This window comes from Microbacterium sp. (assembly GCF_039812165.1).
GTDB lineage: Bacteria > Actinomycetota > Actinomycetes > Actinomycetales > Microbacteriaceae > Microbacterium.
In genome coordinates this window covers 1-49,545 of the sequence record NZ_JBDIAB010000004.1, presented here as the reverse complement: position 1 = coordinate 49,545, position 49,545 = coordinate 1, and the positions used below count along the sequence as shown (strand labels likewise).

Below are 49,545 nucleotides of genomic sequence, written 5' to 3'. Positions count from 1 at the left end.
TCGGGGCGCTGGCAGACGCATCCAATTCATTGCGCTGCGGGGGCGATCCGTCGTGGCGAGTTCTCGGATCAGGCGATGTAGCCGCAGATCAGGCGGGTCGTTGGGCTTGAGGATCGCCGTGAGGTCTGCCGTGATGATGCATGGTGCGCATTGCCCGCGGCGCAGGCGCTCAGCTTCTGTCCCGCAAGTGTCGCAGGTTAGGTTCGTGCGGATGTTGGCGCAGTCCCGACAGATGGATTCTCCTGACGGAGAGCGGCCCGGGAGCATTCGGGTCTCGCTGCAATGTGCGCAGATGCCGTAGGTGTTGACCGCGGTGGTGAAGCAGGGTCCGCAGATGGCGCCGTCGGGCCAGCGGGTCCGGATCTTTGGGACTAGATTCTCGCAGCGGTCGCAGCGCAGGGTCCCGGTGCTGCGTGGGCGGCCGCGTCTCCGCAGCTCAGTCATCGTCTCCCGACCTGTCGACCTGGGCTCGAACCGGTCTGTATGCGTCGATAAGCGGGATCTCAGAAGCGGACCCTGCGACCTTGCGAGGCCGCTGGGCGCGGGTGTCGGTTGCGGTGTAGGTGACGAGGTCGTTGACCTCGACTTGGAAGATGTCGGCGAGGGCGACGAGCACCTTGAAGGCGATCCGCTCGGGGTCCTGGGCGACGATGCGGTAGATCTGGGATTCGGAGAGGGTGATCCCGCGGTCGCGGAGTGGCTGAACAAGGTCGCGGCTGTTGCGCATCCCCGTTCGTGCCATCAGCTCACGAACGTGCCAGTGATATTCCACTTCGCGTCTCATCGAGACTCCTTCGTGTCGGGGGAGGGGAGTGTTGCTCCGCTTCGTTCCAGTGTTGCGGAGAGGACTCGTTGAAGTTCGCGTGACCGGTAGTCCGGTGCGGCGATGGTGTAGATGCCGGTGGTCGACGCATGTTCGTGTCCGAGTTGCATCTGGACGAAGCTCACGTCAAACCCGAGTTCGGTCTGCAGGTGGGTGGCATAGGAGCGACGAAGGGAGTGGATATCCAGCCCGGGAGGGAATCCCAACTCGTCGAGGAGCGAGTGAAACTGCGTCGAAGTGCGGCGTTATCGATCATCGTTCCGTTGTCCGTGGGGAACAGGGGAGAGGCGCGGTGGCCGCCGAAGCGAGGGAGTCCGACGCGAGCCCAGTGATCGAGCACGTCGACGGACCAATCGAACACCGTCAGAACGGTGCGCTGCTTCGGCGGGGAACCCTTCTTGGCTTTCCCGTGGCGAACGCGCAGCAGCCCCCATTCGCCATAAGCCGGCGTCCGGACATGGCGGGAGAAATCGGCAGGAATCAGGTGGCGAACCTCGTTGAACCGAAGGCCCCATCCATAGAGGGTCTTGAACACCACGGCATCCCGCCAAGCGGCCAAGGCACCCTTCCGACCGGAGTTGAGTATCCGCTCCGGTTCGAGATCGGCGAGGTCGAAGAACTCCTGAAGTTCCCGAGTGTTGAACGGCCGTTTCGAACCTTCGCCTGTCTCGTCCGTGTGCGTCGAGCGGTTGAACTCTGTAACGACCTGGGAGAACACGGTGCCGAAGAGCTGGCCGCACCGCTCGTTCCAGTCGTATGTGGGAGCAGTCGCGTACTCGAGGAACAACTTGACGTCGGTCTGGTAGGCCCGGACCGTGTTGTGCGCGAGATTATCGACGCCGCGCAGGTGGGAGAAGAAGTCATCGGCATCGCCCGGGAGCCATTCCCACGGGTGCTTGCCGACGAAAGACGCCATCCGCAACACCGAGCGCGTGCGCCGCTTGGTTGTCTCAAGGCTGAAGTTCTGAGCGAGTTGCTGACGCTTCCACCCTGTGAGGACGTCGCTGAGAAACTCGTCGGGATCAGCGGCGGCCACCGCTGTGGGGAGGTAGCTCACCCGGCCAATCTTGTCGCTCACGCGTCGATCCTCACGACTGCAAATATTGCAGACAGAGAGCAAAACATGCAAGAACTCGTGTCAGAATCACCGGTCAGCCACGGAATCGGGGCGACAGATGTTCGGCCCCTGCGGCTCGACGGCGATCGTCGTGAGATCAGGTGAAACATCCCGATCACGTCTAGTTTCCTTGCCGTGCAGCGTAGGTGTATCAGGGGAGGACTATCTGCAGATCATGCGAATAGTCCTCTTACGATCTGACATAATGTGCATTATCGGCCAACGGGGAACGCTTCTGTCTACCGACGCGTCACAACCGTCCCGTCGCGGTGATCGTCGACGTCGTCGACTTCCAGCGCCTGTGCGATCTGGCGGAAGACGCGGAGGATGCTGCGGCCGCCGCTCGCCGCGAGATCGAAGAGACCGGTGAACTGTCCGTGCCGTGAGAGGAAGTCAGGGCCGAGTTCGGGCTCGCGTGACCTGCGAGGGCTTGGTCGCGAATGCTCGCGGCCATGCGGCCGTCTTGACTAGACTAGAATTCGGACCATAATAGGTATATGCAGACGCTCCCCATCTCGTCGGTCAAGGCTCGCCTCAGCGAGCTCGTAGACGCGGCCGCCAAGACGCGTGATGAGATCGCAATCACCGTCAACGGGTCGCCGGCGGCCATGCTCGTCGGGATCGATGAGTGGGAGGAGTTGCAGGAGCGGATCTACTGGCTGGGCCAGGGCTCGGATCTCACCGCCGACATCAACGCGGCTCGTGAGGAGGTCGCCTCGGGTGGCGGCTTCACCGAGAACGAGATCCGGGATCGCTTCGGCGTCACCAAGCGATGACCTACGAGGTCGTCTTTGCCTCCACGGCAGTGCGAGACCTCGAGCGGATCCCGTCGCGGATCGTTCCGGCCATCGTGGAGTTCGTATACGGCGAGCTCGCGCGAAACCCCCAGAGGGTCGGCAAGCGCCTCGAACGAGAGCTCGCCGGACTCTACAGCGCTCGACGTGGGCCGTACCGCATTCTCTATGAGATCGAGGACGAGGAAGTCCGCGTCATCGTGATCCATGTCGACCATCGAGCGGACATCTACCGGCGACGATGAGCGCCCGCGCGGGCAGTCCTTTCGTCCTTCAGCATCGCGTACAGCGCCGTGTCGGCCAGCTCGTCGCTGCGCGGCTCGCTCGCAGCGAAGAGGCCTTCGCGTCGCATCCGGAGGTGCTCCATCGCGCGTGCGGAACCGCGGTTCTGCGCGTCGGCACGTCCCACGACGCGATGAGGCCGAACCCCTCGAATGCGGCGGCGAGCAGCCCCTGGCGATCTCGAGTGAGTAGCCGAGCCCGCTCGTGGCCGGATAGAGGAACATCCCGATCTCGCCTTCTCGTCCATCTGCCGAGCGGACGAGAACGGCATCGCCGATCAACAGACCCGAAGATCTCTCGTCTATCCCGTAGAAGCGACGATGGCCGGGCCGATCGAAAGTCCATTCCGGAGAGCGCTCCGCGAACCAGTCACGGAACCCCCGGTCCCATCGGTGGATGGTTCAGGTAGCGGGATGCCCGTGCGTCAGATCGGTACGCGACCACTCTGGTCTCGTCATCCTCGCGAAGACGACGCAGCCTCAGCCTGCAGGTCACGATCTCGCCGTCGCTCATCATCGGCCGTCACGTCGCTCACAGAGCCGAGGCGACGTCGGTGCGGGCGAAGTCGTCACCTTTGTAGAGCAGAGGGACCCCCAGATGCCTCGACAGCGCGTACGCGAAGCAGTCTCCGAAGTTCAGACCGGCCTCGTGTCTCCCCTTGCCGAACCGTTGCCATGCGGCGACCGCCAGATCGGCCTGCTCCTCATCCACGGCGACGATCTGCGCCGAGATCCGTGTCAGGAGCACATCGAGGTCTCGAGCTGCTTCGGAGCCTTGACGACTGCGGACGACGATACGAGCTTCGACGACCGTCGCTGCGCTGACGCTGACGTCACCGGCATGGGCGGCGAGAACCGAGGCATACGCCCTCGCATCGGTCTCGCCGAAGACGACGGCCGCGAGCGCGGACGTGTCGACCACGACCGCCATCAGGACGGAAGCCCGTTCTCGTCGTAGCCGATGATCGTCTCAGCAGACCTCTCATCGATCATGCGACGGCTTCGCCCGCGCGCGACGATCGCCTCGAGCTCGTCACGAACAGCGTGCTCGGCCGCGCTCGCGCGTACCCGCCGCAGACGCTGTTCCATGGCCACGCGCGCCGCAACGGTGATGCTCTCCCCCGTCGCCGCAGCCAGTTCACGGGCGATGCGATCGGTCTCGGGATCCTTGATGTTCAGCGCCACAGTCTGATTCTACCTCGCTAGGAAGAAAGAGACGAGATGAGGAGGATCGTGCGCACTACCTCAGGGCTGGGCGACCTCGCACCGGGACGTGATCTTCATGTGTATGAGACCGTCGATCGACGTGGAGTCACGAATAGCCATCCGTTCGATGGGAAGGGAGTCGATCGGGTTGCCATCGCCGTCGCGAACCGGACCGACCGCTGCGGCCAGCGACACCCCCACCATCTCTCGGATGCTCGACTGCATGTCCCGCACGTCGTGCAAGGGAGCCGTGGGCGACGGTGGCTGCGGCTGTGGCGTCCGTGCGTGCGTGCTGATGCCGCATGCGAATGTCCGGTCGTTCAGCTTCGGAAGGGTGAAGTCAGGGGCACCATCGGTGGGCACCGGCGCACCCGAGCGGTCGAAGCGGACGTTGTACCAGACCCGAAGAGTCTCGCCGTCGTCGACCACGGCATACGCGCCGTCGTCGAACGGGGTGTACCCGTCGTCGCCGCTGACCCACTCGACGGCCGTGACGAGGATGCCATCCGTTCGGTACACGGTTCCCGAGGCGACGTGCAGGAGAGCCATCTCCTTCACGACGTAGCCGGTCTCGCATCCCGCGCTGACAAGGGGGACAACCGTGGGCGAGGGCGTGATCAACCACCCGAACGCGGCCACAGAAGATGCCACGATGGCCGCGAGGCGAGCGGGGACGAGGAGAACGAGCCACGGCCGGGTCACCGGAACGAGACACAGCCCCAGGGTGAGGCACGCGAGCGCAACGATGACCGCGAGGCTTGCCATCCGCGCGGACCCGAAGGTCCCGATCAACACCGACACCTCGCGATCGGATGTCGCGGAGATCACGAACAACGTCACGATGACCACGAGTGCGAGAGTGAGCACCGCGCCGGCGAGCAGGAGAATCCGCCTCCGCACGCGAGGCGAGCGCGGGACGACGCCGTTACCGCTCACGACCAGCACTGGGGCTCAACACGAGGCAAGCCTACGAGGCGACGCGACAGCACCCGCCGGGTGATGCTCTCCCCCGTCGCCGTCAGAGCGAGAAGCCGCCGTCGCTCTTGATGAGCTGACCGGTCACCCACGAGCCGTCCTCCGACACGAGGAAGCGCACGAGCCGTGCGATGTCGGCCGGCGTTCCGAGCCGTCCCGTGGGCTGGCGCGCGAGGCCCGACGCGCGGATCCCGTCGTCCATCCAGCCGGTGTCGATCGGGCCCGGGTTGACGCTGTTGGCACGGATGCCGAGATGGCCGAGCTCCCCCGCGGCGGCCACGACGATGCGGTCGAGCGCGCCCTTGCTCGCGCCGTACGGCAGGTTGTGGATCACGTGGTCGCTCGTGAGGGCGACGACGGCGCCGCCGGACGGCCCGACCTGGTTCGCGAACGCGCGGATCAGCAGCCACGCGGCCCGCGCGTTCACCGCGAAGTGCCGGTCGAACGCCTCCGGCGTGGTGTCGAGGATCGACGAGTCGATCGAGTGCGAGTGCGACAGCACGAGGGCGTCCAGTGCACCGAGGCGCTCGGCCACCTCGTCGACGACCCGCGCGGGCGTCTCGACGTCGCTGAGATCGGCGTCGACGACGTGGACCTCGGCGCCGCGCTCGCGGAGCTCCGTCACCAGCTCCGACAGCTCCCCCGACGGCGTGCCGAACACCTCCCGGTCGTAGGCCGGCAGCGTCACGAGCCCGAGGTCCCAGCCCGACTCGGCGAGCCCGCGCGCGATGCCGTGCGCGATGCTGCCGGCGCGCCCGGCGCCGGTGAGGAGACAGACCTTGCGTTGCGGCATCCCGCCATCGTGCCGGTCTCGACGGCGGTCAGCAAATCCGCTCCTGGTAAAACGCCGACGCGCGCGCTCCTCGGCCCGGCGGTGCGGTCCGGCGCGTAAAATCGAAGCGCGGAGATCACCTCCTCTCGCGCCCGGCGGTCGTGTCCCCCTCCCCCCTCCCCCGGAGCGGCCGTCGGGCGCCACTACTGTCGAAACCATGCTCACGACGCTCACCGGATTCGCCGTCGTGGGCCTGGCCATCGCCGTGGGCTATCTGATCGGGCGCATCGACCTCCTGGGCCCCCAGGGGCGTCCGGTGCTCGCGCGGCTGACGTTCTTCGTCCTCTCCCCGTTCCTGCTGTTCGTCGTGCTCGCGCAGGCCGACGTCCACCTGCTGTTCTCCGCGCTGCTCCCGGTGTCGGCGGTCGCCGCCGTCACGGTCTTCGTCGTCTACGCGGCGATCGCACGGCTGGTGTGGCGCCGCTCCGTCGGCGAGACCCTGATCGGCACGCTGTCGGCGGGGCAGGTGAACTCGAACAACATCGGCATCCCGCTCTCGCTCTACCTGCTCGGCAGCGCGGCGTATCCCGCACCCGTGATCCTGCTCCAGCTGCTCGCGTTCACGCCGCTCACGATGGCGGTCTTCGAGGCGATCTCGACGGGACAGCGCCGGGTCGTCCCCATCGTCCGCCGCACGCTCACCAACCCGATCGTCGTCGGCTCCGTGCTGGGGGTGCTGGTCTCGGTCACCGGCATCCGCCTGCCGCCGATCGTGTTCGAGCCGGCGAGCCTCATCGCCGACGCGTGCGTGCCGGTGCTGCTCATGAGCTACGGCATGTCGCTGCACGGGCAGCGGATCCTGGGCGCGTCCGGGCGGCGGCGCGACATCGTGCTGGCCAGCGCGCTCAAGCTCTTCGCGATGCCCCTCGTCGCGTGGGCGGCGGGGCGCTTCCTCTTCCAGCTCTCCCCCGCCGACGTGCTCGTCGTCACGGTCCTCGCGGCGCTCCCCACCGCGCAGAACGTGTTCAACTATGCGCAGCGGTACGACGTGGGCGAGACGATCGCGCGCGACACGGTGTTCCTCACGACCGTCGGATGCGTGCCCGTGATCCTGCTGATCATGGCGCTCCTGGGTTCGTCGGCCGCGGCATAACGCTTTCGAAACGTCGCGCGCCGTCCGTCTCGGCGTGAGACGCCGGAGTTACCCTGAATCCAGGTCTATTCAGCAAACTCTCAGAAAGGACACTCCATGTCCGGATTCGCAGCCGAGAAAGCGGCGGTCAACGGCATCCGCACCGCCCTCGGGATCGGCGGCGTCCTGTCCGTCATCCTCGGCATCCTGATCCTCGTGTGGCCCGCGCGCACCGCGTTCGTGGCCGTCTTCATCGTCGCGACCTACGCGATCGCCGCCGGCGTCATCTATGCCGGGCTCGGCATCTTCTCGAAGAGCAAGGGCGGCTGGTCGCGCGTCGGGCACATCGTGCTCGGCCTGCTGTTCGTCGTCGCCGGCGTCGTCGCCTACGCGAACCTGCCCGCCGCGACCGCGTGGTTCGGCGTCTTCGTCGGCGTCATGGTCGGCGTGATGTGGATCGTCGAGGGCGTCGTCTCGCTGTCGACGCTCGCCGATGCCGTCTCGAAGGGCTGGACGGTCTTCTACGCGATCCTGTCGATCATCGCCGGCCTCACGCTGCTGTTCTCGCCCCTGTGGGGTGCCGCCGTGCTCTGGTGGCTGCTCGGCATCTCCGCCCTGGTGCTCGGCGTCATCCAGATCGTGCGCGCCTTCACGTTCGGCAAGTAGCCGCCCGCGCGACGAGAAGAGCGGATGCCACGAAGCCCGGCCCGGTGGCATCCGCTCTTCTCGTCGGTGGTGCTACTCCCCCGCGAACGAGCCGGTGTCGCCCACCAGGCGGGTGTTGTCGTCGGGAACCGGGTCGACGGCGGCCTGGGCCACCTCGGCCGCGAACTCGGCCACGTTGTAGAGCTTGCCCGCCTCTTCGCGGCGCGACGCGATCGCACCCGGGTTGACGCGCTCGAGGAGCGTCGCGGTGATCGTGCCCTCGATCATGTCGCCCGAGACGACGACGAAGCCGATCCCGCGCTCGGTGAGCTCGGGGATGCGCTCGCGCAGGGCGTCCTCGCCGGCGCGCTTGGAGAGGGCGACCGGGACGTACGCGTCCATCGTCGGGGTCGTGCGGATGAAGTGCGCCTGGTGGCTCGTGACGAACACGACGCGCGACCCGTCGCGCAGGAGCGGCAGCGCGGTCTCGAGGACGTTCACCTGCGCATCGCGGTTGAGCTTGAGGGCGTAGTCCTCGGCCATGCCGCCCTCCATGCCGCCGGACGCGTTGAGCACGAGGATGTCGAGGCCGCCGAAGGCGTCCTCGACGGCGCGGAACATCGCCTGCACCGACTCGGGGTCGGTGAGGTCGGCCCCCACCACGAGCGCCTCGACGCCCAGCTCGCGCAGCTCGGCGGCGAGCTTCTCGGCGCGCGGGGCCTTGTTGCGGAAGTTGATGACGACGTTGGCGCCGGCCTGGGCGAGGTAGCGCACGGTGTCGGCGCCGATGCCGCGCGAGGAGCCCGTGACGAGCGCGGTCTTTCCGCTGAGCGAACCGGCAGGGAGAAGCTGGGACATCGGTGGGTGCTCCTGAGGCGTCGGGGAGGGACGCGACGTGCACGGCGTCCTGGATTCGACCCTATCGGACGGCCGGCGCGGGACGCCCTGCGCGGCACGGATGTTAGTGTTCGAGAACAGACCCGCGGAAGGAGTCGTCGTGCTGCCGGACCTGACGCAGTATCTGTGGATCGCCTGGCTGGTCCTCGCACTGCTGTTCGTCATCATCGAGCTGCTCACGCTCGAGTTCACCTTCCTCATGCTCGCCGCGGGCACGCTCGTCGGCGGTCTGGGAGTGAACCTGCTGGGCGGTCCGTGGTGGCTCCAGGTCCTCGCCGCGGCCGCCGTCGCGGCCCTGCTGCTGTTCACGATCCGTCCGCTGCTGCTGCGCGCCCTGCACCGCAGCAGCAGGCCGGTCCCGACGAACGTCGACGCGCTCTACGGCCTCGGCGCCCGTGTGGTGGCGCCGTTCGTCGACGGCGCGGGGTCGGTCAAGCTCGACAACGGCGAGACCTGGACCGCGCGCCTCGTGGGCGATGGCGCGGGCGTCGACGTGGGCGCGCGGGTCGTGGTGCAGGCGGTGCGCGGTGCGACCGTCGACGTCGTCGTGGAAAGGAAAGCCGACAGTGATTGACATCGGGGCCTTCACCGGCCAGATCTTCATCATCGTCCTGCTGGTGGTCATCGCGATCTTCGTGGTGGTCGTGATCTTCCGGTCGATCCGGATCATCCCGCAGGCCTACACCGGCGTCGTGGAGCGGCTCGGCCGCTACCAGCGCACGCTGAGCCCGGGGCTGAACATCCTGGTGCCGTTCATCGACCGGCTCCGCCCCCTCGTCGACATGCGCGAGCAGGTCGTCTCGTTCCCGCCCCAGCCGGTCATCACCGAGGACAACCTCGTGGTCTCGATCGACACGGTCGTCTACTTCCAGGTGACCGATGCGCGCGCCGCGACGTACGAGATCGCGAACTACCTCGGCGCGGTGGAGCAGCTGACGACCACGACGCTCCGCAACGTCGTCGGCGGGCTCAACCTCGAAGAGGCGCTCACGAGCCGCGACGAGATCAACGGCCAGCTGCGCATCGTCCTGGACGAGGCGACCGGCAAGTGGGGCATCCGCGTCTCGCGCGTCGAGCTGAAGGCGATCGACCCGCCGCACTCCATCCAGGACTCGATGGAGAAGCAGATGCGCGCCGAGCGCGACCGCCGCGCCGTCATCCTCACCGCCGAGGGCTCGAAGCAGTCGCAGATCCTCGAGGCCGAGGGCCGTCGTCAGGCCGACATCCTGCGCGCCGAGGGCGAGAAGCAGGCCGCGATCCTGAAGGCGGAGGGCGAGGCGACCGCGATCCAGACGGTGTTCGACGCGATCCACGCCGGCAAGCCCGACGAGAAGCTGCTCGCCTATCAGTACCTCCTGACGCTGCCGAAGATCAGCGAGAGCGCGTCGAGCAAACTGTGGATCATCCCGAGCGAGTTCACCGAGGCGATGAAGGGCCTGAGCGCCGGCTTCGCGGCGAAGCTGCCGGATGCCGTGCCGTCCGCCGCCCCCGAGCCGCCCGCGCCTCCCGCCGGCCGAGAGTGACCCATCCCTGGTTCTCGGCGTCCGCGGCCCCGCGGGTGCTCGCGCACCGCGGCTTCGTGCCCCGCGACGCCGACGGCATCGTCGAGAACTCGCTCGCCGCGTTCGCGGCCGCGCACGCGGCGGGCGCGTCGTACGTCGAGTCGGACTGCCACCTGACCGCCGACGGCGAGGTCGTCCTCGTCCACGACGCCGACCTCTCGCGCGTGCTCGGCGACCCGCGTCCGGTGTCGGACGTGCGCGCGATCGAGCTGGAGCGGATCATGGCCGACCGCGGCGGGCTCGTCACGCTGCGGCAGGTGTTCTCCTCGTTCCCGACCTTGAGGTTCAACCTCGACGTGAAGGTTCCGGATGCCGCGGTGTCGGTCGGCCGCACCGTGGCGCGCCACGCCGACCGCGTGCTCATCACGAGCTTCTCCGACGAGCGCCGTCGCACGGCCCTGGAGGCCGCGTGGGCCGTCGGCGGCGACCCGGCGACCTCCGCCGGGACGGCGACGACGGTCAGGGTGCTCGCCGCGGTCGCGACGCGCTCGAGCCGCCTGGTCGGGCTCGCGCTGGAGGGCGTGCACGCCCTCCAGGTGCCCGAGCGCCATCGCGGCGTGCGGATCGTGACGCCTCGGCTCGTCGAGGCCGTCCACCGCCACGGCGTGGAGGTGCACGTGTGGACCGTGAACGAGCCCGCCGACATGCATCGCCTGCTCGATCTGGGGGTCGACGGGCTGGTGACCGACCGCACGGATCTGGCGCTCGCGACGCTCCGTGCCCGCCGCTGAAAACCCGCGTGTTTCCGGTATCCGAGGCGCCACGCCGGGTGCTTCCCGCCGGCGCTGAGGATCGGCTGTGAAAGGCCGCTCCGAAGGCCCGGTTCGGATGATGTGCACAGGTCTCGGCGTTATACCTGAGGACTGACGAGAGGACCACACAATGGCAGACCGCAATCTGCGCGGCATCCGACTCGGCGCTTCGAGCCTACAGAGCGAAGAAGGCGTCGTCTTCCACGAGCGCACCAAGCACACCTACGTCTGCACGCAGTGCGGACGCGAGAACGTCCTGACCTTCGCGGTCGACGCCGAGGTCCCCGAGGCATGGGAGTGCCGCACGTGCGGCGCCGAGGCCGTGCTCCGCGTCGGCGACGGCGTCGTCGAGGTGGACCACTCCGGCGACAAGGCCCCGCGCACGCACTGGGACATGCTGCTCGAGCGCCGCACCATCCCCGAGCTCGAGGAGCTCCTCGAGGAGCGGCTCGAGCTGCTGCGCTCTCGTCGCGGGGGCGACTCCAACATCTCCGCCGCGTAAGCGGTCCTACGACATCGACTCGGCGGTGCCGGCCCCTCGGGGCCCGGCACCGCCGTTTGGCGTGCGCGGCGAGCGGATGCCAGGCCCACCGCGACGAGCGCGAGCAGGCTCCCAGAACATGGGGAACGCGCGAGCGAAACGTGGGGAACTCCTCCCGATGCGAGCGGCGACAGGTGTCGGCGATGGTTGTCACGCGACGGCAGAGAGCCGCCCACGACAAAGGAGACACCATCATGGACATCCAGGCCACCGGCATGAAGACCTTCCTCATCGAGCGGGAGGTCCCCGGCGCCGCCGGTCTCACGCACGTCGAGCTCGCGGACATCTCGCGGACCTCGAACCGCGCCGTCGAGTCGCTCGGCATCCCGTACACGTGGATCGTCACGTACGTCGCGGGCGACAAGCTGTACTGCATCCACCGCACCGAGGACGCCGAGGCCGTCCGCGAGCACGCGCGTCGCGGCGGGTTCCCCGCGGACCTCGTCGTCGAGGTCGTGGCGGAGTTCGGCCCGCACACCGCGGACGAGGTCGCGGCATGAGCAGCCTGCAGATCTCGCCCGTCTTCTCGACGCCGGCCGCCCAGGTCGAGCACGCGGCGACGAGCGTGCCCCGGCTGCTCCGGGCGATCGCCCGTGCCGCCCGCGCCTTCGCGGCCGACCACCGTCGCCCGACGGCGCGGCCGGCGACGCACGAGGAGGTCGCCCTGCATCGCGAGGCCCGGCGCCAGGCGTCGCTCCTCCGCGCTGACACCGTGCGCGACGGCATCCTGCTCGGCCGGCCGCTCTGACCGGGCGGCACCGGCTTCCCGCCCGCTCGGACATCCGCACTCCCCACGCCGGTCGGTTCGCGGGCTCCCGCCGACACCGCGCGGAGCCGCGCTCCTAAGCTGTGCGTATGCGGTTGTTCGAGCGGGCGCCGGAGCTGGCCCGACTGCGACACGAACTGGGGCTGATCGGTGACTCCGGCCGTGTCGTCACGGTCGTCGGCGACGCCGGCGCCGGCAAGTCCAGCCTCGTCCGAGCCGCCACGAGCGGGCGAGACGACCTGCGCATCGTGCGGGGGCTCTGCGATCCGCTCACCACTCCGCGACCGCTCGGTCCGATCCGAGAGCTCGTGGCCGACAGCGGCTCACCGATGCGCATCGACGATCAGCCCGGAGCGGGTGGGCTCGCCGAGACCGCAAGCGCGTTCGTCGCCGCGATGGCGACGGAGCCCACGGTCCTGGTCGTCGAGGACGCGCAGTGGATCGACGCCGCGTCGATCGAGGTGCTCCGCTACCTCGTGCGGCGGATCGACGGCCTGCCGCTCCTGCTGATCGTGACCTGCCGGAGCACGTCGCTCGGCCTCGGGCATCCGACGCTGGCTCTCATCGGCGAGATCGCCCGGCTGGAGGGCTCCGTCACGATCGAGCTGAGTCCGCTGTCGCCGGATGCCGTCGCCGACATGCTCGCGGGCACGTCGCTCGATCCCGCGCGCGTGCACGCCGTGAGCGGCGGCAATCCCTTCTACGTGAGCGAGATCGCGCGTCACCCCGGCGAGTCGCTGCCGCGCACGGTGCGCGCCGCCGTGCTCGCCAGCGCGGCGGCGCTCGAGAGCGCCGATCTCGAGATCCTCCAGCTCGCGGCCACGGCGCCCGACGCACTCGACGACCGGCTGCTGCCCGAGCTCGGAGTGGACCTTCCCACCCTGAGACGACTGGAGGGCACGGAGCTCCTCGTGCGCGGTCGCCGCGGCATCCGCTTCCGTCACGAACTGGCCCGCCAGGCGGTCGCCGGCTCGGTGTCGCGGTCCGTCGCCCCTGTCCTGCACAGGCGTCTGCTCGACGCGCTCGAAGCGACCGGCTCCCACGACTTCGCGCTGCTCGCTCATCACGCGGAAGGCGCAGCGGACGCGGCACGCACGCGTCGCTACGCGGCGCTGGCCGCGCAGGAGGCCGTGCGGACCGGCTCGCACACGGAGGCGGTCGCCTTCCTCATGCGCGCGGTCGCCCATCCCGGCGACGACGCAGCCGAGCACGCGGCGCTGCTCGAACAGCTGAGCACCGAGCAGTACATGGTGAGCAGCCTGGCGGAGTCGATCGCGTCGATCGACGCGGCGCTCCGCCTCCGCGAGCAGCTGCACGACGCCGACGGGGCGGCCTCCGCTCACGACCGGCGCGCTGTCATCGAGTACTACTCCGCACGACGGCACGCGGCCGAGCAGCACGTCGCGCTCGCCGCCGGCGTCGCTGCGGGCACCGACGCGCGCGACGCGGCGCGGGCGCTGCAGGCCTATCTCGCCTATCGGCGCAGCGACGTCGTGGCGGCGCGCCGCATCCTGCACGAGCTGGACGATGCCCCTCCCGGGGAACGGGGCGACCTGACCCGGCTGCGCATCGGCGTCACGGCCGCGGCGGCCGATCTGGTCAGCGGCAGCGAATCCGGGCGCGCAGCCCTCCTCGCGCACGCTGCGACGGCCTTCGAGCGTGCACTGGACGAGCTCGGCACCACCGCCTACTCCAACCTGTCGGCGATCGACATCGAGCACCGTCGCCTGCGCGAGGCGGAGGGCGAGCTCGCGTTCTCGCTGCCGCTGACGATCGAGCGCGACATCCCGATCTGCTACCAGTGGCAGACCGGTCAGCGTGCCCGGCTCCATCTGATGCGGGGACGCTGGACGGCGGCGGACGAGGACGCCGGAACCGTCCTGCGCGAGCACGGCGCGCCGCTCGCCTCGGTCCATCCCCACCTCGTGCTCGCCCAGCTCGACATCAGGCACGGCACGGGCGAGGCCGACGCCGCGGGCCACCTCGATGCGGCCTGGGCGCTCGCGCACGAGCTCGACGAGCCGCTCTTCATCCTCGCGGCCGCCGCGGTCGTCGCCGAGCGGGTGTGGCACACGGGCGTCGACGATGCGCGGCTGAGCGGGGTGTCGGGGCTGATGAGCGAGGCGGCCGCGCTGCCGGGCACTCGCTGGGCCGTCGGCGACCTCGCCGTGTGGCTCCGTCGACTGGGCCAGGCCGTGCCCGCCGTACCGGTGGCCGAGCCGTACGAGCTGGAGCTCGCCGGCCGTGCGGCCGGGGCCTCAGACGCGTGGGCGGCGATCGGCGCGCCGTTCGAGTCGGCGCTCGCCGCGGTCTTCGACGACGACGCGGGCGTCGCCGGTGCCGGTCTGCTGGCGTTGGAGGATCTCGGCGTGACGGCGACGGTCGCGCGTGCCCGCCGTGCGCTGGTGGAGCGCGGTGTCGTCCGGCCTCTCACGGTGCGTCGCAGCACGCGCTCGAATCCGTCCGGGCTCACGAACCGGCAGCTCGACGTCGCACGGCTGGTCGCACAGGGGCTGACGAACGCGGAGCTCGCTCGCGCCCTGTTCATCTCGACGAAGACCGTCGACCATCACGTCTCCGCGATCCTCACGAAGCTCGGCGTCGCGAACCGCCGTGACGTGATACGGCGGGCCCGGTCGCTCGGACTCGTCTGAGCGCCAGGCCCACCGCGACGAGCGCGAGCAGGCTCCCCCACCCCAGCACCGCGTCGATCGCGGTGCCGAGGACGACGGCGGGGGTCAGGCCGGTGCGCAGCGGCACGTCCTCGAGCAGCGCCCCGGCGGTGTCGACCGGGAGGCCGGCGATCTCGGAGCCGTCCGGTGCGATGATCTGGCTCGTGCCGACGGTCGACAGGTTCACGACGGCGCGTCCGGTCTCGATGGCCCGCACGCGCGCGAACGCGAGCTGCTGCAGGTTCTCGTCGGTGCCGCGGAAGTCCGCGTTGTTCGTCTGGAACATGAACACCTCGGCGCCGCCGCGCGCGCCGTCGCGGATCACGTCGTCATAGATGACGTCGAAGCAGATCGCGAGGCCCACCGCGACGCCGCCCACGTCGAACACCGGCGAGGCGGTGCCCGGGCTGTACTCGCGCTGGATGAGCCCGATGAGATCGGGCGCGAAGAAGTTGTAGAGCCAGCGGTCGGGCACGTATTCGCCGAAGGGCACGGGATGCCGTTTGTCGTACGTCTGCGCCGGGTCGTCGCCATCCGCCTTCCACAGCAGGGCCGAGTTGAAGTACTGCTCGCCGCGCTGCGTGACGGCGCTGACCAGGAGCGGTGCGTCGACCCGCCACGCGAGGAGGTCCAGCGTGCGCGCGGTGGAGACGTCGCGCGTGGGGTCGGTGTCCATGCCGCCCTCGGGCCACAGCAGCACGTCGAGCTCCTCGCCGATGAGCGGCGCGGTCGCCTCGAGCTGGGCGTTCATGACGTCGTCCCGGTCGCGCTCGTCGAAGTAGCCCGCGGGGCCGTTGCCCTGCACGGCGCCGACGCGGATCGTGCCGGCATCCGTCGTCGGGAACGCCGGCACTGCGACCAGCACCACGACGACCGCCGCGACGGGAAGCGCGGCGCGCACGCGATGGACCCGCACGACGCGCACGTACTCGATCGCCATCGCGCACGCCAGGACGACGACGAAGCCGAGGCCGGCGACGCCGATCCACGACACGAGCCCGATGAGCGGCCCGTTCGCCTGGCTGATGCCGACGCGACCCCACGGGAAGCCGCCGTAGGGGAACGTGCCGAGCAGCAGTTCGCGCGCGGTCCACAGGCCGGCCACGAGCACGGGCAGGGCGACGAGCCGAGCCCACCGGCCGGGCAGCACGCGGGGCATCCAGCGGTAGGCGAGTGCGATCGGCACCGCTGCGAGGGCGGTGAGGATCGCCTCCAACACCGACAGCGCGAGCCACGGCACCGGACCCAGATAGCGCGCGGTGAACGAGACGTTCACGAGGAAGAACACGAGGCCGAACGCGAAGCCGACCAGGAGCGCCCCGCGGACGCGCCGCCCGATGAGGGTCAGGAGCGCGAGCGGGATCGCGACGAAGGCCATCGGCCACCAGCTGATCGCCGGGAACGCGAGCGTCAGGAGCCAGCCGGCGATCCCCGCGGCGACGACCGCCGCCCACAGCGGCAGCGGCGGGCGGGACGGATCGGGCACGCGAACGAGCCTATGCGGTCCGCCGGGCATGGCGGCTACCCCGCCGGATCAGGAGATCTGACCGGAACAGGACGTTTCCGGGCGGATCGTCCTGTGCCCGCCAGATCTCCTGATCCGGCGACGGGATGCCGCGGGGCGGCGGACGTCGGGGCGACGGGGTACCGCGGCCGCCCGGCATCCGTGGTCGGAGAGGTGGCATCGCCCGGATCAGGAGATCTGACCGGAACAGGACGTTTCCGGGCGGATCGTCCTGTGCCCGCCAGATCTCCTGATCCGGCGACGGGATGCCGGGGGGTCACGAGACCGAGGAGTATGCCACGATGCCGCGGCGGACCGCCTCCAGCGCGCGACGCGCGGTCACCGCGACCTCGGGTGCGGCCACGAGCGAGAGCTGGTCGAGCAGGTCGATCGTCTGCTTCGTCCAGCGCACGAAGTCGCCGGCGGCGAGATCGGCCTCGTCGAGCACGTGGTCGAGCGCGGCTCCCCGCGCCCACGCGTGCATCGCCCGCGCGAGCCCCGTGGCTACGGGCTCCGAGCCGGGCAGGCGGTGGTCTCGCTCCAGGTCGTCGAGCACGGCCCACAGGTCCTGCGTGCGCGTGAGCGCGTCGCGGAACGGCCCGCGCGGCAGGCCCCGCTCCCCCGGCCCCGTCTCGTCGCGACGCGGCTCGTAGACCAGGCAGCACGCGAGCGCCGCGAGCGCGGGCGCGTCGAGGTCGTTCCACGCCCCGCGCCGCAGCGACTCGGCGACGAGCAGGTCGCGCTCGCCGTAGATGCGCTGCATCGTCGCGCCCGCCGCGGTCACGGTCGTCGTGCCGTCGCCGTCGACCTCGACGTAGCCGAGCGCCGCGAGCACGTCCACGACGCGATCGAAGACGCGCGCGACGGTGCCGGTGCGCGTCTCGATCTGGTGGCGGAGCTTGTCGGTCGAGCGCCGCAGCTTCCAGTACCGCTCCGCCCAGCGCGCGTGGCTCTCGCGATCGGGACAGTCGTGACAGGCGTGACGCTGCAGCCGTCGGCGCAGCGACTGGATCTCGTGCTGGCGCTCCTGACGGAGCTTGGCGGATGCCGTGCGGTCGGCGCGGTTGAGCTTCTCGAGGTCGCTCAGCTCGCGGCGCAGGCGCGAGTAGTCGGCGAAGTCGCCGCGGTCGCACGTCATGGCCTTCTCGTAGCCGGCGAGCGAGGCCTCGGCATCCTTCACCCGCCGCGCGAGCCCCACGACGGCGCGGTCGGCCTGGAACTGCGCGAACGACGACTCGAGGATCTCCCTCGCCCGCTCGCGGCCGAACCGGTCGATGAGGTTGACCGCCATGTTGTAGGTGGGGCGGAAGCTGGAGTTCAGCGGATACGTGCGGCGCGAGGCGAGCGCGGCGACCGCCTGGGGGTCGAGCCCCTCGGTCCACTGGATGACGGCGTGGCCCTCGACGTCGATGCCGCGGCGGCCCGCCCGCCCGGTGAGCTGCGTGTACTCGCCCGCGGTGATCGCGACGCGCGCCTCGCCGTTGAACTTCTCGAGCTTCTCGAGCACGACCGTGCGCGCGGGCATGTTGATGCCGAGGGCGAGCGTCTCGGTCGCGAACACGACCTTCACGAGCTTGCGCTGGAACAGCTCCTCGACGACCTCCTTGAACGCCGGCAGCAGGCCCGCGTGGTGCGCGGCGACGCCGCGCTCGAGGTTCTCGCGCCATTCCCAATAGCCGAGCACGGCGAGGTCCTCGTCGCGCAGCGTGCGGGTGCGCTCCTCGACGAGCTCGCGGATCTCCGTCCGCTCCTCGGCCGTGGTGAGCCGCACGCCGGCGCGGCGCACCTGCTGCACGGCGGCGTCGCAGCCGACGCGGCTGAAGATGAAGAAGATCGCCGGCAGCAGGGTGACCCGGTCGAGGAGCTCCACGACGTCGGGTCGGTCGAGCCGCTCGATGCGGCGCACGTTCGACGGGCGCACCGGCCGCTTGCCGCCGCGGTTCGGGCGCTTGTGCGTGCCCTCGTAGCCGCCCCCTCCGGCGTAGCGGGCGCGCTCGCCGCGGTCGCCGCTGCGGTACTGCTGCGCACGGCGGTTGTTCTCGAACGTCGGGCCCTTCACCGACCGGATGCGCATGAGCTCCTGGTTCACCTGCGCGGTGGCGACGCCGGCGCGATCGTCGAACAGCGGCAGCAGGTCGCCGCGCACGAGCACGTGCTGCTCCAGCGGCACCGGGCGGATCTCCGACACGATCACCTCGGTGTCGCCGCGCACGGTGCCGAGCCAGTCGCCGAACTCCTCCGCGTTCGACACCGTGGCCGACAGCGACACGAGCCGCACGTGGGCGGGGAGGTGGATGATGACCTCCTCCCACACCGCGCCGCGGAACCGGTCGGCGAGGTAGTGCACCTCGTCCATGATCACGAACCGCAGGTCGCGCAGCGCCGCCGAGTCGGCGTAGAGCATGTTGCGGAGCACCTCGGTGGTCATCACGACGATCCGCGCGTCGCCGTTCACGGTGACGTCGCCGGTGAGCAGGCCCACCTCGTCGGGGCCGTACACGTCGACGAGCTCGCGGTACTTCTGGTTCGACAGCGCCTTCATGGGCGTCGTGTAGAACGCCTTGTCACCGCGGCCGCCGACGGCGGGCTCGTGCATCGCGAGGTGGATCGCGAACTCGCCCACGATCGTCTTGCCGGCCCCGGTGGGGGCGGCGACCAGCACGCTCCGCCCCTCCTCGAGCGCGTGGCAGGCGGCGAGCTGGAACGGATCGAGGTCGAAGCGCTGCAGGTCCGCGAACCCGGCGGTGAGCGGATGCCGTCTGCTCTCGGCGGCGCGCGCGTACCGTTCCGCGGGGTCGGTCACGGCGAGACCTCGGGCGGCAGGAGCGTGCGCTCCCGCTTGGCGCGGCGCCGGTCGAACAGCATCGAGAGCCCGGCGGCGGCGAAGAACAGCACCACCAGGATGCCGGCGAGGATCAGCATGCTGACGACGTCGGCGGCGGGGGTCGCGAGGCCGGCGAAGACCGCCGCGATGAGAATGGCGACGCGCCACCCCTTGAGGATGTCCTTGCCGGTCATGACGCCGGCGAGGTTGAGCGCGACGAGGAACACCGGCAGGACGAACGAGACGCCGACCACGATGATGAGCTTGAAGACGAAGTCGTAGTAGTACTTGCCCTCGTAGTAGTTCGCCGCGCTCTCGGGCGAGAACGTGGCCATGATCTCGACGACGTGCGGCATGACGAGCCAGCCGACGAAGCAGCCGCCGAAGAAGAGCGGGATCGCGGCGGCGACGAAGCCGACCGTGTACTGGATCTCCTTGCGGGTGAGTCCGGGCACGAGGAACGCCCACAGCTGCCACAGCCAGACGGGCGCCGAGAGGATGATGCCGACGACGAAGGAGATGCGCAGCCGCATGTCGAACGGACCGGTGATGGTCGAGTACATGAGCTTGACGGCCGCTTCCTCCCCGCGCCGCTCGGCGACCATGCGGATCGGCTCGGTCATCGCCCAGATGATCCAGTCGGTCAGGAAGAACGCGACCACCATCGCGACGACGAGCCCGATGGCGGAGATGACGAAACGTCGCCGGAACTCACGCAGGTGCCCGGCGAGGGACATGCGCTTGTCCCGGCGCGGGACACCGTCCTCGTCCACGCGAGGATGCTCGGCCGTGGCCACGGAGGCTACGGCTTGGGATCAGCGATGCCGCTCGGTCCGGCTGCGGGGTCGGCGGGAGGCGTCGGCTCGGCGGCGGAGGCGGCGACCGTGCCTCCGGCGGCGGGCGCATCGTCGTCCTTCATGGCCTTCATCTCGCCCTTGAAGATGCGAGCGGACTGACCCATGCTCTTGGCCAGCGCGGGGAGCTTGGCGGCACCGAACAGCAGCAGGATGACGATGAGCAGGATCCACAGGTGCGGACCGGCGAACAGGTTACCCATAACATCCCCTTGTCGAGAGCTTGACCGACAGTCTACCCACGGCGTCTATGAACGCGGCCAGCGATCTCGGTGAGTGCGATCAGCGGTACTGGTCGAGTCCCGCCTCGGCCCACGCCGCGGCCGCGCGGCGTGCGGCATCCGGTGAGAGGATCTCGACGTCGCCGCCGCGGCGCGCCGCGAGCCGCTTGAGGCTGCGCGCGTCGGCGACGCGCAGCCGCGCGACGCTGTGGTCGCCCGCGGTCGACACCGTCGCACGGTCGAGGTACTCGCCCAGGAGCGGCGCCACCGCCGCGCGGAAGCGCAGCTCGGCCACCACGTCGGTGTCGCTCGGCTCGAACAGCTCGGGCACGCGCTCGCCGCCGTGCGCGACCGGGATGCCGGTGAGCACGAGCTCGCTCACGCGCTCGAGGTGGAAGGTGCGCATCGCCTCGCGCAGGTGGCACCACCCCTGCAGGTACCACTGGCCGCCGGCGATGTGCACCTTGACCGGGTCGACCGTGCGCGTGGTGGGCGCGGCATCCGGAGCCCGATAGGTGAACGAGACGGCGACGCCGCGCGCGAGGGCCTCGGCGACGGTGACCCGCACGTCGTCGACGGCGTCGGGCGCGACGATGACGTCCGCCGGCGCGCTCGACGCGCCGCGGGCGAGCTTGGCGAGCAGGCCCTGCACGACGCCGCTGTCTCCGACGCCGGGGAGGCTCGCGGCCAGCTGCAGGCCCGCGAGCAGGGCCGCCGCCTCGCGGGCGGTGAGCCGCGGCGCGCGCTCGAGCCCGACGGCGTTGGTGATGACGATGAGGTCCTGCTGGTCGAGCAGGTCCCAGTCGATGTCGAAGAGGTCGTTGGCCATCTGCCAGAACCCGCCCTCGCCGGGAAGGCCGATGACCGTGAGCTTCTCGACCATGCCGCGCAGCTGCTCGGGCGTCACGTCGAACTCGTCCGCGGCCTCGGCGACCGAGACCTCGCCCTTGCCGATGAGGTACGGGACGAGCTGCAGGATGAGCGCGGCCCGGTCGGTCGCGAGCAGCGGCTGCGCGCTCATCGCTCGGCTCCGTCGCGGTGGCGGGCGAGCGTCGCCTCGAGGCGCGCGATCACGCGGTCGCGGAGGTCGGCGGGCTCGACTACGCGCACCTCGGGGCCGTACGAGGCTAGCTCGTCGGCAAGGATGTGCACGTCGACGTAGGGGACGTGGATGCCCTGGCCCGCCGGGATCGCGCGGCGGCTCAGCCGCAGCGCCGCCTCGGTGCCGGGGGCGACCTCGAGGAGCGCGCGCTGGCGCGCCGCGACCTCCGCCAGGCCCGCGAGGGCCCGCTCCCCCGCCCCTTCGCGCTCGGCGAGGTCGAACGAGGCCCGGGTCACCTGCACGTCCGAGCAGATGCGCGTGAGGAGGAAGGTGCGCTCGGCGCCGCGGCCGAGGTCGAAGCCGTAGACGTGCCAACGGGCCTCGTAGTCGACGAGGGCCAGGGGGCGGATGCGGCGGCGGAGCGCGGCGGCATCCCCCGGCTTCAGGTAGTCGAACTCGACGACCCGGCCCTGCTCGATCGCGCGCTGCAGGGGCGCGAACGCGGGCTCGCGCAGGCTGATGCGGGGCGAGTAGCCGATGATCGGCTCGTCGACCTCGATGCCGAGGGCGCGGATCTTGCGCAGGCCCGTGCGCGCCGGAGCCGACATCGAGCTCTCGCTCCAGACGCCCCCGGCGAGGTTCAGGAGGGCGAGCTCGGCCGGCGTGAAGGCGATGTCGACCGGCAGCTCGTACTCGGCGGTGGGCACGCGGTAGCGCGCCTCGCGCAGGTCGTCGGGGTCGGCGTGGTCGCCGATCGTCTCGATGGGGACGCCGAGGCCGCGCAGGTTCTCCTTGTCGCGCTCGAACATCTTCTCCAGCGCGTCCTTCGACGCCCCGGCCTCGTTCTGCTCGCGGTAGCCCGAGACCGACGTGAGGATCGTCTCCTTGGTCAGCCCCTGCTCGGTCGCCATGAGCGCCACGACGAGGTTGACGAGGCGCTCCTCGGGCGCGATGCGCGCGGCTTCGGTGACCACGCGACCCATCCTAGGTGCGTGGATCGAAGGTGGGCGGGAGGCCGGCGGTCGGGGTCAGCGCGCTTCGTCGGTGCCGAGGATGTCGATCACGAACACGAGCGTCGTCCCGCCGGGGACGGGACCCTGGCCCGCGTCGCCGTAGGCGAGGTCGGGCGGGATGACGGCGAGCACCTGCGAGCCCACGGTCTGGCCCTTCAGCGCCTCGGCGAACCCGGGCACGACCGACGCGAGCTCCATCGACGTCGACTCGCCGCGCTCCCACGAGCTGTCGAAGACCGTGCGGTCGGCCCACGTGAGGCCGGTGTAGTGGATGCGCACCGGCGCGTCGCCGGTGACGGTCTCGCCGTCGCCCTTCTTGAGGACCTGCACGACGAGCTCGTCCGGCGGAGCGGCATCCGGAATCACGACGCCCGGACGGCCGTCGGGCGCGAGCACGACCGTCGGCATGCCCGGCCGGTCGTTGAACCGCGGCGCGCCGTTCGCGGCGGCCAGGTACACGCGGTTCACGTCGAGGACGACGAGCGCGGGCGCGCCCTTCGCGAGCCGCAGGTTGGCGCGCATGTCGTCGGCCACCGCGTCGCCGGGGAGGAGCATCGCGACGCGCGTGCCCGGGGTCGCGCACTGCAGCGCGGCGGCGAAGCCGGGGAACGCCTCCTCCCAGCGCGTGAGCGGGAACACCGTGGGCTGCTCGGGGTCGTACGCCGAGCCGACGATCTCGTCGCCGGTGGCGGCGTCGAAGACGGTGAGCTCGAACGCGGCGTCCTGCCGCATCGAGGTGATCGGCAGCCCCTCGCCCTCGGTCACGTCGACGAACGAGGTCTCGTTCACGAACAGCGGGGCGGCGACCTTCACGGTCGGCTTGCCGCCGGCCTTGCCCGACACGGTGACCGCGTCGAGCGCCTGCGGATTGGCCTCGACGCGGGCGCACGAGGACGAGGTCCCCGGAGCGGAGCAGCCGACGAGGGCGAGAGCGGTCAGTCCGAGGACGGCGACGGCGGCGGGGATCCTGCGCATCGGCTCAGTCTACGTCGTCGTGCGGGGTCGTCCCGGAGCCCGCCGCGGTGCGTGCGCCCTCCGCGGCGCGCTGCGCCTCGCGCACGCGCTTGCGCAGGTTCTTGTCGGTGATCTGCCGGTCGCCGACGGCGCCCGGGGTCCACAGCTCCACGTCCTCGTCGCCGTAGCTGGGCTTCTTCAGGGCGCGGCGGCGCACGTCGGGCGGCACGGCGCCGGGGGCGAGCCGACGCGCGGTGAGGAGGAAGCCCGTGTGCGCGACCATGCGGTGGTCGGGACGCACCGCGAGGCCCTCCACGTGCCACCCGCGCACCATCGTCTCGGTCGCCTCGGCCTCGGTGAACAGTCCGGTGCCGCGGATGTACTCGGCGACGCGGCTGAGCTGGGTGGCCGTCGCGATGTAGCACAGCACCACGCCGCCGGGCGCGAGGGCCTCGGCGACGACGTCGATGCACTCCCAGGGGGCCAGCATGTCGAGCACGACGCGGTCGACGGATGCCGGGGCCGCCTCGACCGGCAGCCGCTCGGCGAGGTCGCCGACCACGACCCGCCAGGTCTCCGGCGCGTGACCCAGGAACGTGTGCACGTTGGCCTCGGCGACCTCGGCGAACTCCTCGCGCCGCTCGAACGACACCAGGCTCCCGGACGGTCCGATCGCGCGCAGGAGCCACAGCGACAGCGCTCCCGAGCCCACGCCGGCCTCGACCACCGTGGCGCCGGGGAAGACGTCGGCCGCGGCGAGGATCTGCGCGGCGTCCTTGGGATAGACGATCGCGGCCCCCCGCGGCATCGACATCACGAAGTCGCGCAGGAGCGGACGGAGGGCGAGGTACTCGTTGCCGCCGCTGTTGGTGACGACCGAGCCGTCCGGCTGTCCCACGACGTCGGCGTGGCGGAGCACGCCGTGGTGGGTGTGCAGCTCGCCGCCCTCGCGCAGGGTGACCGTGTGCAGGCGTCCCTTCGGGCCGGTCAGCTGCACGCGGTCGCCGTAGCGGAAGGGGCCGCGCGGCAGGAGGTCGGCGTTCATGCGACGTGTCCGTGACGGTGCCGCGCGAACGCCGCGGCGATGTCGTCCGTCGTGCGGCCCTCGAGCGTCGGCCAGAGCTCGTGGGCGCCCGCGCCCGCGAGCGACACCATGAGCGGCACGCCGATCGTGACCGCGCCCGACGCGACGGCCGCGCGGAGGCCGTTCGGCGAGTCCTCGATGGCCACGGCATCCGTCGCCGCCACCCCCAGCGCGTCGCACGCCTGCAGGTAGGGGTCGGGGTACGGCTTGGGGCGCGTCGCGTCGTCGCCCGCGACGATGACGTCGAACGCCTCGAACGGGATCTGGTCGACGACGGTCTCTGCCATGCGCCGCATCGACATCGTGACGAGCCCGGTCTTCACCCCCGCCGCGCGCAGGTCGGCGAGGAGCTCGCGGGCGCCGGGGCGGAACGGGTTGCCCTGTTCGGCGAGCTGCGCCATGACCCGTGCGGTCAGGACGTCGACGATGTCGTCGATCTGCATGCGCACGCCGGCGTCCTGCAGGATGCGGGCGGAGTCCTCGAGCCCGAGGCCGACGAGGCCGAGGGCCTGCTCGTGCGACCACGTGCCGCCGTAGCTCTCGATGAGCGGGCCCTCGGCGGCCATCCAGAACGGCTCGGTGTCGACGAGGGTGCCGTCCATGTCCCACAGGACGGCGGCCGGAAGCGCTGAGGTCACCGGTCCATGCTACCGACGGGCCGTCGGCGCGCCCTCGCCCGCGCGCCCCCTGTCGGGCCCCGGGCGTATCGTGGATACACGTCAGACCGAGGAGAGGAGCCGGGTGGACACTCTGGGACGACGTGTGCTCGTGGCCGCGTTCGACGGCTGGAACGACGCGGGCGAGGCGGCGTCGGCCGCCGCGGCGCAGCTGCGTTCGACCGATCGGTATGAGCGCGTCTTCGCCGTCGACCCCGAGCTGTACTTCGACTACCAGTACACGCGGCCGCAGCTGACGCTCGACGCCGACGGCCGGCGCACGCTCACGTGGCCGGATGCCACGCTGTGGCGTCCCGCGCGGGCGTCGCGGGGCACGCGCCTGTGGGTGCTGAGCGGCGTCGAGCCGGCGCGCTCGTGGCAGGCGTTCGCCGCCGAGGTCATCGACGCCGCGCTCAGCGAGGACATCACCGGGCTCGTCGCGATCGGGTCGATGATGTCGGACGTGCCGCACACGCGCCCGATCTCGGTGCACGCCGGCAGCGACAACGAGGGCATCCGCACCGCCCTCGACCTCGAGCGCTCGACGTACGAGGGTCCGGTCGGGATCCTGAGCGTCCTCACCGCCGCGGCGGAGGAGGTCGGCATCCCGACCGCCTCGCTGTGGGCGAGCGTGCCGCACTACGTCGCCGGCCACACCCCGTCGCCGAAGGCGACCCTCGCGCTCCTCGACCGGCTCGAGGACATCACCGGCGCGGAGGTGCCGCGCGGCGACCTCGCCGGCGAGGCGGTCGCGTGGGAGGCGTCGATCGACGCCGCCGCGGCCGACGACGAGGAGATGACCGAGTACATCCACCAGCTCGAGCGCACGCGCGACGCGTGGGACTCCCCCGAGGCCTCCGGCGACGCGATCGCGCAGGAGTTCGAGCGGTACCTGCGCCGGCGCGACGGCAAGCCCGGCCGCGACGACCCGCGCCGCTGACGGCCGCCGTCGTGTCGGCGGGGCGACGCCGTCCGGGTCGGTCGAACCGCGCGCGTCAGTACGGCTGCAGCACGCCGGCCAGGAGCAGCACGATCAGCAGCACGCCGAGCGCCAGCCGGTACAGCACGAACGGCAGGAAGCTGCCGCGCTTGAGGTACCGCATGAGGAACGCGATGACGGCCAGGCCCACGCCGAACGCGACGACGGTGGCCGCCGCGGTCTCGCCGAGGCTGAAGACGGCGGCTCCCGGCTCCTTGATCGCCTGGTAGAGCTCGTAGAGGCCGCTGCCGAACACCGCGGGCACCGCGAGGAGGAACGCGTACTCGGCGGCGGCGGGCCGTGAGTAGCCGAGCGCGAGGCCCATCGTGGTCGTGGCGCCCGAGCGCGACACGCCGGGGATGAGGGCGAGCGCCTGCGCGAACCCGAGCGCGAGGCCGTGCGGGTAGGTGAGGTCGGACAGCTCGCGCGTGCGGCGCCCGAGCGCGTCGGCCGCGCCCAGCAGCAGGCCGAACACGATGAGCACGATCGCGACGAGCCAGAGGTTGCGGAACGTGTCGCGGATGACGTCCTGGAAGAGGAAGCCGAGCGCACCGATGGGGAGCGAGCCGATGATGATGAGCCAGCCCATGCGCGCATCGGGGTCGTTGCGCGGCACGCGGCCCGACAGCGACTGCGCCCAGCGGGCGATGATCCGCACGATCGTGTTCCAGAAGTAGACGAGCACGGCCAGCTCCGTGCCGATCTGGGTGATGGCGGTGAAGGTCGCCCCCGGGTCGGTCGCCGACGGCAGGAACTCCCCCACGATGCGCAGGTGCGCGCTGGAGGAGATCGGCAGGAACTCGGTCAATCCCTGGATCAGCCCGAGGATGATCGCCTCGATGAGGTGCATGGCTGCCTTTCAGCGGTCGGAATGTGCCGGGTACACGCTACCCTGCGCATCGACCGGAGCCCGACGGCATCCGCGCCCGCCGTGTCGCCCCGTCGGCTTCCCGTCGAGGAGCCTCGCGGGGGACGGACGGGGCGGTGGAGGTGGCGCCGGGAGGGCCGGGCCTCAGACGCCGAGGCGCCGCGCGAGCCCGGCGGCCGCCTCGAGGACGCAGAGCGCGGCCAGCCGCACCGTGCGGCCGTCGGGGGCGTCGGCGGTCGCGTCGACCTCGGCGAGGTCGATGCCGCGCACGCGCCCGTCGGCGGCCAGGAGGCGCGCGAACCGGCGCAGCTCGTGCGCCTGCAGGCCCCCCGGGACGGATGCCGGGCACCCGGGCGCCACGGAGCGGTCGCACACGTCGACGTCGAGGTCGACGTGCACCGGTCCGCCGGCGGCGCCCGCGATGCTCAGTGCCTCGGCCACGACGTCGGGGATCGACCGGTCGTGCAGCTCGTCGCGGTGGACGACCGTGATGCCCCACTCCTTCGCGCGCCGGCGGTAGGCGCGGGAGTTGGCGAAGTCCGCGATGCCGATCTGCACGATGCGGCGCGGGTCGAGCCCCGCCTCGACGAGACGGCGCACCGGCGAGCCGTTGCTGCGCCCGTCGCGGAGGTCGTGGTGCGCGTCGAGCGTGACGAGCCCGGCCGTCGCGAGCGACTCCCCCGCCACCCCGAGGGCGGCGGGCACGGTCAGGGCGTTGTCGCCGCCGACGGCCACCACGAGCGCGGAGCGGCGGGCGAGGTCGGCGATGCGCTCCGTCGCGGCGCGCTCCCCGGCCTCGGTGTCGGGGTCGGCGACGTCGCCGGCGTCGACGAGGCGCAGCGCCTCGTCGAGCACGAGCTCGGCCTCGGCACCTCGCTCGCCGGGCGCCCCGGGGGCGACGACGTGACCCGAGTAGCGGCGGAGCGCGTCGCGCACGGCGGCCGGCGTCTCGTGGGCGTTCGTGGGCGACAGCGACGTGCGCGAGGTCGGCACGCCGATGAGCGCCAGGTCGAACTCGGCGTCCGGCGCCGGGGTGGGCCAGCCGCCCGCGCGGGGCCACGACGGGTCGTGCGAGAGCGTCTGCGCCATGCCGGTCCTCCTCGGTCGGGGGTGATGGATACCAGCATGCCAAGCCGGCTCCGGCCGGGCGTCGTCGCCCCGCCCGTCGCTGTCCGGTATCCCAGACGACAGCCGGCCGTCCACGCGCCCGCGGGCGGTGCGCATGCGGTGTGATCGTTGCATGGGAACCTCCGCAGCATCCACGGTCGTCCTCGGCGAGACGCCGCTGACCATCGCCGACGTCGTCGCCGTCGCGCGCGCCGACGCGCCCGTCGAGATCGGCGCGAGCGCCGCCTCGCGCATCGCGGCGAGCCAGCGGATCATCGTCGACCTCGCGAACGACGACCGCCCCCACTACGGCGTGTCGACGGGCTTCGGCGCGCTCGCCAAGGTGCAGATCGCGCCGCCCAAGCGCCAGCAGCTGCAGCGCAGCCTCATCCGCTCGCACGCCGCCGGCACCGGCCCCGAGGTCGAGCGCGAGGTCGTGCGCGCGCTCATGCTCCTGCGCCTCAACACGCTCGCGAGCGGACGCACCGGCGTCCGCCCCGTCGTGGCCGAGACCTACGCCGCCATCCTCAACGCCGGCATCACGCCCGTCGTCCACGAGTACGGCTCGCTCGGCTGCTCGGGCGACCTGAGCCCGCTCGCGCACTGCGCGCTCACCCTCATGGGCGAGGGCACCGTGCGCGTGAGCCCCGACCCGCACGCGGTGCCGGTCCCCGCCGCCGACGCGCTCGCCGCGGCCGGCATCGCGCCGGTCGTGCTCGCCGAGAAGGAGGGGCTCGCCCTCATCAACGGCACCGACGGGATGCTGGGGATGCTGTGCCTGGCGCTGCACGATCTCGCCGGCCTGCTCCGCGTCGCCGACATCGCCGCCGCGGCGAGCGTCGAGGCCCTCACCGGCACCGACGCGGTGTTCGCCGCCGACCTGCAGGCGCTCCGCCCGCATCCGGGACAGGCCGCCTCGGCCGCCAACATGCGCAGCGTCCTCGCCGGCTCGCAGCTGATCCAGCGCCCGCGCGAGGGCGAGTTCACGCGCGTGCAGGACGCCTACTCGCTGCGCTGCGCCCCGCAGGTGCACGGGGCCGTGCGCGACACGGCCGGCCACGCGGCATCCGTCGCCGCGATCGAGTTGCGATCGGCGATCGACAACCCGGTCGTGCTGCCCGACGGGCGCGTCGAGTCCAACGGCAACTTCCACGGCGCCCCGGTCGCGTACGTGCTGGACTTCCTCGCGATCGCCGTGGCCGACCTCGCCAGCATCTCGGAGCGGCGCACCGACCGCTTCCTCGACGTCGCGCGCAACCACGGCCTGCCGCCGTTCCTCGCCGCCGACGCGGGCCTGGACTCCGGGCTCATGATCGCCCAGTACACCGCGGCCGGCATCGTCTCGGACCTCAAGCGTCTCGCCGTGCCCGCGTCGGTCGACTCGATCCCGTCGTCGGCGATGCAGGAGGACCACGTCTCGATGGGCTGGCACGCCGGTCGCAAGCTGCGCCGCGCGCTCGACGGGCTGGCGCACGTGCTCGGCATCGAGCTGCTCGCCTCGACGCGCGCCCTCGACTTCCGCGACCAGGCGCCCGCGGCGGCCACGGCGGCGCTGCACCGCCTGTTCCGCACCCGGATCCCGGCGCCCGACACCGACACGTTCCTCTCGCCCACGATCGCCGCGGCCCACGAGTTCGTCGTCAGCGGCGCGGTCGTCGGCGAGGTCGAGCGCGCCGTGGGCGCGCCGCTGGCATAGCCGACGCGCGTCGGCGAGCATGGTGACATGAGCGCGAAGGTGCCGGCGGCCGATCAGACCCTGCGCGTCCTCACGCTCCTCGCCCGCGCCCGTGGGCCGCTGCCGGCGAGCATGATCGCCACGCAGCTGGGCCTGCCGCGCTCGACGGTGTACCACCTGCTCACGACGCTGCAGGAGCACGGCTACGTCATGCACCTGCCCGAGGAGAGGCGGTACGGCCTCGGGCTCGCCGCCGTCGAGCTGAACTCCGCCTACGCGCGGCAGGAGCCGCTCAGTCGGCTCGGGCGACCGCTCGTCGCGGCGCTCGTCGACCGCGTGCGCATGAGCGCGCACCTCGCGGTGCCGCACGGCCGCGACGTGCTGTACATCGTCGAGGAGCGCGCCCCCGGTGCGCCGTCGCTCGTGACCGACGTCGACGTGCGCCTGCCGATGCCCCTCACCGCGACCGGACGGGCGGTGCTCGCCGCGCTCCCCAAGGCGCAGGCGCGTGCGCTGTTCCCCGACCGGGCCGCGTTCGTGCACCGGCACGAGGACCGCGACGGCATCGACCGGTACTCTCGCCTGCGCGCGGTGCTCGACGAGACCGTCACGCGCGGGTTCGCGCTCGAACGCGGCTCGGTCACGCCGGGGCTGGAGTCGGTCGGCGTGCCCGTGCTCGACCACCGCGGGTGGCCGGTCGCGGCGATCGCGCTGACCTTCCCGGAGGGCTCGGTGCCCGATGCGCGGCTCTCCGCGCTCGCCGCCGAGGCGCGCGCGACGGCCGAGATCCTCTCAGCGCGCATCCACGGCCGCGTCGCACGCGACCGCTGACCCGGCCGGCTCAGACCACGCGCTGGCCGGCGCGCCAGACGGCGCCGGTGAGCGGGATGCCGGGGCGATAGGCCAGGTGCGTGATCGACGGCGCGTCGAGCAGCTGCAGGTCGGCGCGCGCACCGGGGCGGATCGCGCCGACCGCCGGCTGCGCGTTCCCGCGCGGGTCGGTCCAGCCGTCCTCGTGCATGCCGAGCGCGATCGCGCCGCCGAGCGTCGCGGCGCGGACGGCATCCTGCACCGTCAGACCCATCTGCAGCACCGCGGTCGCCACGCAGAAGGCCATCGACGACGTGTACGACGTGCCCGGGTTGCAATTGGAGGCGATCGCGACGACCGCGCCCGCGTCGAGCAGGCGACGCGCGGGCGCGAGCGGCATGCGGGTCGACAGGTCGCACGCCGGCAGCACCGTCGCGACCGTGCCGCGACGGCCCGCTCCCCCGTCCCACGCCGACCACGAGCCGGCGAGCGCCGCGACGTCGGCGTCGCTCAGGAAGCCGACGTGGTCGACGCTCAGCGCGCCCTCCTCGACCGCGACGCGCACGCCCGGGCCCTCGCCGAGCTGGTTGCCGTGCACGCGCAGCGCCAGCCCCGCGGCGCGGCCGGCCTCGAGCACGCGACGGGATGCCGTCTCGTCGAAGGCGCCGGTCTCGCAGAAGACGTCGACGGCGCTGACGTAGGGCGCGACGGCATCCGTCATCGGCCCCGTCACGAGGTCGAGGTAGTCGCCCGGATCCGCGCCCGCGGGAACCACGTGCGCCCCCAGGAACGTGACCGCGTCGACGTGGCGGCCCGCGATGCGCGCGGCGCGCACCTCGTCGGCGACGGTGAGGCCGTAGCCGGTCTTCGTCTCGATCGTCGTCGTGCCGCCGCGGCGCGCCTCGGCGACGAGCCGTTCGAGGTTCGCCTCGAGCTCGGCGTCGGTCGCGGCGCGGGTCGCCGCGACCGACACGTTGATGCCGCCGGCGGCATACGCCTCGCCGGCCATTCGCGCCTCGAACTCGGCCGTGCGGTCGCCCGCGAAGACCATGTGCGTGTGCGAGTCGACCCAGCCCGGCAGCACCGTGCGACCGCCGACCTCGACGCGCTCGTCGGCGGCGGGAGCGTGCGCCGACGGCCCGACCCAGGCGATGCGATCACCCTCGATCACGACGGCGGCGTCGTGCAGACGACCGCCGTTCGCCTCGTCGTTGGTGGTCAGCTCGCCGATGCCGTCGATGAGCAGCGCGTCGGGCATGGGACGGATCACCAGCCCTGGTCGGTGTTGCGGACCACGGGCTCCATCGGCACGCGCACGCCGCGCTCGGCCGCGACGTCGACGGCGCGCTGGTAGCCGGCGTCGACGTGGCGGATGACGCCCATGCCGGGGTCGTTCGTGAGCAGCCGCTGCAGCTTCTCGGCGGCGAGCGGCGTGCCGTCGGCCACCGAGACCTGCCCGGAGTGGATGGAGCGGCCGATGCCGACGCCGCCGCCGTGGTGGAGCGACACCCAGGTCGCGCCCGACGAGGTCGCGGTCAGGGCGTTCAGCAGCGGCCAGTCCGCGATGGCGTCCGAGCCGTCGGCCATCGCCTCGGTCTCGCGATAGGGCGAGGCCACCGAGCCCGAGTCGAGGTGGTCGCGGCCGATCACGATCGGCGCCGACAGCTTCCCCTCGGCGACGAGCTCGTTGAACCGCACCGCCGCGCGGGCGCGCTCGCCGTAGCCGAGCCAGCAGATGCGCGCCGGCAGGCCCTCGAACTCGACCCGCTCCTGCGCGGCGCGGATCCAGCGGTGGAGGTGCTCGTTCTCGGGGAAGAGCTCGAGGATCGCCTCGTCGGTGACGCGGATGTCCTCGGGATCGCCCGACAGCGCCGCCCAGCGGAACGGGCCGAGGCCCTCGCAGAAGAGCGGGCGGATGTAGGCCGGCACGAAGCCGGGGAACGCGAAGGCGCGGTCGTACCCGCCCTGGCGGGCCTCGTCGCGAATGGAGTTGCCGTAGTCGAACACCTCGGCGCCGGCGTCCTGGAACTCGACCATCGCCTCGACGTGCGCGGCCATCGACGCGCGCGCGTCGCGCGTGAAGCCCTCGGGGTCGGATGCCGCGCGCTCCTGCCACTCGTCGACCGTGTAGCCGACGGGCAGGTAGCTGAGCGGGTCGTGGGCGCTCGTCTGGTCGGTGACGACGTCGACGGTGATCTCGCCGGCGCGGTGACGGCGGAGGATCTCGGGGAACACCTCGGCCGCGTTGCCGACGAGTCCGACCGACCAGCCGCGGCGCTCGTCCTTGGCCCGCTGCACGATCGCGAGCGCCTCGTCGAGGTCGGTGACGACCTCGTCGAGGTAGCGCTTGCCGGCGCGACGGCGCAGGCGCGTCTCGTCGACGTCGACGATGAGGCACGCGCCGTCGTTGAGGGTCACGGCCAGCGGCTGCGCGCCGCCCATGCCGCCGCAGCCGCCGGTGAGAGTGATGGTGCCGGCGAGGGTGCCGCCGAAGCGCTTGCGGGCGACGGCGGCGAAGGTCTCGAACGTGCCCTGCAGGATGCCCTGCGTGCCGATGTAGATCCACGAGCCCGCGGTCATCTGCCCGTACATGAGGAGGCCCTCGGCCTCGAGCCGGCGGAACTCGGGCCACGTCGCCCAGTCGCCCACGAGGTTGGAGTTGGCGATCAGCACGCGCGGCGCCCACACGTTCGTGCGGAAGACGCCCACGGGCTTGCCGGACTGCACGAGCAGCGTCTCGTCGTCCTCCAGATCGCGGAGCGTGTCGACGATCGCGTCGAACGCGTCCCAGCTGCGGGCCGCGCGGCCGGTGCCGCCGTACACGACGAGATCGTCGGGGCGCTCGGCGACCTCGGGGTCGAGGTTGTTCATGAGCATGCGCAGCGGGGCCTCCGTCTGCCAGCTCTTCGCGCTGAGCTCGGTGCCGCGCGGAGCGCGGACGGGACGGGCGCCGGGGAGGGTCATCGAGGCATCCTTTCGCTTTTCCGCCCGTCGCAGCCGGACGGGACTGCCTCCATTCCAGCGCGCCGTGCGCGCCCGGACAACGGGTGACGGCGCGCACGTGTCCGGTATCCCGGACACGACGGATGCGCCGGAGCGGCGCCGCCCGGCCGGGCCCGCCGAGCGCGGCTAGAAGCCGAGGCGGCCCAGCTGCTTCGGGTCGCGCTGCCAGTCCTTCGCCACGCGCACGTGCAGCGACAGGAACACCCTGCCGCCGATGAGCGGCTCGATGCCCGCGCGAGCGGTCGCGCCGACGTCGCGCAGGCGCGAGCCCTTGCGCCCGATGATGATCGCCTTCTGGCTGTCGCGCTCCACGACGATGTCGGCGTACACGTCGGTGAGGTCCGACCCCTCACGCGGGGCGATCTCGTCGACCGTCACCGCGATCGAGTGCGGCAACTCGTCGCGCACGCCCTCCAGGGCCGCCTCACGGATGATCTCGGCGATCCGGTCGGCCGTCGACTCGTCGGTCACGACGTCGTCCGGGTACAGCGCCGGGCCCTCCGGCATGAGGCTGAGCAACTCGTCGGCGAGCACGTCGAGCTGGTCGCGCGTGAGCGCCGACAGCGGGATGACGGCATCCCAGTCCTCGCGCAGGCTGTCGGCCTCGATGAGCCGCTCGGTGATCTCGTCGCGCGTCGCGGCGTCGGTCTTGGTCACGATCGCGACCTTCTTCGCGCGCGGGTAGCCGTCGAGCGACGCGGCGATCCGCCGATCGCCCGGGCCGACCTTCTCGGTCGCCGGCACGCAGAACCCGATGACGTCGACATCGCCGAGCACCTGCTCCACGAGGTGGTTGAGGCGCTCGCCCAGGAGCGTGCGCGGCTTGTGGATGCCGGGCGTGTCCACCACGACGAGCTGGCCGTCCGGCCGGTTCAGGATGCCGCGGATCGCGCGCCTCGTCGTCTGCGGCTTGTCGCTCGTGATGGCGACCTTCTCGCCCACGAGCGCGTTGGTCAGCGTCGACTTGCCGACGTTCGGCCGCCCCACGAAGGTCACGAAGCCCGATCGCGTCATGCTCACTCTCCCCTGCCGTTCGTCCGCTCCACGGTGCGCACCTCGCCGGTGCGCGGCGCCCTGTGCTCGGGCTCGTGATCCTCCGCGCGCTCGACGAAGACGGTCGCGATGCCGCGTCCGCGTCCGCGCGACGCACCGCCGGTCATCACGATGCCGCCGTGCTCGGTCATGACGCCGGGCTGCGGCACCCGGCCGAGCACCTTGCCGAGGAGGCCGCCGATCGAGTCGACGTCGTCGTCGTCGAGCTCGATGCCGAACAGGTCGCCCACCTCGTCGAGCCCGAGGCGCGCGCTGACGCGATACCGGCCGCCGCCGAGGTCGACGACCTCGGCCTGGCGCGGGTCGTACTCGTCGGAGATGTCGCCGACGAGCTCCTCGATGAGGTCCTCGAGCGTGACGAGCCCGGCGACGCCGCCGTACTCGTCGACCACGAGGCACACGTGCACGGCATCCCGCTTCATCTGCTGCAGGAGCGTCTCGGCCTTCATCGACTCGGGGACGAACACCGCGGCCCGGGCGATGGGGCTCACCGGCGCCCCGCGCCACGCGCTCTCGTCGCGGTAGGCGAACTGCACGAGATCCTTCAGGTACACGACGCCGGTGATGTCGTCGCCGTCGACCACGGGGATGCGCGAGACGCCCTTGTCGAGGAACAGCGCCATCGCGTCCTGCGTCGTGGTCGCGGCATCGAGCGTGACCATGTCGGTGCGCGGCACCATGACGGCGCGCACGAACGTCTCGGTGAACTCGAACACCGAGTGGATGAGCTCGCGGTCGTCCTCCTCGATGAGGTCCTGCGACGCGGCCTCGTCGACCATGCTGAGGAGCTGCTCCTCAGAGGCGAACGACGCCCGCCGCGACACCCCGGGCGTCACGCGGTTGCCGAGCACCACGAGCAGGTGCGCGAGCGGGCCGAGGAAGATCCTCGCCCCGCGCACGGCCCACGCGAACGTACGGAGCATGCCCTTCGCGTGCTGCCGTCCGACGCTGCGCGGGCTCGCCCCGACGAGCACGAACGAGACGCCGGTCATGAGCACCGCGGCGGCCAGCATCGCCCACCAGATGTTGTCGAACAGGAGGAAGAACGCGATCGTGACGAGCACGGCGGCGGTCGTCTCGGTGAGGATGCGGATGAACACGACCGCGTTGCCGTGCGCCTCCGGGTCGGCGGCGATCCGTTCCAGCCGCTCGCGGCGCGGACCGGACGGGGCGAGCTCGACGAGCTCGGCGCGCGAGGTGACGCCGAGCGCGGCGTCGAGCGCCGCCATGAGGCCACCGACGCCGACCAGCAGGACGGCGGCGACGAGGAGGAGCGTCGCGGTCATGTGCGGCGGCGCCGCCGTTCGCTCACGTGGAACGCCACGATGAGGTCGCGCTGCAGCCCGAACATCTCGCGTTCCTCGTCGGGCTCGGCGTGATCGAAGCCGAGCAGGTGCAGCAGGCCGTGGGTCGTCAGGAGGATGAGCTCCTCGACGAGCGGATGCCCCGCGGTCTTCGCCTGGGTCTCGGCGACCTGCGGGCACAGCACGATGTCGCCGAGGAGGCCCGGCGGCGTGGGCGTGTCCTCGGTGCCGGGGCGCAGCTCGTCCATCGGGAAGCTCAGCACGTCGGTCGGGCCGGGCTCGTCCATCCACTGCACGTGCAGCGACTCCATGGCGCCCTCGTCGACGAGCAGGATGGCGACGTCGGCCTCGGCGCTGACGTTCAGCTCGGCGAGGTTGTGCGCGGTCAGGCGCAGCAGCACCGTCTCGTCGACCTCGACGCCGGACTCGTTCGTGATCTCGATCGTCATGGCCGTCCTCGCTTCGGCAGGCGGTCGCGCGGTCCCGCCGGGCGCGCCGCCGCACGACGCTCGGCGCGGTTGGCGAACTCGGACGCCTCGTCGCGCTCGCGCCGCGCCGCGAGCCGCTGCTCGTCGTACGCGCTGTACGCGTCGACGATGCGGCCCACGAGCGAGTGCCGCACGACGTCGTCGCTGGTCAGGTACGCGAACTCGATGTCGTCGATGTCCTTGAGCACGCGCGTGACGAGCCGCAGGCCCGAGACCCCCTGCGGCAGGTCGACCTGGGTGATGTCGCCGGTGACGACCATCTTCGTGCCGAAGCCGAGGCGCGTGAGGAACATCTTGATCTGCTCGGGCGTCGTGTTCTGCGCCTCGTCGAGCACCACGAACGAGCTGTTCAGGGTGCGGCCGCGCATGTATGCGAGCGGCGCGACCTCGATCGTGCCGGACGCCATGAGCTTGGGCACGAGCTCGGGATCCATCATCTCGTTGATGGCGTCGTAGAGCGGGCGCAGGTACGGATCGATCTTGTCGGTGAGGGTCCCGGGCAGGAACCCGAGCCGCTCCCCCGCCTCCACCGCGGGGCGGGTCAGGATGATGCGGTCGACCTCCTTGCGCTGGAGCGCCTGGACGGCCTTGGCCATCGCGAGATAGGTCTTGCCCGTGCCGGCGGGGCCGATGCCGAACACGATCGTGCTGTCGTCGATCGCGTCGACGTACGCCTTCTGGCCCGGGGTCTTCGGGCGGATCGTCCTGCCGCGCGTGGACAGGATCGCCTCGCCGAGCAGCTCCGACGGCCGCTGGCCGCCGTCGGTGCGCAGCATGCGGCTCGAGACGCGCACGTCGGCGGGGTCGAGGCCCTGACCCGTGCGGGCGAGCGCGATGAGCTCCTCGACGAGTGCGCGGGCGGAGGCCACGGCATCCCGCCCCCCGCTCAGTGTGATCTCGTTGCCGCGCACGTGCACGTCGACCTCGGGATGCTCGTGCTCCACGACCCGCAGCAGTCGGTCCTGCGGGCCGAGCAGCTGGACCATCGCGACGCCGTCGGCGTAGATGCGCTCCTCGGTGCGGTCGCCGTCGGTATCGTCAGCCACCGAGCGTCCCCTCTGCGAGCCCGCCGCCCAGGACGTGGGCGTGCACGTGGAAGACGGTCTGCCCGGCCGCGGCACCGGTGTTGAAGATCAGCCGGAACTGCCCGTCGGTGTGCTCGGCCGCGAGCTCGGCGGCGAACGCGACCAGCTCGGCCAGCAGCCCCGGGTCGCCGGCGGCGAGCTCGACCACGTCGCGGTAATCCTGCGACGTGGGGATCACGAGGAGGTGCACGGGGGCCTGCGGCGCGATGTCGCGGATCGCGAAGAGCCGGTCGGTCTGAGCGATGATCTCCGACGGGATCTCCCCGTTCAGGATGCGGGTGAAGATCGAGGGCTCGCTCATGGCATCCCAGTCTAGTTGGCGCCCCCGACAGGCGCGGCGGCGTGAACGCTACCAGCGGCCGAGGCCCACGTTCACGAGCGCGAGCGCGGCGGGGCCGGCTGTCGAGGTGCGCAGGACCGTGTCGCCCAGCCGCACGAGGGTCGCCCCGGCATCCTGCAGCGCGGTCAGCTCGTCGGGCGCGATGCCGCCCTCGGGACCGACCACGAGCACGACGTCGCGCGGGTCGGCGGGGTCGAGCGTCGTGTCGGAGAGCCGGGCGGATGCCGTGGGCTCGAGCACCAGCATCCGGGCGCCGCTCGCGCGGGCGACTAGGTCGCGCGTCGCGGCCGGCGCCGTCACGTCGGGCAGCCACGCGCGGTGGGCCTGCTTCGCCGCCTCGCGCACGATCGTGCTCCAGCGGGCCACGCCCTTGGCCGACCTGGCCGCGTCCTCCCCACGGCCTTCTCCACGCATCGCTTCGCGCTGCGCGGAGCCTCTGGCCGCGTGGGCCCACCGCGACACGCTGCGCGCCGCCTGCCACGGCACGATCTCGTCGACGCCGAGCTCGGTCGCCGCCTGCACCGCGAGCTCGTCGCGGTCGCCCTTGGCGAGCGCCTGCACGAGCACCACGCGCGGCGACGGCGCGGGCAGCACCGCGACGTCCGCGAGGCGGACGACGACCGCCTTCGGGGCGACGGACTCGACCTCGCCGCTCGCCCACGCGCCGGCGCCGTCGCCGACGGCCACCCGCTCGCCGACGCGCACCCGCCGGACCGCCGCGGCGTGGTGCGCCTCGGCGCCGGTGAGCACGACGGTGCCGTCGGGTCGCGCGGGCAGCGGCGCGTCGACCAGGAAGTGCAGCGGCATCCGCCGGTCAGCCGTTCCGGAAGCGGTCGCGCAGCTTCGCGAACAGGCCCTGGTGGAACTCGGCCAGGTGCGGCGGCGGCGACTTCGTCTTCGCCGCGAACTGCTCGATGAGCTGGCGCTCCCGCGCGTCGAGACGCGTGGGCGTCACCACGTGCACGCCGACGCGCAGGTCGCCGCGCTGCGTGCCGCGCAGCGGCGTGATGCCGCGGCCCTTGATCGTGAGCACGTCGCCGCTCTGCACTCCCGCCCGCACCTCGAGCGGCACCGCGCCGTCGAGGGACTCGATCGTGGTGGTCGTGCCGAGGATCGCGTCGGTCATCGAGACCTCGAGCGTCGCGAGCAGGTCGTCGCCGTCGCGGCTGAAGGTGTCGTGCGAGGCGACGGTGACCTCCAGGTACAGATCGCCGTTCGGGCCGCCGGCGGGGCCCACCTCGCCCGAGCCGGGGAGCTGCAGCCGCAGGCCGGTCTCGACGCCGGCCGGGATGTCGACCGACACCGTGCGGCGGGCGCGCGCCCGGCCCTGGCCCTGGCACGTCGCGCACGGGTACGGGATGGTCGTGCCGTAGCCCTGGCAGCTCGGGCACGGCTGCGAGGTGACCATGTTGCCGAGGAGGCTCCGCACCGTCCGCTGCACCTGACCGCTGCCGTGGCAGACGTCGCACGTCACCGGCTGCGTGCCCGGCTGGCAGCACGAGCCCTGGCACGTCTCGCACAGCACCGCGGTGTCGACCTCGATGTCGCGGTGCACGCCGAAGACGACGTCGGCGAGGTCGAGCGTGACGCGCACCAGGGCGTCCTGGCCGCGCTCGCGGCGGGAGCGCGGACGGCCGCCGCGCTGGCCTCCGGCGGCGCCGAAGAACGTCTCGAAGATGTCGCCGAACCCGCCGAAGCCGCCGGCGCCGCCGAACGCGCCGTCGCCCCCGCCCATGTCGTAGCGCGCGCGCTGCTCGGGGTCGCTGAGCACGTCGTAGGCGTGCGTGACGAGCTTGAACCGCTCGGACGCCTCTTCGCCCGGGTTCACGTCCGGGTGCAGCTCGCGGGCGAGCCGGCGGTACGCCTTCTTGATCTCGTCGGGGGTCGCCTCGCGCGACACGCCGAGAACCTCGTAGTGGTCAGCCACAATTGCCTTTCCTGCCCTGCCGGGCGCGGTCTGCCGGTGTCAGCGGGCCTTCTCGTCTTCGTCGAGCAGGCGGCTGAGATAGTGCGCGACGGCGCGGACCGCCGCGAGGTTGCTGGGATAGTCCATGCGGGTGGGTCCGAGGAGGCCGACGCGCGCGTGCGCGCCGGTCGCGTCGTAGTCGCTCGTGACGACCGAGGCCTCGGCCAGGCCGAACGACTCGTTCTCGCGGCCGATGCTCGTCGCGAGCCCCTGCTCGTCGGCGACCATCTCGCCCATGAGCCGCAGCAGCGTGACCTGCTCCTCGATGGCCTCCAGGAGCGGCGAGATGCTGCCGCGGAAGTCGGACTCGCGTCGGGCGAGCGTGGCGCTGCCGGCCATGACGAGGCGGTCGCTGCGGAACTCCTCGAGCTCCTCCGAGACGATGCGGGCGACCGCGCGCACGACGTCGTCGAGGCGGTCGCCGGAGCGGGGGGTCGCGAGCAGATCGGCGATCGCCTGCACGCCGTCGCGGATGCCGCGGCCCGTCACGAGGGCGGCGATCGTGGCCTTGACGGTGGCGACGTCGGACTCGACGACCTCGCCGCGCAGCAGCGCGGTGCGCTGCGAGACGCGGCCGGTGTCGGTCACGACGATCACGACGATGCGCGAGCCGCCCAGGTGGACGAACTCGACGTGCGACACGTTCGCGCGCGCGAACGACGGGTACTGCACGATCGCGACCTGGCCGGTGAGCCTCGTGAGGGCGCGGACGGTGCGCACGAGCAGGTCGTCGAGGTCGCCCGAGTCCTTCAGGAACGACGCGATCGCCGCGCGCTGCGCGGTGGTCAGCGGCCGCAGCTCGGCGATGCGGTCGACGAACACGCGATAGCCCTTGTCGGTGGGGACGCGGCCCGACGACGTGTGCGGCGCGGTGATGAGCTCGTCCTCCTCGAGCAGCGCCATGTCGTTGCGGATCGTCGCCGCCGACACCCCGAAGGCGTGACGGTCGACGATCGAGCGGCTGCCGACCGGCTCGTGCGTCTCGACGTAGTCCTCCACGATCGCGCGGAGGACCTGCAGTCCGCGTTCCGAGACCATGATCCTCCCTCGCTGGCACTCGTCTGCCCTGAGTGCCAATCCTACCGCGGGGGTCACGCGGTCAGCGCGCGCACCACGGCATCCGCGAGGAGTCTGCCGCGCCGGGTCAGGACGATGCGGCCGCGCACGGCGTCGGCTCCCTGGATCAGTCCGTCGGCGATGAGGGATGCCACGGCGTGCCGCCCCTCGCCGACCACCTCCGACACCGCGAGGCCGTCGGCGATGCGCGACTCCAGCAGCACGCGCTCCAGCCGACGGGCGGCCTCGTCGGGCCGCTCGCGCGCCGCCGCCGGCGAGGCGGCCGCCGCGAGCCGCTCGGCGTAGGCCGCGGGGTGCTTGACGTTCCACCAGCGCAGCCCCGCGACGTGGCTGTGCGCCCCGGGGCCGTACCCCCACCAGTCGAAGCCGCGCCAGTACGCGAGGTTGTGCCGCGAGCGGTGCGCGTCGTCGCGCGCCCAGTTCGAGACCTCGTACCAGTGCAGGCCCGCCGCGGTGAGGGCGTCGTCGGCGGTCTCGTACATGGCGGCCTGCAGGTCGTCGTCGGGGGCGGGCAGCTCGCCGCGACGGATCTGCCGGGCGAGCTTGGTGCCGTCCTCGACGATGAGCGCGTACGCGGAGACGTGGTCGGGATCGAGCGCGAGGGCCGTCTCCAGCGAGGTCCTCCAGTCGGCGAGCGACTCGCCCGGCGCGCCGTAGATGAGGTCGACGCTGACGTCGAGGCCCGCGCGGCGCGCCGCGGCGACCGCGGTGCGCACGTTGCCGGGATCGTGCGTGCGGTCGAGCGCCGCGAGCACGTGCGGCACGGCGGACTGCATGCCGATCGACAGCCGCGTGACGCCGGCGTCGGCGAGAGTGCGGGCGACGGCATCCGTCACCGTGTCGGGGTTCGCCTCGACGGTGACCTCGGCGCCGTCCGCGAGGCCGAACGCGTCACGGATGCCGGCGAGCATGCGCGCGAGGTCGCCCGGCGGCAGGAGGGTCGGGGTGCCGCCGCCGAAGAACACGGTGTCGGCCGGGCGGAGCGGTCCGCGCTCGCCCAGGACGGCGCGCGAGAGCGCGATCTCGCGCAGGACCTCGTCGGCGTAGGCGTCCCGCCGAGCGCCGCGCAGCTCGGTCGCGGTGTAGGTGTTGAAGTCGCAGTAGCCGCAGCGCACACGGCAGAACGGCACGTGGACGTAGGCGCTGAACGGCGTCGACGGGTCGACGACGAGGTCGTCCGGGAGGGCGCCGTCCGGCGGCGCGGGCTCGCCCGGGGGAAGGGCGGCGCCCATCAGGCCGGGGTCGTGTACAGCGGCGAGATCGCGCGGAGGTACCGCGTGAACAGCTCGCGGCGGCGACGGCGCACCAGGAACGGGAGCAGCCGGTAGGCGCGGGCGACCGGGGCGTCGAACGCGCGCACCGTGAAGCGCACCTCGTCGTTGTCGAGCCACTCGACGACGAACGACTCCTCGCCGCTGACCACGGAGCCGCCGATCGTCCCGAGCGTGAAGCCGACGCGGCGGGGCTCCTCGACGACCGAGATGACGCGCAGCTCTCCGCCGGCATCCATGCGACGGAAGTGCCCGGCGACGCGCACCGTGGTGCCCGGGCCCACCAGCGGCGTGCCGTCGGCGTCGTAGTGCTGGTCGACGTCGGAGCGGCTGGGGGCGATCGGGTGGCCCTCGGGGTCGAAGCCGACGCCCGAGTACGCGGGGCCGGAGGCCGGGCGGATGTCGCTCAGCACGAGCCCCGCACCGCGCTGCGCGCCCCACGACAGCAGGGCGTCGCCGGCGGCGCGGAAGCGCTCCTCGCCGCTGCCGATCCGCCACGACTGCTCCGCCGGGATGCTCCGCTCCGGCGGGTACTGCATGAGGTCGGGGGCGTGGGTCGCTCCGACGGCGGCGTAGTCGACCGTGCCGTCCTGGAAGTTTCCGCGGCGCATAGAGCCCAGCCTATGACGCCCGCCTGATCGATCGGTGGACGCCGGCGGCGGCAGGGATGGCAGACTCGGCGCATGAGCGGGATGTTCTCCCAGCCGCCCGTGACGCGCGTGCGGGTGCACGACGAGCGCGTCGGCGACCGCAGGAGCTGGCCGGCGACCGTGCCGGCCGTCGCCCAGCTGCTCGACGGGGGGCTCGAGCTCTCGCCCGGCGTCACGTTCCTGGTCGGCGAGAACGGATCCGGCAAGTCCACGGTGCTGGAGGGCATCGCGCTGGCCTACGGGTTCTCCCCCGAGGGCGGCTCGCGCCACGCGCGGCACAGCACGCGCGCGAGCGAGTCGCCGCTGTCGGAGTGGATCGAGCTGCAGCGCGGCGTCGGCAGCAGCCGCTGGGGCTTCTTCCTGCGGGCCGAGACGATGCACTCGTTCTACACGTACCTCGAGCACAACCCCAGCGCGCGCGAGGAGCCGGTCTTCCACGAGCTGAGCCACGGCGAGTCGTTCCTCGCGATCCTCGACACGCGGTTCGACGCGCCCGGCTTCTACTGCCTCGACGAGCCGGAGGCGGCGCTGTCGTTCCAGTCGACGCTGACGCTCATCTCCACGCTCGACCGCATCGCCCGCGACGGCGGTCAGGTCCTGTGCGCGACGCACTCCCCCGTGCTCGCGGCGCTCCCCGGCGCGCGGCTGCTCGAGCTCGGCGAGTGGGGCATGCGCGAGACGGCCTGGCAGGAGCTGGAGCTCGTGCGCCACTGGCGCAGCTATCTCGACGCCCCGCAGCGCTACCTCCGGCACCTCCTGGGCTGAGCCCGGCCCGGTCCGCTACGACGCGACGCGGGGATGCGGGTCGTGCGGGTGCGCGGGATCGGCGGCGAAGATCTCCTCGTAGATGTCGTAGATCACCCACGCCTTGGCGTTGTTGTAGAGCATCTCGACGGTGTGCCCCTCCGCGGCGACGTCGCGCTTGACGGCGGCGTACCGCTCCCGGGCGGCGGGGTGCGTCCGCAGCCAGTCCCGGAACATCACGTGCCGCCGGGGCTCCTCCGCCGTCGTCGACCACACGTGCAGGTTGGTGCGCGGCGCGGTGCCCCGCAGCAGCCGGTGCTCCTGCCAGTCCGGCTCACGCCGGGTGAGCACGAAGCCCGCGGCCTCGAGGTCGGGCAGCCACGCGTCCTCGTCCGCGGAGTCGTCGACGACGAGGTCGACGTCGATCAGCGGCTTCGCCCAGAGGTCGGGCACGGCGGTGGAGCCGACGTGCTCGATCGAGTGCGCGCGCTCCCCCAGTGCGGCGGCGACGCGCTCGCGCACGGACGCGAACCACTCCGGCCAGGTCGGATCGGGGGCGACGACCTCCATGCGCGTCACGTCGGTCACGGGTGCGACGCGGCCCGCCTCGATCTCCTCCAGCGAGGGCGGACCGTACGGGCGCCAGAGCGGATGCGTGCGCATCTCTCGATGGTAGGACGACGCTACTTCTTGGTCTCGATGTCGCCGGAGAGCGCGGCGATGAACGCCTCCTGGGGGACCTCCACGCGACCGACCATCTTCATGCGCTTCTTGCCCTCCTTCTGCTTCTCCAGCAGCTTGCGCTTGCGGGTGATGTCGCCGCCGTAGCACTTGGCGAGCACGTCCTTGCGGATCGCGCGGATGTTCTCGCGCGCGATGATGCGCGCGCCGATCGCGGCCTGGATGGGCACCTCGAACTGCTGCCGCGGGATGAGCTTGCGCAGGCGCTCGGCCATCATCGTGCCGTACCCGTATGCCTTGTCGCGGTGGACGATCGAGCTGAAGGCATCCACCTTCTCGCCCTGCAGCAGGATGTCGACCTTCACGAGGTCGGCCTCCTGCTGGCCGTTGGGCTCGTAGTCGAGCGAGGCGTAGCCCTGCGTGCGCGACTTCAGCTGGTCGAAGAAGTCGAACACGATCTCGCCGAGCGGCATGTTGTAGCGCAGCTCCACGCGCTCCTCGGAGAAGTACTCCATGCCGAGGAGGGCACCGCGCCGCGACTGGCACAGCTCCATGACGGTGCCGACATAGTCCTTCGGCGTCAGGATCGCCGCCTTCACCATCGGCTCCGAGACGGTCGCCACGCGCCCGTCCGGATACTCGCTGGGGTTGGTGACGGTGATCGTCTGGCCGGTGTCGGTGGTGACCTCGTAGATCACCGAGGGCGCCGTCGTGATGAGGTCGAGGTCGAACTCGCGCGCGAGGCGCTCGGTGATGATCTCGAGGTGCAGGAGGCCCAGGAAGCCGCAGCGGAAGCCGAAGCCGAGCGCCACCGAGGTCTCGGGCTCGTACTGCAGCGATGCGTCCGACAGCTTGAGCTTGTCGAGCGCTTCGCGCAGCTCCGCGTAGTCGCTGCCGTCGATCGGGTAGATGCCCGAGAACACCATCGGCTTCGGGTCGGTGTAGCCGGCGAGCGCCTCGGCCGCGGGCTTGCGCGCGTTGGTGACGGTGTCGCCGACCTTCGACTGGCGGACGTCCTTGACGCCCGTGATGAGGTAGCCCACCTCGCCGACGCCGAGCCCCTTCGTGGGCGTCGGCTCGGGGCTCGAGACCCCGATCTCGAGGAGCTCGTGCGTGGCCTTCGTCGACATCATCTGGATGCGCTCGCGCGGGCTGAGCGTGCCGTCGACCATGCGGACGTACGTCACCACGCCCCGATAAGAGTCGTAGACCGAGTCGAAGATCATCGCACGGGCGGGCGCGTCGGCCTCGCCGCGGGGCGCCGGGATGTCGCGCACGATGCGGTCGAGGAGCGCCTCGACGCCCATGCCGGTCTTGCCCGACACCCGCAGCACGTCGTCGGGGTCGCCCCCGATGAGGTTCGCGAGCTCGAGCGCGAACTTCTCCGGATCGGCCGCGGGCAGGTCGATCTTGTTGAGGACCGGGATGATGTGGAGGTCGTTCTCCAGCGCCAGGTACAGGTTCGCGAGGGTCTGCGCCTCGATCCCCTGGGCCGCGTCGACGAGGAGGATCGCGCCCTCGCACGCGGCGAGGCTCCGCGACACCTCGTACGTGAAGTCCACGTGGCCGGGCGTGTCGATCATGTTCAGCGCGTGGGTGCCGGCGTCGGTGGCCCACGGCATCCGCACCGCCTGGCTCTTGATCGTGATGCCGCGCTCGCGCTCGATGTCCATGCGGTCGAGGTACTGCGCGCGCATGTCGCGATCGGAGACGACGCCGGTGATCTGCAGCATGCGGTCGGCCAGCGTCGACTTGCCGTGGTCGATGTGGGCGATGATGCAGAAGTTGCGGATGAGCTCCGGCGGCGTCGCGGACGGCTCGAGGGGCGTGAGGGCGCGCGGTGACATGTCCCGACGATTCTATGCGGGTCGGATGCCGCGACCGGCCATCCACGACGAGCCGCGCCGGATCCGGCCCGGCCCCGGATGAGAAGGAGTTCACCGTCCGGACCCTTGCCATCCACGCGGTCGGAGGCGAAGCTCGTAGGGCGGCCGGTCAGCTGCGCGAGCTCGACACGCGCCCGGTCCGCGGGAGACGAATGCGATGAACGCCAGCGAAGCCCTGCCCGCCCGTTCCCGTCGCCGTCGGTGGATCGCGGCGCTCGCCGGCACCGCGACCGCGGTCGCCGGGCTGTCATTCGCGCCGACGGCGGCGAGCGCCGCCGATCCGGTGACGGTGACCCTGCTCGGGATCAACGACTTCCACGGCCGCATCGACGGCAACACGGTCGCATTCGCCGGCACGATCGAGGAGCTCAGGGACGCGGCATCCGGGCCCGTCCTGTTCCTCTCCAGCGGCGACAACATCGGGGCGTCGCTGTTCGCGTCGTCGGTCGCGCAGGACCAGCCCACGATCGATGTGCTCAACGCGCTCGGGCTGCAGGCCACCGCGGTCGGCAACCACGAGTTCGACCGCGGCTGGGAGGATCTCGCCGGCCGCGTGACGGATGCCAGCGACTATCCGCAGCTCGGCGCCAACGTCTACCTGGCAGGCACCGAGACGCCGGCGCTCCCCGAGTACGAGCTGCTCGACGCCGACGGCGTCACGGTCGGCGTGATCGGCGCGGTCACCGAGGAGACGCCGTCGCTCGTGTCGCCCGCCGGCATCGTCGACCTCGCGTTCGGCGACCCGGTCGCGGCCGTGAACCGCGTGGCGGCGCAGCTGACCGACGGCGACGACGCGAACGGCGAGGCGGACGTCCTGGTCGCCCTGTACCACGAGGGCGCCGGCGCCGGCACGCCGGACGGCGCGACGCTCGAGCAGGAGCTCGCCGCGGGCGGCCCGTTCGCCACCCTCGTGAACGACACGTCCCCCGCCGTGTCGGCGATCTTCACCGGCCACACGCACAAGGAGTACGCGTGGTCGGCGCCGATCCCCGGCACCGACCGCACCCGCCCGGTGGTGCAGACCGGGTCGTACGGCGAGCGGATCGGCGAGATCACGCTGACCGTCGATCCCGACACCGGCGAGGTCGCCGCGCACACCGAGCGGAACGTGCCGCGCACCACGACGCCGCAGGCCGACCTCATCGCGCAGTACCCGCGCGTCGCGGCCGTCGCCGAGATCACGACCGCCGCGATCGCCGCGGCCGCCGAGATCGGGAACACCGCGATCGGCGAGGTCGCCGGCGACATCACGACGGCCTTCTCGGGCGGCTCGTTCGTGAACGGCGTCTGGACCGGCGGGCTGCGCGACGACCGCGCCTCGGAGTCGGCGCTCGGCAACACCGTCGCGAACATGCTGCGCGACTCGCTGTCGGTGCTGCCCAACGGCGCCACCATCGGCGTCACCAATCCGGGAGGCCTGCGCAACGAGCTGTGGGACACCCAGGCCGAGTTCGGCCCCACGGCCGTGCCCGGCCTGCCGGACGGGACGATCTCGTTCTCGCAGGCGAACGCGGTGCTGCCGTTCAACAACACGCTCGGACTCGTGACGCTCTCGGGCGCGCAGTTCAAGACTCTGCTCGAGCAGCAGTGGCAGCGCGACGCCGACGGCAACGTGCCCCAGCGCCCCTACCTGCAGCTCGGTCTGTCGGACAACGTGAGCTACACGTTCGACCCGACCCTGCCCGAGGGTCAGCGTGTGACGTCGGTCACGGTCGACGGGGCGCCGCTGGACCCGGACGGCTCGTACCGGATCGGCACGTTCTCGTTCCTCGTGAGCGGCGGCGACAACTTCCGCGTGTTCACCGAGGGGGCCGACGTCGTCGACACGGGCCTGCTCGACTACGAGGCGTGGATGGACTACATCGCCGACAACTCCCCCGTGGCGCCCTCGTTCGCGCGGCACGCGGTGCAGGTGAGCGGCGTGCCGGCCTCGGTCGTCGCCGGGCAGACGCTGTCGTTCTCGGTGGCGGGGCTGAACCTCACGAGCCGCGGCGCGCCGGAGAACACGTCGCTCGCGGTCGCGCTCGGCGACACGGCGCTCGGCGAGATCCCGGTGAGCGCCGGCGCCGCGGCCGTCTCGGTCACGGTCCCGGCCGCGCAGCCGGCGGGGGCGGCGACGGTGACGCTCACGGCATCGCCGTCGGGGACCGTCGTGCGTGTGCCGGTGACGATCGAGGCGGCGCCGGCCCCCGCGGCGAAGACGCGCACGACGCTCCTCGCGGTGCTGCCGATCCACATCAACAGGATCCTGCCCACGACGCTCGTGGCCTACGTGCAGCAGAGCGGCGGCACGCCGTCGGGGCTGGTCGAGTTCCGCGAGGGCGGTGCCGACGGCGCAGTCGTCGGCACCGGCGCGGTGAACGACGGGCTGGCGACCCTGCGCCTGGGCACGCTCAGTCGCGGGACGCACACGTACACCGCGGTGTTCGTGCCCGCCGACCCCGCCGTGGCCGCCCCGTCGACGAGCTCGAAGGCCAAGGTGCGCACGCTTCCCTAGCAGGATGCGGCAGAGCGTCGGTCTCTCGTCTCGCGAGTCACTGCCCTCGTGCCCGCTCACTGTGCTGCACCGCAGTGAGTCGGCGGGAGGGCAGTGACTCGAGGTGAGGAGCGGACCCGGCGGTCCCGCTGCCGGGGGTGTCGGCGCGGCCTCGTAGGCTGGCGTCATGACTGTGCAGGTGGTTCTGGTGCACGGCATCCGCACGTCGGCGACGATGTGGCGCGCACAGCTCGCGCACCTGGCGGAGCGCGGCAACCCCGCGACCGCGGTCGAGCTGCCCGGGCACGGCGTCCGCATGGCAGAGACCTTCACGCTCGAGGGCGCGTTCGCGACGATCGACGCCGCCGTGCGGGATGCCGCAGCGAACGGCCCCGTGCTGCTCGTCGGGCATTCGATGGGCGGGCTGCTGTCGATCGCCTACGTCGGCGACGAGGACCGGCCGCCGGTGGACGGGTTCGTCGCGGCGTCGGCGACCGCGCTGCCGAGGGGTGTCGGACTCGCCGCCTACCGCACGCTCGCGCGCGGACTCGACCGGCTCCCCCGCCGCGGCCAGTGGCTCGCCGACCTCGTGCTCGACCGCACGCTGCCGCCCGAGACGCGACTGGACTTCGGCGCAGGCGGCTACGCGTACGACGCGCAGGACGCGGCGCTGCGGAGCCTGTCGGTGCTCGACCTGCTCGCGGCCCTGCGCCGCATCGACGTGCCGACCTGGTTCGTGAACGGCCAGTTCGACCAGTTGCGGGTGAACGAGCGACTGTTCGCGTCGCTCGTGCCCGACTCCGAGCTGCTGGTCGTGCCGCGCACGAGCCATCTCGTCACGGCGATGCGGCCGGCGGTCTTCAACGCCGTGCTCGACGTGGCGCTCGCCACGCTCGAGGCACGGATCGCCGAGCCGACCTGATAGACTCGGTGTTTGGCTTGCGTGTGGGCTTTCTCCCTCACACGACCGCCGTGCGACAGCCCTCTCTTGTCAC

49 protein-coding genes and 1 pseudogene are annotated in these 49,545 nt (G+C 71.8%); 17 read left to right on the top strand and 33 right to left on the bottom strand.

The genetic code is table 11. The features are described from left to right. Window positions 1–436 precede the first annotated feature (436 nt). The 3 genes from WML84_RS01055 to WML84_RS01045 are packed head-to-tail and all read right to left on the bottom strand — an operon-like array spanning window position 437 to window position 1,901. Window positions 437–784 (bottom strand): helix-turn-helix transcriptional regulator, encoded by a 348-nt coding sequence (locus WML84_RS01055; RefSeq protein ID WP_347344301.1) that lies wholly within the window; start codon window positions 782–784, stop codon window positions 437–439. Then, on the bottom strand, window positions 781–1,029 hold the full coding sequence (locus WML84_RS01050; RefSeq protein ID WP_347344300.1) for a tyrosine-type recombinase/integrase: 249 nt from the start codon (window positions 1,027–1,029) through the stop codon (window positions 781–783). The genes WML84_RS01055 and WML84_RS01050 overlap by 4 nt, the downstream gene beginning before the upstream one ends. Next, window positions 945–1,901, bottom strand: coding sequence for a site-specific integrase (locus WML84_RS01045; protein ID WP_347344299.1), 957 nt, complete (start codon window positions 1,899–1,901; stop codon window positions 945–947). Before WML84_RS01045 ends, WML84_RS01050 begins: the two co-directional genes overlap by 85 nt. 536 nt (window positions 1,902–2,437) lie before the next feature. Between WML84_RS01045 and WML84_RS01040 the strand changes: the two genes are divergently transcribed. Continuing rightward, entirely contained in the window at window positions 2,438–2,716 is a 279-nt protein-coding gene (locus tag WML84_RS01040) for a type II toxin-antitoxin system Phd/YefM family antitoxin (protein WP_347344298.1), read from the top strand. Beyond that, a complete protein-coding gene (locus WML84_RS01035) occupies window positions 2,713–2,979 on the top strand; it encodes a type II toxin-antitoxin system RelE/ParE family toxin (protein ID WP_347344297.1) in 267 nt (88 codons plus the stop codon). The genes WML84_RS01040 and WML84_RS01035 overlap by 4 nt, the downstream gene beginning before the upstream one ends. Window positions 2,980–3,547: 568 nt before the next feature. On the opposite strand, the gene WML84_RS01030 is transcribed toward WML84_RS01035, so the two are convergent. The 4 genes from WML84_RS01030 to WML84_RS01015 form a co-directional block, all read right to left on the bottom strand. Further along, complete coding sequence (locus tag WML84_RS01030; RefSeq protein ID WP_347344296.1) at window positions 3,548–3,946, bottom strand: type II toxin-antitoxin system VapC family toxin; 399 nt, start codon at window positions 3,944–3,946, stop codon at window positions 3,548–3,550. Next, window positions 3,946–4,200 carry a type II toxin-antitoxin system VapB family antitoxin gene (locus WML84_RS01025; RefSeq protein WP_347344295.1) on the bottom strand — a complete coding sequence of 85 codons (255 nt, stop codon included), beginning with the start codon at window positions 4,198–4,200 and terminating at the stop codon, window positions 3,946–3,948. The genes WML84_RS01030 and WML84_RS01025 overlap by 1 nt, the downstream gene beginning before the upstream one ends. A gap of 60 nt (window positions 4,201–4,260) precedes the next feature. After that, the gene (locus WML84_RS01020) at window positions 4,261–5,157 is read right to left on the bottom strand and encodes a hypothetical protein (RefSeq protein WP_347344294.1); all 897 of its coding nucleotides are present in this window, start codon (window positions 5,155–5,157) and stop codon (window positions 4,261–4,263) included. An 82-nt stretch (window positions 5,158–5,239) separates the two neighbouring features. Continuing rightward, entirely contained in the window at window positions 5,240–5,989 is a 750-nt protein-coding gene (locus WML84_RS01015; RefSeq protein WP_347344293.1) for an SDR family oxidoreductase, read from the bottom strand. Between the two features lie 196 nt (window positions 5,990–6,185). On the opposite strand from WML84_RS01015, the gene WML84_RS01010 reads away from it, so the two are divergent. Both WML84_RS01010 and WML84_RS01005 read left to right on the top strand, forming a co-directional pair. Continuing rightward, window positions 6,186–7,121 (top strand): AEC family transporter, encoded by a 936-nt coding sequence (locus WML84_RS01010; protein ID WP_347344292.1) that lies wholly within the window; start codon window positions 6,186–6,188, stop codon window positions 7,119–7,121. A 96-nt stretch (window positions 7,122–7,217) separates the two neighbouring features. Beyond that, a complete protein-coding gene (locus tag WML84_RS01005) occupies window positions 7,218–7,766 on the top strand; it encodes a DUF308 domain-containing protein (RefSeq protein ID WP_347344291.1) in 549 nt (182 codons plus the stop codon). Between the two features lie 72 nt (window positions 7,767–7,838). Here the strand turns inward: WML84_RS01005 and WML84_RS01000 are convergent, their stop codons facing one another. Beyond that, the gene (locus WML84_RS01000) at window positions 7,839–8,603 is read right to left on the bottom strand and encodes an SDR family oxidoreductase (RefSeq protein WP_347344290.1); all 765 of its coding nucleotides are present in this window, start codon (window positions 8,601–8,603) and stop codon (window positions 7,839–7,841) included. A 139-nt stretch (window positions 8,604–8,742) separates the two neighbouring features. On the opposite strand from WML84_RS01000, the gene WML84_RS00995 reads away from it, so the two are divergent. From WML84_RS00995 to WML84_RS00965, 7 genes are all read left to right on the top strand, one after another. Beyond that, entirely contained in the window at window positions 8,743–9,216 is a 474-nt protein-coding gene (locus WML84_RS00995) for an NfeD family protein (protein WP_347344289.1), read from the top strand. Beyond that, the gene (locus WML84_RS00990; protein WP_347344288.1) at window positions 9,209–10,165 is read left to right on the top strand and encodes an SPFH domain-containing protein; all 957 of its coding nucleotides are present in this window, start codon (window positions 9,209–9,211) and stop codon (window positions 10,163–10,165) included. The genes WML84_RS00995 and WML84_RS00990 overlap by 8 nt, the downstream gene beginning before the upstream one ends. Next, on the top strand, window positions 10,162–10,935 hold the full coding sequence (locus tag WML84_RS00985; RefSeq protein ID WP_347344287.1) for a glycerophosphodiester phosphodiesterase family protein: 774 nt from the start codon (window positions 10,162–10,164) through the stop codon (window positions 10,933–10,935). Before WML84_RS00990 ends, WML84_RS00985 begins: the two co-directional genes overlap by 4 nt. A gap of 151 nt (window positions 10,936–11,086) precedes the next feature. Next, a complete protein-coding gene (locus WML84_RS00980) occupies window positions 11,087–11,458 on the top strand; it encodes an RNA polymerase-binding protein RbpA (RefSeq protein ID WP_347344286.1) in 372 nt (123 codons plus the stop codon). A gap of 233 nt (window positions 11,459–11,691) precedes the next feature. Then, window positions 11,692–11,997, top strand: a complete 306-nt coding sequence (locus tag WML84_RS00975) for a DUF4242 domain-containing protein (protein WP_347344285.1) — start codon at window positions 11,692–11,694, stop codon at window positions 11,995–11,997. Further along, window positions 11,994–12,245 carry a hypothetical protein gene (locus WML84_RS00970; protein WP_347344284.1) on the top strand — a complete coding sequence of 84 codons (252 nt, stop codon included), beginning with the start codon at window positions 11,994–11,996 and terminating at the stop codon, window positions 12,243–12,245. Before WML84_RS00975 ends, WML84_RS00970 begins: the two co-directional genes overlap by 4 nt. A gap of 107 nt (window positions 12,246–12,352) precedes the next feature. Beyond that, entirely contained in the window at window positions 12,353–14,917 is a 2,565-nt protein-coding gene (locus WML84_RS00965; RefSeq protein WP_347344283.1) for a LuxR C-terminal-related transcriptional regulator, read from the top strand. Here WML84_RS00965 and lnt read toward each other — a convergent pair. From lnt to WML84_RS00920, 9 genes are all read right to left on the bottom strand, one after another. After that, on the bottom strand, window positions 14,850–16,451 hold the full coding sequence (lnt, locus tag WML84_RS00960; protein WP_347344282.1) for an apolipoprotein N-acyltransferase: 1,602 nt from the start codon (window positions 16,449–16,451) through the stop codon (window positions 14,850–14,852). The genes WML84_RS00965 and lnt overlap by 68 nt on opposite strands. A 265-nt stretch (window positions 16,452–16,716) precedes the next feature. Beyond that, window positions 16,717–19,242, bottom strand: coding sequence for a DEAD/DEAH box helicase (locus WML84_RS00955; protein ID WP_347344281.1), 2,526 nt, complete (start codon window positions 19,240–19,242; stop codon window positions 16,717–16,719). Next, complete coding sequence (tatC, locus tag WML84_RS00950) at window positions 19,239–20,000, bottom strand: twin-arginine translocase subunit TatC (RefSeq protein ID WP_347344304.1); 762 nt, start codon at window positions 19,998–20,000, stop codon at window positions 19,239–19,241. The genes WML84_RS00955 and tatC overlap by 4 nt, the downstream gene beginning before the upstream one ends. Window positions 20,001–20,065: 65 nt before the next feature. Beyond that, complete coding sequence (locus WML84_RS00945; RefSeq protein ID WP_347344280.1) at window positions 20,066–20,320, bottom strand: twin-arginine translocase TatA/TatE family subunit; 255 nt, start codon at window positions 20,318–20,320, stop codon at window positions 20,066–20,068. A gap of 79 nt (window positions 20,321–20,399) precedes the next feature. Continuing rightward, the gene (locus WML84_RS00940; RefSeq protein ID WP_347344279.1) at window positions 20,400–21,359 is read right to left on the bottom strand and encodes a WYL domain-containing protein; all 960 of its coding nucleotides are present in this window, start codon (window positions 21,357–21,359) and stop codon (window positions 20,400–20,402) included. Beyond that, window positions 21,356–22,354 carry a WYL domain-containing protein gene (locus WML84_RS00935; protein WP_347344278.1) on the bottom strand — a complete coding sequence of 333 codons (999 nt, stop codon included), beginning with the start codon at window positions 22,352–22,354 and terminating at the stop codon, window positions 21,356–21,358. Before WML84_RS00935 ends, WML84_RS00940 begins: the two co-directional genes overlap by 4 nt. A 54-nt stretch (window positions 22,355–22,408) precedes the next feature. Continuing rightward, window positions 22,409–23,368 (bottom strand): FKBP-type peptidyl-prolyl cis-trans isomerase, encoded by a 960-nt coding sequence (locus WML84_RS00930; RefSeq protein WP_347344277.1) that lies wholly within the window; start codon window positions 23,366–23,368, stop codon window positions 22,409–22,411. 4 nt (window positions 23,369–23,372) lie between these two features. Beyond that, window positions 23,373–24,392: a tRNA (adenine-N1)-methyltransferase gene (locus WML84_RS00925; RefSeq protein WP_347344276.1), complete on the bottom strand. Its 1,020-nt coding sequence runs from the start codon at window positions 24,390–24,392 to the stop codon at window positions 23,373–23,375. Continuing rightward, window positions 24,389–25,069 (bottom strand): HAD family phosphatase, encoded by a 681-nt coding sequence (locus WML84_RS00920; RefSeq protein ID WP_347344275.1) that lies wholly within the window; start codon window positions 25,067–25,069, stop codon window positions 24,389–24,391. The genes WML84_RS00925 and WML84_RS00920 overlap by 4 nt, the downstream gene beginning before the upstream one ends. Window positions 25,070–25,172: 103 nt before the next feature. Here WML84_RS00920 and WML84_RS00915 point away from each other — a divergent pair, with 103 nt between their 5' ends. Then, window positions 25,173–26,027 carry a PAC2 family protein gene (locus tag WML84_RS00915; RefSeq protein WP_347344274.1) on the top strand — a complete coding sequence of 285 codons (855 nt, stop codon included), beginning with the start codon at window positions 25,173–25,175 and terminating at the stop codon, window positions 26,025–26,027. A gap of 55 nt (window positions 26,028–26,082) precedes the next feature. Here the strand turns inward: WML84_RS00915 and WML84_RS00910 are convergent, their stop codons facing one another. Both WML84_RS00910 and WML84_RS00905 read right to left on the bottom strand, forming a co-directional pair. Next, entirely contained in the window at window positions 26,083–26,916 is an 834-nt protein-coding gene (locus WML84_RS00910; protein WP_347344273.1) for an undecaprenyl-diphosphate phosphatase, read from the bottom strand. A 162-nt stretch (window positions 26,917–27,078) separates the two neighbouring features. Further along, window positions 27,079–28,023 (bottom strand): agmatinase family protein, encoded by a 945-nt coding sequence (locus WML84_RS00905; RefSeq protein ID WP_347344272.1) that lies wholly within the window; start codon window positions 28,021–28,023, stop codon window positions 27,079–27,081. Window positions 28,024–28,174: 151 nt separating this feature from the next. Here WML84_RS00905 and hutH point away from each other — a divergent pair, with 151 nt between their 5' ends. Together hutH and WML84_RS00895 are read left to right on the top strand one after the other, a co-directional pair. Next, on the top strand, window positions 28,175–29,737 hold the full coding sequence (gene hutH / locus WML84_RS00900; protein WP_347344271.1) for a histidine ammonia-lyase: 1,563 nt from the start codon (window positions 28,175–28,177) through the stop codon (window positions 29,735–29,737). A gap of 27 nt (window positions 29,738–29,764) precedes the next feature. After that, window positions 29,765–30,547, top strand: coding sequence for an IclR family transcriptional regulator (locus tag WML84_RS00895; protein ID WP_347344270.1), 783 nt, complete (start codon window positions 29,765–29,767; stop codon window positions 30,545–30,547). A gap of 10 nt (window positions 30,548–30,557) precedes the next feature. On the opposite strand, the gene hutI is transcribed toward WML84_RS00895, so the two are convergent. From hutI to WML84_RS00835, 12 genes are all read right to left on the bottom strand, one after another. Further along, complete coding sequence (gene hutI, locus WML84_RS00890; protein ID WP_347344269.1) at window positions 30,558–31,784, bottom strand: imidazolonepropionase; 1,227 nt, start codon at window positions 31,782–31,784, stop codon at window positions 30,558–30,560. A gap of 8 nt (window positions 31,785–31,792) precedes the next feature. After that, window positions 31,793–33,490, bottom strand: coding sequence for a urocanate hydratase (hutU, locus tag WML84_RS00885; protein ID WP_347344268.1), 1,698 nt, complete (start codon window positions 33,488–33,490; stop codon window positions 31,793–31,795). Between the two features lie 165 nt (window positions 33,491–33,655). Beyond that, window positions 33,656–34,543, bottom strand: a complete 888-nt coding sequence (era, locus tag WML84_RS00880) for a GTPase Era (protein WP_347344267.1) — start codon at window positions 34,541–34,543, stop codon at window positions 33,656–33,658. Between the two features lie 2 nt (window positions 34,544–34,545). Further along, window positions 34,546–35,868: a hemolysin family protein gene (locus WML84_RS00875; RefSeq protein WP_347344266.1), complete on the bottom strand. Its 1,323-nt coding sequence runs from the start codon at window positions 35,866–35,868 to the stop codon at window positions 34,546–34,548. Further along, window positions 35,865–36,335 (bottom strand): rRNA maturation RNase YbeY, encoded by a 471-nt coding sequence (gene ybeY, locus WML84_RS00870; protein ID WP_347344265.1) that lies wholly within the window; start codon window positions 36,333–36,335, stop codon window positions 35,865–35,867. Before ybeY ends, WML84_RS00875 begins: the two co-directional genes overlap by 4 nt. Beyond that, window positions 36,332–37,360, bottom strand: coding sequence for a PhoH family protein (locus WML84_RS00865; protein WP_347344303.1), 1,029 nt, complete (start codon window positions 37,358–37,360; stop codon window positions 36,332–36,334). Before WML84_RS00865 ends, ybeY begins: the two co-directional genes overlap by 4 nt. Window positions 37,361–37,412: 52 nt before the next feature. Then, window positions 37,413–37,760 (bottom strand): HIT domain-containing protein, encoded by a 348-nt coding sequence (locus WML84_RS00860; RefSeq protein WP_347344264.1) that lies wholly within the window; start codon window positions 37,758–37,760, stop codon window positions 37,413–37,415. A 48-nt stretch (window positions 37,761–37,808) separates the two neighbouring features. Continuing rightward, window positions 37,809–38,606 (bottom strand): RsmE family RNA methyltransferase, encoded by a 798-nt coding sequence (locus tag WML84_RS00855; RefSeq protein WP_347344263.1) that lies wholly within the window; start codon window positions 38,604–38,606, stop codon window positions 37,809–37,811. A gap of 7 nt (window positions 38,607–38,613) precedes the next feature. Continuing rightward, complete coding sequence (gene dnaJ / locus WML84_RS00850) at window positions 38,614–39,726, bottom strand: molecular chaperone DnaJ (RefSeq protein WP_347344262.1); 1,113 nt, start codon at window positions 39,724–39,726, stop codon at window positions 38,614–38,616. Window positions 39,727–39,765: 39 nt separating this feature from the next. Then, window positions 39,766–40,803 (bottom strand): heat-inducible transcriptional repressor HrcA, encoded by a 1,038-nt coding sequence (hrcA, locus tag WML84_RS00845; protein WP_347344261.1) that lies wholly within the window; start codon window positions 40,801–40,803, stop codon window positions 39,766–39,768. 53 nt (window positions 40,804–40,856) lie between these two features. Beyond that, a complete protein-coding gene (gene hemW, locus WML84_RS00840; protein WP_347344260.1) occupies window positions 40,857–42,074 on the bottom strand; it encodes a radical SAM family heme chaperone HemW in 1,218 nt (405 codons plus the stop codon). After that, window positions 42,074–42,724, bottom strand: coding sequence for a DUF1990 family protein (locus tag WML84_RS00835; protein ID WP_347344259.1), 651 nt, complete (start codon window positions 42,722–42,724; stop codon window positions 42,074–42,076). Before WML84_RS00835 ends, hemW begins: the two co-directional genes overlap by 1 nt. An 81-nt stretch (window positions 42,725–42,805) precedes the next feature. On the opposite strand from WML84_RS00835, the gene WML84_RS00830 reads away from it, so the two are divergent. Further along, window positions 42,806–43,528, top strand: coding sequence for an AAA family ATPase (locus tag WML84_RS00830; protein WP_347344302.1), 723 nt, complete (start codon window positions 42,806–42,808; stop codon window positions 43,526–43,528). Between the two features lie 15 nt (window positions 43,529–43,543). Here the strand turns inward: WML84_RS00830 and WML84_RS00825 are convergent, their stop codons facing one another. Both WML84_RS00825 and lepA read right to left on the bottom strand, forming a co-directional pair. After that, a complete protein-coding gene (locus WML84_RS00825) occupies window positions 43,544–44,170 on the bottom strand; it encodes a GrpB family protein (protein WP_347344258.1) in 627 nt (208 codons plus the stop codon). A 20-nt stretch (window positions 44,171–44,190) separates the two neighbouring features. Next, window positions 44,191–46,035 carry a translation elongation factor 4 gene (lepA, locus tag WML84_RS00820; RefSeq protein ID WP_347344257.1) on the bottom strand — a complete coding sequence of 615 codons (1,845 nt, stop codon included), beginning with the start codon at window positions 46,033–46,035 and terminating at the stop codon, window positions 44,191–44,193. Between the two features lie 319 nt (window positions 46,036–46,354). Here lepA and WML84_RS00815 point away from each other — a divergent pair. Further along, window positions 46,355–48,571, top strand: a pseudogene (locus WML84_RS00815) (5'-nucleotidase C-terminal domain-containing protein); the annotation flags it as partial. Window positions 48,572–48,737: 166 nt separating this feature from the next. Then, window positions 48,738–49,472: an alpha/beta hydrolase gene (locus WML84_RS00810; protein WP_347344256.1), complete on the top strand. Its 735-nt coding sequence runs from the start codon at window positions 48,738–48,740 to the stop codon at window positions 49,470–49,472. Window positions 49,473–49,545 lie beyond the last annotated feature (73 nt).

Excerpts from the sequence above, each read along its gene's own strand:
- WML84_RS01040 (WP_347344298.1), top strand. The coding sequence starts at position 2,438 with ATGCAGACGCTCCCCATCTCGTCGGTCAAGGCTCGCCTCAGCGAGCTC.
- hutU (WP_347344268.1), bottom strand. The coding sequence starts at position 33,490 with ATGACCCTCCCCGGCGCCCGTCCCGTCCGCGCTCCGCGCGGCACCGAG.
- WML84_RS00835 (WP_347344259.1), bottom strand. The coding sequence starts at position 42,724 with ATGCGCCGCGGAAACTTCCAGGACGGCACGGTCGACTACGCCGCCGTC.
- WML84_RS01030 (WP_347344296.1), bottom strand. The coding sequence starts at position 3,946 with ATGGCGGTCGTGGTCGACACGTCCGCGCTCGCGGCCGTCGTCTTCGGC.
- ybeY (WP_347344265.1), bottom strand. The coding sequence starts at position 36,335 with ATGACGATCGAGATCACGAACGAGTCCGGCGTCGAGGTCGACGAGACG.
- WML84_RS01010 (WP_347344292.1), top strand. The coding sequence starts at position 6,186 with ATGCTCACGACGCTCACCGGATTCGCCGTCGTGGGCCTGGCCATCGCC.
- lepA (WP_347344257.1), bottom strand. The coding sequence starts at position 46,035 with ATGTCACCGCGCGCCCTCACGCCCCTCGAGCCGTCCGCGACGCCGCCG.
- WML84_RS00940 (WP_347344279.1), bottom strand. The coding sequence starts at position 21,359 with ATGAGCGCGCAGCCGCTGCTCGCGACCGACCGGGCCGCGCTCATCCTG.
- WML84_RS01015 (WP_347344293.1), bottom strand. The coding sequence starts at position 5,989 with ATGCCGCAACGCAAGGTCTGTCTCCTCACCGGCGCCGGGCGCGCCGGC.
- hutH (WP_347344271.1), top strand. The coding sequence starts at position 28,175 with ATGGGAACCTCCGCAGCATCCACGGTCGTCCTCGGCGAGACGCCGCTG.
- WML84_RS00810 (WP_347344256.1), top strand. The coding sequence starts at position 48,738 with ATGACTGTGCAGGTGGTTCTGGTGCACGGCATCCGCACGTCGGCGACG.
- WML84_RS00825 (WP_347344258.1), bottom strand. The coding sequence starts at position 44,170 with ATGCGCACGCATCCGCTCTGGCGCCCGTACGGTCCGCCCTCGCTGGAG.
- WML84_RS00965 (WP_347344283.1), top strand. The coding sequence starts at position 12,353 with ATGCGGTTGTTCGAGCGGGCGCCGGAGCTGGCCCGACTGCGACACGAA.
- WML84_RS00945 (WP_347344280.1), bottom strand. The coding sequence starts at position 20,320 with ATGGGTAACCTGTTCGCCGGTCCGCACCTGTGGATCCTGCTCATCGTC.
- WML84_RS00905 (WP_347344272.1), bottom strand. The coding sequence starts at position 28,023 with ATGGCGCAGACGCTCTCGCACGACCCGTCGTGGCCCCGCGCGGGCGGC.
- tatC (WP_347344304.1), bottom strand. The coding sequence starts at position 20,000 with ATGTCCCTCGCCGGGCACCTGCGTGAGTTCCGGCGACGTTTCGTCATC.
- era (WP_347344267.1), bottom strand. The coding sequence starts at position 34,543 with ATGACGCGATCGGGCTTCGTGACCTTCGTGGGGCGGCCGAACGTCGGC.
- WML84_RS00860 (WP_347344264.1), bottom strand. The coding sequence starts at position 37,760 with ATGAGCGAGCCCTCGATCTTCACCCGCATCCTGAACGGGGAGATCCCG.
- WML84_RS01000 (WP_347344290.1), bottom strand. The coding sequence starts at position 8,603 with ATGTCCCAGCTTCTCCCTGCCGGTTCGCTCAGCGGAAAGACCGCGCTC.
- WML84_RS01005 (WP_347344291.1), top strand. The coding sequence starts at position 7,218 with ATGTCCGGATTCGCAGCCGAGAAAGCGGCGGTCAACGGCATCCGCACC.
- hrcA (WP_347344261.1), bottom strand. The coding sequence starts at position 40,803 with ATGGTCTCGGAACGCGGACTGCAGGTCCTCCGCGCGATCGTGGAGGAC.
- WML84_RS00910 (WP_347344273.1), bottom strand. The coding sequence starts at position 26,916 with ATGCACCTCATCGAGGCGATCATCCTCGGGCTGATCCAGGGATTGACC.
- WML84_RS00970 (WP_347344284.1), top strand. The coding sequence starts at position 11,994 with ATGAGCAGCCTGCAGATCTCGCCCGTCTTCTCGACGCCGGCCGCCCAG.
- hutI (WP_347344269.1), bottom strand. The coding sequence starts at position 31,784 with ATGCCCGACGCGCTGCTCATCGACGGCATCGGCGAGCTGACCACCAAC.
- WML84_RS00930 (WP_347344277.1), bottom strand. The coding sequence starts at position 23,368 with ATGCGCAGGATCCCCGCCGCCGTCGCCGTCCTCGGACTGACCGCTCTC.
- WML84_RS00865 (WP_347344303.1), bottom strand. The coding sequence starts at position 37,360 with ATGGTCCAGCTGCTCGGCCCGCAGGACCGACTGCTGCGGGTCGTGGAG.
- WML84_RS00830 (WP_347344302.1), top strand. The coding sequence starts at position 42,806 with ATGTTCTCCCAGCCGCCCGTGACGCGCGTGCGGGTGCACGACGAGCGC.
- WML84_RS00895 (WP_347344270.1), top strand. The coding sequence starts at position 29,765 with ATGAGCGCGAAGGTGCCGGCGGCCGATCAGACCCTGCGCGTCCTCACG.
- lnt (WP_347344282.1), bottom strand. The coding sequence starts at position 16,451 with ATGCCCGGCGGACCGCATAGGCTCGTTCGCGTGCCCGATCCGTCCCGC.
- WML84_RS00980 (WP_347344286.1), top strand. The coding sequence starts at position 11,087 with ATGGCAGACCGCAATCTGCGCGGCATCCGACTCGGCGCTTCGAGCCTA.
- WML84_RS00855 (WP_347344263.1), bottom strand. The coding sequence starts at position 38,606 with ATGCCGCTGCACTTCCTGGTCGACGCGCCGCTGCCCGCGCGACCCGAC.
- WML84_RS00975 (WP_347344285.1), top strand. The coding sequence starts at position 11,692 with ATGGACATCCAGGCCACCGGCATGAAGACCTTCCTCATCGAGCGGGAG.
- WML84_RS01035 (WP_347344297.1), top strand. The coding sequence starts at position 2,713 with ATGACCTACGAGGTCGTCTTTGCCTCCACGGCAGTGCGAGACCTCGAG.
- WML84_RS01055 (WP_347344301.1), bottom strand. The coding sequence starts at position 784 with ATGAGACGCGAAGTGGAATATCACTGGCACGTTCGTGAGCTGATGGCA.
- hemW (WP_347344260.1), bottom strand. The coding sequence starts at position 42,074 with ATGGGCGCCGCCCTTCCCCCGGGCGAGCCCGCGCCGCCGGACGGCGCC.
- WML84_RS00925 (WP_347344276.1), bottom strand. The coding sequence starts at position 24,392 with ATGAACGCCGACCTCCTGCCGCGCGGCCCCTTCCGCTACGGCGACCGC.
- WML84_RS00875 (WP_347344266.1), bottom strand. The coding sequence starts at position 35,868 with ATGACCGCGACGCTCCTCCTCGTCGCCGCCGTCCTGCTGGTCGGCGTC.